Origin of the sequence: Streptococcus macedonicus ACA-DC 198, assembly GCA_000283635.1 — a bacterium.
Classification (GTDB): Bacteria; Bacillota; Bacilli; order Lactobacillales; family Streptococcaceae; genus Streptococcus; species Streptococcus macedonicus.
Map to the genome: position 1 here is coordinate 2,048,326 of HE613569.1, position 57,671 is coordinate 2,105,996.

61 protein-coding genes and 3 pseudogenes (2 of these 64 only partly in view) are annotated in these 57,671 nt (G+C 37.1%); 20 read left to right on the top strand and 44 right to left on the bottom strand.

Annotated features, from left to right (window positions below; translation table 11 throughout):
• From nrdD to SMA_RS12300, 12 genes are all read right to left on the bottom strand, one after another.
• A protein-coding gene (gene nrdD / locus SMA_RS10120) for an anaerobic ribonucleoside-triphosphate reductase (protein ID WP_014295446.1) crosses the window boundary here: on the bottom strand, positions 1-1,143 show its 5' portion. It extends 1,074 nt beyond the left edge of the window; the window shows 1,143 of its 2,217 coding nt (coding positions 1-1,143); the start codon lies at positions 1,141-1,143; its stop codon lies off the left edge, out of view.
• 101 nt (positions 1,144-1,244) lie between these two features.
• A complete protein-coding gene (locus SMA_RS10125; protein WP_014295447.1) occupies positions 1,245-2,834 on the bottom strand; it encodes a glycosyltransferase family protein in 1,590 nt (529 codons plus the stop codon).
• A gap of 262 nt (positions 2,835-3,096) precedes the next feature.
• Positions 3,097-3,414, bottom strand: a complete 318-nt coding sequence (locus SMA_RS10130; RefSeq protein ID WP_006531413.1) for a DUF1292 domain-containing protein — start codon at positions 3,412-3,414, stop codon at positions 3,097-3,099.
• Positions 3,415-3,446: 32 nt separating this feature from the next.
• Positions 3,447-3,866 carry a Holliday junction resolvase RuvX gene (ruvX, locus tag SMA_RS10135; RefSeq protein WP_006531414.1) on the bottom strand — a complete coding sequence of 140 codons (420 nt, stop codon included), beginning with the start codon at positions 3,864-3,866 and terminating at the stop codon, positions 3,447-3,449.
• Entirely contained in the window at positions 3,863-4,132 is a 270-nt protein-coding gene (locus SMA_RS10140; RefSeq protein ID WP_003066890.1) for an IreB family regulatory phosphoprotein, read from the bottom strand. Before SMA_RS10140 ends, ruvX begins: the two co-directional genes overlap by 4 nt.
• A gap of 321 nt (positions 4,133-4,453) precedes the next feature.
• Positions 4,454-4,852 carry a transcriptional regulator Spx gene (gene spx, locus SMA_RS10145; protein ID WP_009855164.1) on the bottom strand — a complete coding sequence of 133 codons (399 nt, stop codon included), beginning with the start codon at positions 4,850-4,852 and terminating at the stop codon, positions 4,454-4,456.
• Between the two features lie 268 nt (positions 4,853-5,120).
• The gene (recA, locus tag SMA_RS10150; protein WP_014295449.1) at positions 5,121-6,275 is read right to left on the bottom strand and encodes a recombinase RecA; all 1,155 of its coding nucleotides are present in this window, start codon (positions 6,273-6,275) and stop codon (positions 5,121-5,123) included.
• 49 nt (positions 6,276-6,324) lie between these two features.
• A complete protein-coding gene (locus SMA_RS10155; protein ID WP_014295450.1) occupies positions 6,325-7,584 on the bottom strand; it encodes a competence/damage-inducible protein A in 1,260 nt (419 codons plus the stop codon).
• A gap of 157 nt (positions 7,585-7,741) precedes the next feature.
• Positions 7,742-8,179 (bottom strand): hypothetical protein, encoded by a 438-nt coding sequence (locus SMA_RS12290; protein WP_014295451.1) that lies wholly within the window; start codon positions 8,177-8,179, stop codon positions 7,742-7,744.
• Between the two features lie 126 nt (positions 8,180-8,305).
• Positions 8,306-8,680 carry an MFS transporter gene (locus SMA_RS12295; protein ID WP_014295453.1) on the bottom strand — a complete coding sequence of 125 codons (375 nt, stop codon included), beginning with the start codon at positions 8,678-8,680 and terminating at the stop codon, positions 8,306-8,308.
• Between the two features lie 381 nt (positions 8,681-9,061).
• The gene (locus tag SMA_RS10170) at positions 9,062-9,364 is read right to left on the bottom strand and encodes a hypothetical protein (protein ID WP_014295454.1); all 303 of its coding nucleotides are present in this window, start codon (positions 9,362-9,364) and stop codon (positions 9,062-9,064) included.
• Positions 9,365-9,382: 18 nt separating this feature from the next.
• Positions 9,383-9,526 (bottom strand): hypothetical protein, encoded by a 144-nt coding sequence (locus tag SMA_RS12300; RefSeq protein WP_014295455.1) that lies wholly within the window; start codon positions 9,524-9,526, stop codon positions 9,383-9,385.
• Between the two features lie 260 nt (positions 9,527-9,786).
• Here SMA_RS12300 and SMA_RS10175 point away from each other — a divergent pair, with 260 nt between their 5' ends.
• Positions 9,787-10,443, top strand: coding sequence for an Rgg family transcriptional regulator (locus SMA_RS10175; RefSeq protein ID WP_014295456.1), 657 nt, complete (start codon positions 9,787-9,789; stop codon positions 10,441-10,443).
• A 104-nt stretch (positions 10,444-10,547) separates the two neighbouring features.
• Here the strand turns inward: SMA_RS10175 and ruvA are convergent, their stop codons facing one another.
• The 5 genes from ruvA to argR form a co-directional block, all read right to left on the bottom strand.
• On the bottom strand, positions 10,548-11,141 hold the full coding sequence (ruvA, locus tag SMA_RS10180) for a Holliday junction branch migration protein RuvA (RefSeq protein ID WP_014295457.1): 594 nt from the start codon (positions 11,139-11,141) through the stop codon (positions 10,548-10,550).
• Between the two features lies 1 nt (position 11,142).
• Complete coding sequence (gene mutL / locus SMA_RS10185; protein ID WP_014295458.1) at positions 11,143-13,086, bottom strand: DNA mismatch repair endonuclease MutL; 1,944 nt, start codon at positions 13,084-13,086, stop codon at positions 11,143-11,145.
• 116 nt (positions 13,087-13,202) lie between these two features.
• Entirely contained in the window at positions 13,203-15,773 is a 2,571-nt protein-coding gene (gene mutS / locus SMA_RS10190; RefSeq protein ID WP_014295459.1) for a DNA mismatch repair protein MutS, read from the bottom strand.
• Positions 15,760-16,116 (bottom strand): YlbF family regulator, encoded by a 357-nt coding sequence (locus SMA_RS10195; RefSeq protein WP_003066927.1) that lies wholly within the window; start codon positions 16,114-16,116, stop codon positions 15,760-15,762. The genes mutS and SMA_RS10195 overlap by 14 nt, the downstream gene beginning before the upstream one ends.
• Positions 16,113-16,550, bottom strand: a complete 438-nt coding sequence (gene argR / locus SMA_RS10200) for an arginine repressor (protein ID WP_014295460.1) — start codon at positions 16,548-16,550, stop codon at positions 16,113-16,115. The genes SMA_RS10195 and argR overlap by 4 nt, the downstream gene beginning before the upstream one ends.
• Positions 16,551-16,739: 189 nt before the next feature.
• Here argR and argS point away from each other — a divergent pair, with 189 nt between their 5' ends.
• On the top strand, positions 16,740-18,431 hold the full coding sequence (argS, locus tag SMA_RS10205; RefSeq protein WP_014295461.1) for an arginine--tRNA ligase: 1,692 nt from the start codon (positions 16,740-16,742) through the stop codon (positions 18,429-18,431).
• Between the two features lie 111 nt (positions 18,432-18,542).
• On the top strand, positions 18,543-18,836 hold the full coding sequence (locus SMA_RS10210; RefSeq protein WP_009855177.1) for a bacteriocin immunity family protein: 294 nt from the start codon (positions 18,543-18,545) through the stop codon (positions 18,834-18,836).
• A gap of 41 nt (positions 18,837-18,877) precedes the next feature.
• Here SMA_RS10210 and SMA_RS10215 read toward each other — a convergent pair.
• The 5 genes and pseudogenes from SMA_RS10215 to hisS form a co-directional block, all read right to left on the bottom strand.
• Positions 18,878-20,378 (bottom strand): annotated as a pseudogene (locus SMA_RS10215) (carboxylesterase family protein).
• 339 nt (positions 20,379-20,717) lie between these two features.
• Positions 20,718-21,590 (bottom strand): YitT family protein, encoded by an 873-nt coding sequence (locus SMA_RS10220; protein WP_014295462.1) that lies wholly within the window; start codon positions 21,588-21,590, stop codon positions 20,718-20,720.
• An 83-nt stretch (positions 21,591-21,673) separates the two neighbouring features.
• Complete coding sequence (locus SMA_RS10225; RefSeq protein WP_014295463.1) at positions 21,674-22,612, bottom strand: YitT family protein; 939 nt, start codon at positions 22,610-22,612, stop codon at positions 21,674-21,676.
• Positions 22,605-24,353, bottom strand: coding sequence for an aspartate--tRNA ligase (gene aspS / locus SMA_RS10230; protein WP_014295464.1), 1,749 nt, complete (start codon positions 24,351-24,353; stop codon positions 22,605-22,607). Before aspS ends, SMA_RS10225 begins: the two co-directional genes overlap by 8 nt.
• A gap of 157 nt (positions 24,354-24,510) precedes the next feature.
• The gene (gene hisS / locus SMA_RS10235; protein ID WP_014295465.1) at positions 24,511-25,788 is read right to left on the bottom strand and encodes a histidine--tRNA ligase; all 1,278 of its coding nucleotides are present in this window, start codon (positions 25,786-25,788) and stop codon (positions 24,511-24,513) included.
• Between the two features lie 184 nt (positions 25,789-25,972).
• Here hisS and SMA_RS10240 point away from each other — a divergent pair, with 184 nt between their 5' ends.
• Positions 25,973-26,314 carry a metal-sulfur cluster assembly factor gene (locus SMA_RS10240; protein WP_014295466.1) on the top strand — a complete coding sequence of 114 codons (342 nt, stop codon included), beginning with the start codon at positions 25,973-25,975 and terminating at the stop codon, positions 26,312-26,314.
• 79 nt (positions 26,315-26,393) lie between these two features.
• Here the strand turns inward: SMA_RS10240 and ilvD are convergent, their stop codons facing one another.
• Complete coding sequence (gene ilvD, locus SMA_RS10245; RefSeq protein WP_371410742.1) at positions 26,394-28,115, bottom strand: dihydroxy-acid dehydratase; 1,722 nt, start codon at positions 28,113-28,115, stop codon at positions 26,394-26,396.
• A gap of 258 nt (positions 28,116-28,373) precedes the next feature.
• On the opposite strand from ilvD, the gene rpmF reads away from it, so the two are divergent.
• The 8 genes from rpmF to SMA_RS10280 all read left to right on the top strand — a co-directional run bounded on the left by rpmF (position 28,374) and on the right by SMA_RS10280 (position 31,498).
• Positions 28,374-28,550, top strand: coding sequence for a 50S ribosomal protein L32 (rpmF, locus tag SMA_RS10250; protein ID WP_003066947.1), 177 nt, complete (start codon positions 28,374-28,376; stop codon positions 28,548-28,550).
• 15 nt (positions 28,551-28,565) lie between these two features.
• Positions 28,566-28,715 (top strand): 50S ribosomal protein L33, encoded by a 150-nt coding sequence (rpmG, locus tag SMA_RS10255; protein ID WP_002262412.1) that lies wholly within the window; start codon positions 28,566-28,568, stop codon positions 28,713-28,715.
• A gap of 73 nt (positions 28,716-28,788) precedes the next feature.
• Positions 28,789-28,956, top strand: coding sequence for a class I SAM-dependent methyltransferase (locus tag SMA_RS12305; RefSeq protein ID WP_223246338.1), 168 nt, complete (start codon positions 28,789-28,791; stop codon positions 28,954-28,956).
• 316 nt (positions 28,957-29,272) lie between these two features.
• The gene (locus SMA_RS10260; RefSeq protein ID WP_014295468.1) at positions 29,273-29,512 is read left to right on the top strand and encodes a GlsB/YeaQ/YmgE family stress response membrane protein; all 240 of its coding nucleotides are present in this window, start codon (positions 29,273-29,275) and stop codon (positions 29,510-29,512) included.
• A gap of 79 nt (positions 29,513-29,591) precedes the next feature.
• Positions 29,592-30,158 (top strand): alkaline shock response membrane anchor protein AmaP, encoded by a 567-nt coding sequence (gene amaP / locus SMA_RS10265; RefSeq protein ID WP_014295469.1) that lies wholly within the window; start codon positions 29,592-29,594, stop codon positions 30,156-30,158.
• Positions 30,159-30,169: 11 nt separating this feature from the next.
• Positions 30,170-30,340 carry a DUF2273 domain-containing protein gene (locus SMA_RS11245; RefSeq protein WP_014295470.1) on the top strand — a complete coding sequence of 57 codons (171 nt, stop codon included), beginning with the start codon at positions 30,170-30,172 and terminating at the stop codon, positions 30,338-30,340.
• 12 nt (positions 30,341-30,352) lie between these two features.
• Positions 30,353-30,970: an Asp23/Gls24 family envelope stress response protein gene (locus SMA_RS10275; protein ID WP_014295471.1), complete on the top strand. Its 618-nt coding sequence runs from the start codon at positions 30,353-30,355 to the stop codon at positions 30,968-30,970.
• Positions 30,971-31,186: 216 nt separating this feature from the next.
• A complete protein-coding gene (locus SMA_RS10280; protein WP_014295472.1) occupies positions 31,187-31,498 on the top strand; it encodes an antibiotic biosynthesis monooxygenase family protein in 312 nt (103 codons plus the stop codon).
• Between the two features lie 181 nt (positions 31,499-31,679).
• Here SMA_RS10280 and SMA_RS10285 read toward each other — a convergent pair whose 3' ends face one another.
• The 3 genes from SMA_RS10285 to SMA_RS12315 are packed head-to-tail and all read right to left on the bottom strand — an operon-like array spanning position 31,680 to position 32,537.
• Positions 31,680-32,138 (bottom strand): GNAT family N-acetyltransferase, encoded by a 459-nt coding sequence (locus SMA_RS10285; RefSeq protein ID WP_014295473.1) that lies wholly within the window; start codon positions 32,136-32,138, stop codon positions 31,680-31,682.
• A 4-nt stretch (positions 32,139-32,142) separates the two neighbouring features.
• The gene (locus tag SMA_RS12310; RefSeq protein ID WP_014295474.1) at positions 32,143-32,307 is read right to left on the bottom strand and encodes a hypothetical protein; all 165 of its coding nucleotides are present in this window, start codon (positions 32,305-32,307) and stop codon (positions 32,143-32,145) included.
• Positions 32,304-32,537 (bottom strand): MarR family transcriptional regulator, encoded by a 234-nt coding sequence (locus SMA_RS12315; RefSeq protein ID WP_230937551.1) that lies wholly within the window; start codon positions 32,535-32,537, stop codon positions 32,304-32,306. The genes SMA_RS12310 and SMA_RS12315 overlap by 4 nt, the downstream gene beginning before the upstream one ends.
• Positions 32,538-32,820: 283 nt before the next feature.
• Between SMA_RS12315 and SMA_RS10295 the strand changes: the two genes are divergently transcribed.
• From SMA_RS10295 to SMA_RS10305, 4 genes and pseudogenes are all read left to right on the top strand, one after another.
• Positions 32,821-33,147: a PadR family transcriptional regulator gene (locus SMA_RS10295; protein ID WP_014295476.1), complete on the top strand. Its 327-nt coding sequence runs from the start codon at positions 32,821-32,823 to the stop codon at positions 33,145-33,147.
• Positions 33,134-33,736 (top strand): annotated as a pseudogene (locus SMA_RS10300) (DUF1700 domain-containing protein). The gene SMA_RS10295 and the pseudogene SMA_RS10300 overlap by 14 nt, the downstream one beginning before the upstream one ends.
• Positions 33,717-33,950, top strand: a complete 234-nt coding sequence (locus SMA_RS12320) for a hypothetical protein (RefSeq protein WP_195184775.1) — start codon at positions 33,717-33,719, stop codon at positions 33,948-33,950. The pseudogene SMA_RS10300 and the gene SMA_RS12320 overlap by 20 nt, the downstream one beginning before the upstream one ends.
• Before the next feature lie 69 nt (positions 33,951-34,019).
• Positions 34,020-34,613: pseudogene (locus SMA_RS10305) on the top strand (DUF4097 family beta strand repeat-containing protein); the annotation flags it as partial.
• 38 nt (positions 34,614-34,651) lie between these two features.
• Here the strand turns inward: SMA_RS10305 and SMA_RS10310 are convergent.
• Together SMA_RS10310 and SMA_RS10315 are read right to left on the bottom strand one after the other, a co-directional pair.
• Positions 34,652-35,005 (bottom strand): DUF1304 domain-containing protein, encoded by a 354-nt coding sequence (locus SMA_RS10310; RefSeq protein WP_014295477.1) that lies wholly within the window; start codon positions 35,003-35,005, stop codon positions 34,652-34,654.
• A 219-nt stretch (positions 35,006-35,224) separates the two neighbouring features.
• Positions 35,225-37,903, bottom strand: a complete 2,679-nt coding sequence (locus SMA_RS10315; RefSeq protein WP_014295478.1) for a YhgE/Pip domain-containing protein — start codon at positions 37,901-37,903, stop codon at positions 35,225-35,227.
• 131 nt (positions 37,904-38,034) lie between these two features.
• Between SMA_RS10315 and SMA_RS10320 the strand changes: the two genes are divergently transcribed.
• On the top strand, positions 38,035-38,577 hold the full coding sequence (locus tag SMA_RS10320) for a TetR/AcrR family transcriptional regulator (protein ID WP_039671357.1): 543 nt from the start codon (positions 38,035-38,037) through the stop codon (positions 38,575-38,577).
• A 373-nt stretch (positions 38,578-38,950) separates the two neighbouring features.
• On the opposite strand, the gene rpsD is transcribed toward SMA_RS10320, so the two are convergent.
• The 7 genes from rpsD to mnmA form a co-directional block, all read right to left on the bottom strand.
• A complete protein-coding gene (rpsD, locus tag SMA_RS10330) occupies positions 38,951-39,562 on the bottom strand; it encodes a 30S ribosomal protein S4 (RefSeq protein ID WP_014295480.1) in 612 nt (203 codons plus the stop codon).
• 266 nt (positions 39,563-39,828) lie between these two features.
• On the bottom strand, positions 39,829-40,101 hold the full coding sequence (locus SMA_RS10335; RefSeq protein ID WP_003066965.1) for a Veg family protein: 273 nt from the start codon (positions 40,099-40,101) through the stop codon (positions 39,829-39,831).
• 38 nt (positions 40,102-40,139) lie between these two features.
• Complete coding sequence (dnaB, locus tag SMA_RS10340; RefSeq protein ID WP_014295481.1) at positions 40,140-41,501, bottom strand: replicative DNA helicase; 1,362 nt, start codon at positions 41,499-41,501, stop codon at positions 40,140-40,142.
• Between the two features lie 36 nt (positions 41,502-41,537).
• Positions 41,538-41,990 carry a 50S ribosomal protein L9 gene (gene rplI / locus SMA_RS10345; RefSeq protein WP_014295482.1) on the bottom strand — a complete coding sequence of 151 codons (453 nt, stop codon included), beginning with the start codon at positions 41,988-41,990 and terminating at the stop codon, positions 41,538-41,540.
• Positions 41,990-43,966 (bottom strand): DHH family phosphoesterase, encoded by a 1,977-nt coding sequence (locus SMA_RS10350; RefSeq protein WP_014295483.1) that lies wholly within the window; start codon positions 43,964-43,966, stop codon positions 41,990-41,992. Before SMA_RS10350 ends, rplI begins: the two co-directional genes overlap by 1 nt.
• A gap of 86 nt (positions 43,967-44,052) precedes the next feature.
• Positions 44,053-45,957, bottom strand: coding sequence for a tRNA uridine-5-carboxymethylaminomethyl(34) synthesis enzyme MnmG (gene mnmG, locus SMA_RS10355; protein ID WP_014295484.1), 1,905 nt, complete (start codon positions 45,955-45,957; stop codon positions 44,053-44,055).
• Positions 45,958-46,273: 316 nt separating this feature from the next.
• On the bottom strand, positions 46,274-47,395 hold the full coding sequence (gene mnmA, locus SMA_RS10360) for a tRNA 2-thiouridine(34) synthase MnmA (RefSeq protein WP_014295485.1): 1,122 nt from the start codon (positions 47,393-47,395) through the stop codon (positions 46,274-46,276).
• A gap of 238 nt (positions 47,396-47,633) precedes the next feature.
• On the opposite strand from mnmA, the gene sdaAB reads away from it, so the two are divergent.
• The 3 genes from sdaAB to SMA_RS10375 all read left to right on the top strand — a co-directional run bounded on the left by sdaAB (position 47,634) and on the right by SMA_RS10375 (position 49,924).
• Positions 47,634-48,305, top strand: a complete 672-nt coding sequence (sdaAB, locus tag SMA_RS10365) for an L-serine ammonia-lyase, iron-sulfur-dependent subunit beta (RefSeq protein WP_014295486.1) — start codon at positions 47,634-47,636, stop codon at positions 48,303-48,305.
• 11 nt (positions 48,306-48,316) lie between these two features.
• Complete coding sequence (gene sdaAA / locus SMA_RS10370; RefSeq protein ID WP_014295487.1) at positions 48,317-49,189, top strand: L-serine ammonia-lyase, iron-sulfur-dependent, subunit alpha; 873 nt, start codon at positions 48,317-48,319, stop codon at positions 49,187-49,189.
• 99 nt (positions 49,190-49,288) lie between these two features.
• Positions 49,289-49,924 (top strand): HAD hydrolase-like protein, encoded by a 636-nt coding sequence (locus SMA_RS10375; RefSeq protein ID WP_014295488.1) that lies wholly within the window; start codon positions 49,289-49,291, stop codon positions 49,922-49,924.
• 29 nt (positions 49,925-49,953) lie between these two features.
• On the opposite strand, the gene SMA_RS10380 is transcribed toward SMA_RS10375, so the two are convergent.
• From SMA_RS10380 to yfmF, 9 genes are all read right to left on the bottom strand, one after another.
• Entirely contained in the window at positions 49,954-50,610 is a 657-nt protein-coding gene (locus tag SMA_RS10380; RefSeq protein ID WP_014295489.1) for a transglycosylase SLT domain-containing protein, read from the bottom strand.
• Between the two features lie 206 nt (positions 50,611-50,816).
• Entirely contained in the window at positions 50,817-51,410 is a 594-nt protein-coding gene (gene apf / locus SMA_RS10385) for an aggregation-promoting factor (protein ID WP_014295490.1), read from the bottom strand.
• A gap of 132 nt (positions 51,411-51,542) precedes the next feature.
• The gene (locus SMA_RS10390) at positions 51,543-52,340 is read right to left on the bottom strand and encodes an energy-coupling factor transporter transmembrane component T family protein (RefSeq protein WP_014295491.1); all 798 of its coding nucleotides are present in this window, start codon (positions 52,338-52,340) and stop codon (positions 51,543-51,545) included.
• A complete protein-coding gene (locus tag SMA_RS10395; protein ID WP_014295492.1) occupies positions 52,333-53,175 on the bottom strand; it encodes an energy-coupling factor ABC transporter ATP-binding protein in 843 nt (280 codons plus the stop codon). The genes SMA_RS10390 and SMA_RS10395 overlap by 8 nt, the downstream gene beginning before the upstream one ends.
• The gene (locus SMA_RS10400; protein WP_014295493.1) at positions 53,151-53,993 is read right to left on the bottom strand and encodes an energy-coupling factor ABC transporter ATP-binding protein; all 843 of its coding nucleotides are present in this window, start codon (positions 53,991-53,993) and stop codon (positions 53,151-53,153) included. The genes SMA_RS10395 and SMA_RS10400 overlap by 25 nt, the downstream gene beginning before the upstream one ends.
• Positions 53,990-54,544: a CDP-diacylglycerol--glycerol-3-phosphate 3-phosphatidyltransferase gene (gene pgsA / locus SMA_RS10405; RefSeq protein WP_014295494.1), complete on the bottom strand. Its 555-nt coding sequence runs from the start codon at positions 54,542-54,544 to the stop codon at positions 53,990-53,992. The genes SMA_RS10400 and pgsA overlap by 4 nt, the downstream gene beginning before the upstream one ends.
• A gap of 9 nt (positions 54,545-54,553) precedes the next feature.
• Entirely contained in the window at positions 54,554-55,498 is a 945-nt protein-coding gene (locus SMA_RS10410) for a helix-turn-helix domain-containing protein (RefSeq protein WP_014295495.1), read from the bottom strand.
• A gap of 63 nt (positions 55,499-55,561) precedes the next feature.
• Positions 55,562-56,851 (bottom strand): EF-P 5-aminopentanol modification-associated protein YfmH, encoded by a 1,290-nt coding sequence (gene yfmH, locus SMA_RS10415; RefSeq protein ID WP_014295496.1) that lies wholly within the window; start codon positions 56,849-56,851, stop codon positions 55,562-55,564.
• Positions 56,852-57,671, bottom strand: the 3' portion of a protein-coding gene (yfmF, locus tag SMA_RS10420) for an EF-P 5-aminopentanol modification-associated protein YfmF (protein ID WP_014295497.1). 425 nt of this gene lie beyond the right edge of the window; only the last 820 of its 1,245 coding nucleotides appear in the window; the start codon falls outside the window, past its right edge; the stop codon is at positions 56,852-56,854.

The following is a 57,671-nucleotide window of genomic DNA, read 5'->3' on the forward strand; positions in this document are numbered from 1 at the left end:
AACGTCTGGATACATACGTTTTGTCGCACATTCCAAAGCTAATTGTTTAATGTCATAGTTTGGTGTTCCCACTTCAAGGTTAAGACCACTCTTCAAAGTGAAGATAAGTTTAGGGAAAATAGCTGTGCGGTGTTCGCTTCCAAGACCTTTTATGCGGATTTCAAGAATCGCTTTTTGAATTTCACGTTCAAACCAGTTCGTTCCTAGACCAAATCCAAGAGAAGTAAATGGTGTTTGTCCATTTGATGTAAACAACGTATTAATTTCATATTCAAGACTTTGCATAGCATCATAAATATCTTTTTTCGTTTTTGTACGAGCATAATCTTCACGACGGTCTTCTGCTACCCAATCTTGAGCATCTTTAAGGTGTTTTTTATAGTTAAGTTCAGCATATGGTGCCAAAAATTCATCTATACGGTTAGCTGTACAACCACCATATTGGCTTGACGCAACATTCGCAATAATTTGTGAAATTTGCGCTGTTGCAGTTTGGATAGATTTTGGACTTTCTACCTCAGCATTACCAATCTTGAAGCCATTTGCAAGCATACCCTTAAAATCAATCAAACAGCAGTTTGTCATCGGAGTGTATGGGCTGTAATCAAGGTCATGATAATGAATATCACCTTTTTGGTGAGCATTGGCAACGTGAGCTGGTAACATTTTAAGGCCAATTGATTTACCAACAATACCTGCAGTCAAGTCACGTTGTGTATTGAAAACTTCACTATCCTTGTTAGCGTTTTCATTTACGACAGTTTGGTCTTTTTTCAATAGTTTATCAATCGTAAAGTTGATGTCTGTCGCTTGAGAGCGCGCAAAATCACGTTTTGTACGATAATTAATATATTCTTGTGCAATCGCGTATTCATTTGCTTCTAAAAGTTCATGCTCAACGATATTTTGAATTTCATAAATTTTGACATTATCTTTGAAGCGATCAAAAATTTCAGCAATGATATTATCTGAAATAGCTTCCAATTTTGCTTCAACAACTGGTGACATTTTTGTCACATTATTACTTGCTTTAACCAAAGCATTATAAATTTTATCTGCATCAAAGTTCACAGAACGTCCATCACGTTTGATAACTTTGACAGCTGGTTGAGTCGCAATTGTTTCTTTTTCTAATGTAATCATATGAACACTCCTTCTTACTCGTCTATTATAACACGCAAGAAAAAAAAATCAATATCTTGTGGTCGTTTTTTTATTAGACCACAAGATATTGCGTTTAGTCTCTATTTTTTATGATAGACGGTAAAGCCTGATACACCGCTGATTGAGACCTCTTCATAGTTTGAAGAAATATCATTTTTTATCGTATCAGAAATTTTTTCATCATTATTAACCACAATATATGACGCTAGATTTTGTAACAACTCATCTTCTAATATTTTTTCATTAGATGTTTTAGTTGTATTCACAACAGGTGATGTAAATTGTGAACTACTTGCTAATTGACTCTTAATACCAATCTTAGATGACGTATCCCAGACATAAATCTTATCGTTACTAGATGTTTGTTTTTTCAAATAGCTTGCAATAGTCGAGCGTTCACTATCAGTACCAGATGATAAGAAATAAGAAACCACAGGTTGCCCTACACCGATAATAAGCAACAAAATCGGAAAATAAAGATGACGACTTAGATATAATCCAAAAATGCCTTTGTCATCACTAGATGATTTTTTACGACGATGTGATATTTTCGTTAAATGGCGTTGATAACATTCACTCAATACCATTGCAGTTAACAACAAACCAAAAGGCAATACTATTAATAAATGATAGAAATGGTAACTTTGTGACAAAAGATCTATGATTAAGAAGCCTAAAAAAACAAGAAAAATAAGCCATTTAGATACCTTGTCATTAGCTCCCTTGATGATTTTTCCAAAAGAAAAGGCACCAAGTAAAATCCCTGAAACTAGAGCCACAACAACTTGGAATAGCAATGTCAAGATAAAATTACTATCACTTGTCGCAAAATACGTAAATTGATAAACAATTGCTTGAGAAATATAGGATGATAATACCTGCAAATTTAGGATAAAGTAACCAACTGTGTAAAAGACAAGAATTGTTCCGAAAATGATACACAATAATTGATAAAATCCTCGAGCAAAATGTTTTTGTGTTAAATTATAAACGATAATAGTTAGGAAAGAAATTCCCCAGAACACCAAAGTACGTGGCTCTAAAAGCATTGCTGCTGCGCCAGCAAATCCATAAAGGATAAAGGCTTCGTCTTTGATAATATCCGCAAAATATTTTGTTAGGAACCACAAAGATACCATGACAAATGGCATCGCAAATTGGATAGGGTACAGACCACCAAAACCAAGAGCAATGTTTAATAGGTAAAAAATACCACTAAAAGCAACTGCTACACGTTGACTGCTAGTAAAGTAATTGACCAATTTATAGAAATAGATTCCTGACAAGTAGAATGTTGCAATTTGAATTGGCACCAACCACAACGTAGAACCAAGATAGTAAGCCAAAGCAATCAAAGCATAATAAAGAAAACCACCTGTCGCAAACATATCTGTAAACGGAAGTTGTCCTTTAGTAAACATTAAACCAATGTAAAGGTTTTGAGATTGCACACTATTTGCCATATCTGTAAAGACTGGCATTGATACAGACAAACAACTAATAACAACACTCAATATTAAAAGGTAAAGTTTATGAGGTTGTGGGACTTTTGTTCTTCTAGACGCCTCTTGGTGACTTTTGTTCTCACTAACCTTACGAGCTGAACGACTTGAACAGCTGTAAGATTGTGCAGTACTCTGATCTACATTTACTTGTTCTGATGTATTCACTTATTCTCTCCTTGAATTATCATACTTTAAGTATAACAGAAACTAATCATTAGTCAATTTAGGGAGTATAGCACAGTAAACTAAAATTTCCCTAAAACGGTGATAAGTCTTGGTTTTATAGCGCTTCAAGAAGCTTCTTTCTTCTTGGCTCAAACACGCTTTCTTTGTCATGATTCACACCTCCTTTACTTAGTATTCGTAAAAGAGCATGAAAAAAAGCATAGGCACAACCTATACTTCCCTTCAACATATCAAGACAATATCAGTCCTCATCTAAAAAACTATTGAAAACTTCTTCAATCATATCCCACTCAGCATCTGAATCTTCAGGAATTGGTTGAAGGTCTCCTTCAGTTCCATCTTCATTTTCAGTAAATGAGTAAGCTTGAATTTCAATTTGTCCTTGTTCATCTTCTTCAGCACCCGCTGGTACCAAGAGAACGTAGTTTTTACCAAATTCTTCACGACCATCAATAGTCAAAAGAATTTCAAAAAGTGTTTCATTACCTTGTTCATCTACAAGTGTAATAACTTCATGTTCGTGATCATGATTATGATCGTGATTATGGTTATGTGCCATAAAGTTTCTCCTTTAATGAATTAATGATTAGATTAAAACATTCTATCTAAATAATTTTGCAAAATAAGCTGTGCAGCCAGTTTATCAATAACTTTCTTACGTTTTCCACGGCTAATATCAGCTTGTTCAACCAGCATTCGCTCTGCTTGGACAGTTGTCAAACGTTCATCTTGATAATCAACAGGAATATTGAAAAGTTTGTTGATTTTATCGCCGTATACTTTACTAGCTTCCACGCGAGGGCCTTCTGTATTATTCATATTTTTAGGCAAACCAACAACAAACTTATCAACCTTATACTGTTTAACTAACTCTCCAAGTCGTTCAAAACCAAATTCGCCAGCTTCTTCATCAATTCTGATAATTTCTACGCCCTGTGCTGTAAAGCCTAGCGGATCACTGATAGCAACGCCAACTGTTTTTGAGCCAACGTCTAGTCCCATGATTCTCATTTCAAGTCAATTCCATTTCCTTTGAGATAGTAGCGGACAAGCTCTTCAACAATTTCATCTCGTTCGTATTTACGAATTTGATTTCTGGCATCATTGTAACGAGGAACATAAGCAGGGTCCCCACTTAAGACATAACCAACAATCTGATTGATTGGATTATACCCTTTTTCATCGAGAGAACGATACACAGTTGTTAAGGTTTCACTAATTTCTTTCTTGTTGCTATCGTCTAAATTAAAGCGTACAGTTTCATCTGTAAATCCCATACTTACACCTTCTTTCTAAAATAGCTGTCACCATTCATTATAGCTTATTCACAAAGATTTCACAAGAATCTGACTTTATTTCACCAAAGTTTATTTTCATTTTCAAATCCTTCGTTTCAATTGTCCCATTAAGCAACCTTTGCTCCCCATACCTCAACTATCACCGAACTTTTTACTATCTTTATAAAAATAAAAAAGAGCAAAGCACTCGTTTTTTCCACGCGCAATCAACTACTATAACCTTTAAAAATTCTTTGGTTCTAACAATCCACGCTAAGGAAAATATTAAAAAAGCTCCAAAACGGAGCTTTTAGATATTTATTACAGTGCTGCACGAAGGCGAGCTTCTGCATTTTCCACATTACGAATGGAACGTGGCAAGAAAGCACGAATATCATCTTCTTTGTACCCTACTTGAAGGCGTTTATCGTCAATCAAAATTGGGCTCTTCAAAATACGCGGATTTTCTTGAATAAGGTCAATAACCTCGCTCAGACTTAAATCCTCAATATCGCAATCAAGTGCTTTTGCGTAACGGTTTTTAGATGAAACGATACTTTCAATCCCGTTTTCAGTTTTAGTTAATATCGCTAAGATTTCTTCTCGTGTTAGTGGTTCTTTTCCTAAATTCTGTTCTTTATAAGGGAGCTGATGAGCGTTTAGCCATGTCTTGGCTTTCTTACAGCTTGTACAACTTGAAATTGTGTAAATTTTAATCATGTGCACTCTCACTTTCTATCCCATGATAGTTGTATTATAGCACACCAACCTTTACAAAAACATAGGACTTAAGACCTATTTTTTCAAAAAGTCAATTAAAAAGATTATTTTTTTCAATAAAAATCTAAAAAATCATTTGTAATTTTGAAAACGCTCCATTTATTTCTGAAAAAATCGAAAATTAACTCAAATATTTTCAACTTAGATTGACATTCTTACACAAGAAAACCCTGAGACAATTGTCCCAGAGTTTTAATGTTATTATGAATTATTCTTCGATTTCGATAGCATCATCTAAATCAAGAACAACCTCGTCAACATTATCATTAGTTGCTGCTGATTCTTCAACAATATCTGCTGCTTTCTCATCTTCGGTTTCTTCTACGAGACCGTAGTGAACACGTACTTTGTGGTCGATTTCATCAAAGACTTCTGGGTGTTCTGCCAAGTATTTCTTCGCATTTTCAGAACCTTGTCCGATTTTCTCACCGTTATACGAGAACCAAGCACCTGCTTTTTTGATGATGTCTAAGTCGCTAGCAATCTTAACAAGCTCACCCGTACGTGAAATTCCCTCACCATACATAATTTCAACTTCGGCTGTTTTAAATGGTGGCGCAACTTTGTTTTTAACCACTTTGATTTTAGTTTCTTTACCAACATTACTATCTTTTTGGTCACCAGAACCTTTGATTTGTGTGTTACCACGGACATCAAGACGAACTGACGCATAGAACTTAAGCGCGCGTCCACCAGGTGTTGTTTCTGGGTTACCAAACATCACACCAACTTTTTCACGCAACTGGTTGATGAAAATCGCAATTGTTTTTGTTTTGTTGATTGAAGCTGACAATTTACGCATTGCTTGACTCATCATACGAGCTTGCAAACCAACGTGACTATCACCAATGTCACCATCGATTTCGGCACGAGGTACAAGGGCAGCAACAGAATCGACAACGACGAGGTCAACAGCACCTGAGTCAATCAATTTTCCTGCAATTTCAAGACCTTGTTCCCCAGAGTCAGGTTGTGACAAGAGAAGCTCATCAATGTTAACACCAAGAGCCGCAGCATAAGCTGGATCAAGTGCGTGTTCGGCATCGATAAAGGCAGCAATTCCACATTCTTTTTGAGCTTGTGCTACCGCATGAAGCGCAACAGTTGTCTTACCAGAACTTTCAGGTCCATAGATTTCAATGATACGCCCTTTAGGATAACCACCTGCACCTAAAGCAATATCAAGAGCCAAGCTACCTGAACTCATGACTTGAACTTTTTGTTCAGCACGTTCACCAAGGCGCATAACAGCTCCCTTACCGAAATCTTTTTCAATTAATTTCAAGGCATCATCAAGCGCCTTTTTACGCTCATCACCAAATTTTTTAGTGATAGCTTCTGTTTTCTTTGTCTTCTTAGCCAAATTTTTCCCTTTCTGTTTGTTCGAGATACTAACTCTATTATACCAAATTTTAGCCTTGTAATAAAGCTTGACGTACTAAGTTGAAAGCATATAAAGTAGCAATATAACGGACGTCTGAACGGCTTCGTCCACCTAGAACAACACGAATAGAATGAACTTTTTCTCTAGTAGCAATACCAATAAAAACTGTTCCTGCTGGATGTCCTTCTAAGCTATTTGGTCCTGCAACACCTGTCAAACCGATACCAAAATCAGCATCTGTCAATAAACGTGATTGCTCTGCCATTTTTTCAGCTGTAAAGTGACTTACTACACCATGTTCTTGCAAATCTTCAAGAGGAATGTGAAGCATTTTTGATTTTTCTTCTATACTATACGTCACAAATCCGCCATTAAATACTGCAGATGACCCTGAAAAATCAGCGATACTAGATTGGAATAGCCCTGCAGTCAAACTTTCTGCCGCTGTAATGGTTTTGTGCTTTTCTTTCAACAACTCAAAAACAACACGCGCCATACTGTTATCATCACCATAGCCATAAAGTAACTGTTCAAGAAGAATACCATTTAATGTTTTTTTAGCTAGAATTTTATGCTCTAGAGCATCCAATTTCGCTTTTGCTGACGTCACATCATTTGCCTTGGTTGATAAACGAAGGGTCACCTCACCTGTTTTCGCATACGGAGCAATCGTTGGGTCTGTTTGATTATCAATCAAATCTGTCAAAACGGTCACTAACTGGCTTTCACCAATACCAAAGAAACGCAACACACGTGAATAAAGCTGCCTATGGCCTTCAGACAATAAAGGTACTAGAGAATCCAATACCATTGGTTTTAATTCACTCGGCGGTCCAGGGAGAACAACATAGGTCACGCCATTTACTTCTAGCACGCCACCAACAGCCAAACCAGTGCTATTTTGCAACGGTATTGACCCTTCAATCAGCTGTGCTTGACGTTCGTTATTAGCCGTTCTAGCAAACTGCGGACGTGTCGCAAAAAATTCGTCCAAACGCTTGTTAGCTTGTTCATCAAAGACTAAATCGCGTCCCAAATATTTTGCTAACGTTTGTTTTGTTAAATCGTCTTCTGTCGGACCAAGCCCTCCACATAAGACAACTAATTCACTTCGCTTGCTTGCTAAATTAATAACTGATAAAAGACGTTCTTCATTATCACCAACAGCTGTTTGAAAGAACACATCAATTCCTAACTTGGCAAATTCTTCCGATAAAAATTGAGCATTTGTATTTGTGATTTGTCCTGTTAGAATTTCTGTTCCCACAGCAATGATTTCAGCTTTCATGATTGCCACCTACTTATCTATTCGTAATTTAGTTTTATTCTATCAAAAAAAGCAACAAATTTGCTGCTTTTTGCTACAAAGCCAGATTTTAATGAGAAAATATTAGATTAATATGTTGTCAACTTACTTTGCTACTTTGTCAACCTAGGCTGTTTTCTTAACCATATTGTTTTCTTAACCATATAATGACTAGTAAAAACAAGAAAAGTAATGATGCCATAAAGTTGACTGCCATGACTTGTTCAACAGCAAATACTTTTACCATTAAGCTCAAAAGGCACAATAAACAAATACTTCCCAAGCGACTAATGGTCGATTTAAAGGAAACAAGAGACGAGATATTGTCAATTGACACCATTTTGTTGAAGTAATAATTTAAAATAAATTCAATGACATAAAAACAAAGATGAAAATAAAATAAGCTGGCAATAACACCCTGTCGTGGTTGCTTTCTTAACTCGATAAAACTATCTGTAATCTGCTGTTTTAAAACAGAAACATGGTTCTCTTCTAGTGTCGTATTTTTTAGATTTTCATTGAAAAAGAAAAACGTCACAAGAGTTGAAGCCACTAAAAAGGCAATACCTAAAAACATAAATATTGATACCAATGCTTAGATAGAGAACACCACCCAAACTACTTCCCAATAAAAGTCCGACAATTTCCAAACGATTATTGAGCGCTAGAAATTTTCGAAGGTCGTCCTCACGATGAGCCATTTTTAATTGATTAATAATGTAGGCATCAAGCGTTCCACTATCCAAGGCCGAAGCAATCCCATAGCAAAATCAAGCAGCAAAGATAAGGTAAAAATTGTTACTAAAAAGGACAAGCAAAAACATTTATAGTCTATCAAAAATAACTTTGATAGACTATAAATGTTTTTGCGGGAATAATTGTCTGCAATCAACCCACTTGGAAATTCAAATAAAACAATCGCAATGCTATAAGCTGATTGAACGATCAAAATCTGCAACAAACTTAACCCTTTTGACAATAAAATAACCGTTAAAATCAAGTGCGGCATGGAATAAGCCACCGTAACTAAAAAATTTGCCAAAAGGTAAACAAAAGTGTTCCTAGTAATACTTTTCATAACTCCCACCTACCCTCATCGTATAAATTTTTCTTTACAGAAGACTCTTATTTCCCGATGATGTCAAGATTTATTTGAAACTTTAAACTAAACCAAAAAAATAATCTTTTTGGCAGTTAGCACCACATTTACACCTGATTGACAACCATGTAAACCTCATCAATGCTTTTTCTTCCAATAGAGCTAAGTAACACCGACACCTAGGATTAACCCCATCCCCTCAAAAAAAATACCAATCGACCAGACTTCACGGTTAAAGCACCAAAAATGATTAAAACAAGGAGAATTAGTAGTATTAAAAAACATTTGACATAGTTTTCTTCTTTTTTCATCCATTTCACCTATAAAAGCTGACCAAATCACCAATGTTCAGCTTTCCTTTTATTGATATTGAGCTACGGCTGCTTTGATTTCAGCGATTGTTGCGGATTGGCTTGGGTCACTAGTGTCAAAAGTAATCGTACCCTCTTCAGTTGTCAAACTACCAACAACTGTAGACTCTGCGTCATCGGCCGAATCACCAATTACTGGTGCTTTACCAATAGGATTTGTCCCATCATCAATGACAACGATACGCTTATCGTCTGAAAAATCTTCAAACAAACAAAACTCATCTGGATTATCACCAGTGGCTCTAAAGTATTGAACAAATTCTCGAATAGTTGTATTACTAATCTGTGCCACCTCATCATCAACTGATGATTATTGTTCCACGACTGTATCTTTAGTATCAGCTGTCACAACCTTAGTTGGTTGAACCGAAGTTTGCCTTGTTGTCAAACCAGCACCAAATGCGCCTAATAAGGCAAAAGCTGAAAGTGATATAATAATATTCTTTCTCACCATATAAAACCTCCTTTAGTCTATCATACACCGAAAATAAAGTAAAATAACATTTTGTAGCGTTTAGTAACACAAATTTTTTAGGAGATTAGGATATGCGTTGGGATTTTGAAAAAGTTTATAAGGATATTCGGCAATCAAAAGGGTTAACATAGGAAGAAATTTGTGGTGACATGCTCGCCCGCTCTACTCTAGCTCGTATCGAAAGCGGTCAAGTTATCCCTAAATTTGATACTTTCATTTTTCTTCTCCAGTAAATCAACATGAGCTTGGAAGAATTTGAATACATTTACAACGTCTATCAGCCAAATGAACGTCAAAAATTATTAAATATCGCTAATAACAATCTATCAATTACCGACAACACCAAACTCTTATCTCTCAAACAACAATGTCAAGAATATCTTCAAACACACCATGACATACCGATTCAACAACTTCTTGACAGACTAACTGTTACTATCCACGTAAGAGAATTTGGTGGCGAATCAAAAGATACTACCTTTCAAGAAACAACTCAGAAAATTTGGCATTACCTTGAAAAACAAAACACTTGGTATCAGAATGATTTCAAATTACTATTAACAATTCTTTACCATTTTCCACTAGAGACTCTGAAAACAATCACTCCCAAAATTTTAACTAACTTAGTCAAATACACCAACCTTTACAACATCAAGCCGTTGCAATTGACCTTGTTAACCAATCTCGCAAGCATTTATCTGGACAATCGTCAAACCAAAGAATGTGAAACATTTTATCTAGAAGCTCTCAAACTTGCTAAGGAATTAAAACGCTATGACCTTTTAGGAATTGCGCAAGTCCGCCTTGGCATTTGTCGTGATGATAATAGCTTAATTGATAAAGGAATGTCTCTACTGCACTTAACCGAAGAAGAAAAGATTTTTGAAAGCACTTGAAAAAGAAGTAGCAAAGCATAGGCAAATTTAAGCATATAAAAGCACTCCCCAACTGATAAGTTGAGGAGTGTTTCATGTGAAACAATAGCCAAAAAAGCTTTAAATTAAGCTTTCATCAACATTTTAAGGCTTGATTTGATGTATTGTTCTGCTGTTTCATTTGTTCCTTCAAATAACTTACGAATTTTCTTGAGCTCTGCAGCTTTATAGCCAAGGGCCAAAAGAGCTTCCATAGCTTCCTCAAGCTGCTCGTTTGTAACTGTTTTTGTCTGAGAAGCTTTACTATTTTCCACCGAAACATCGACAAATTTTCCTGCTAAATCCAAGACCATTTGTTGAGCTGTCTTTTTTCCAATTTTTGGAAATTTCATCAAATACTTGATATCACTAGTGTCAATCGCATTGACAAGCCCTTCATTATCATCAACCGCAATAATCGCTAGCGCAGTTGTCGGACCAATCCCAGAAACTGAAATCAAGTTAAGAAAAACAGCTTTTTCATCTTCTGTGTGAAAACCAAATAACAATTGCACATCTTCACGAATGACTTGGTGTAAATAAATCTGAACCTCTTGGTTGACAAGGTCTGAAAAACTGTATGGGTTAGCAACGTTGACGATATAGCCCAGCCCTCCAGCCTCGACAACAATGTATTTGGCGGTAATTTTAGTTAATTTTCCTTTGATATAATCATACATCTTAGTATTTTCCTAACTCTCTTAAACTTGTGTGATTTTCTTGAATACGGCGGAACATTTTTTCCATGTCAGCTTTGGTAAAGTTGACAAGAACTGGACGTCCATGTGGACAGTTATAAGGATTCTTACATTGTGATAACTGAACCAAAAGATGTCGGGCGGAATAATCATCAAGAATGTGATTCGCTTTGATTGAGCGTTTGCATGACATCATGATTGCCAATTCTGCACGATATTTCTTCACCGATACTTCATTTGTCAACAACAGCATATCACACATCTCATAAACAGCCGTCTCAATTTCCTCTTCTTTCATCCAAATTGGGTGTTCACGGAGAATAAAAGTGTTGTTTCCATATGGTTCTAGATAAATATCAACTTGATTTAACAGCTCCATTTTTTCTTGCAACTTAATAAAATCAGCTCCAGAAAACTCAAAAAGGTATGGCATGAGAAGCTGCTGTAAAGAGCTGTCAACGTCGCCGATTTTCTCACGATAATATTCATATTTAACACGTTCTTGAGCAGCGTGTTGGTCAATGATATAAAGCCCACCATTTCCCTGTGCAAAAAGATACGTTCCGTGCATTTGTCCGAAATAATCTAATTCTGGGAAAGTTGATGACTCCTCATTATCAAGGCTTTCAATCATATTATTGATTTTTGTCTTGTTTTTAAAATCGAGATTATCATGTTCATCATCTTGACTATCTACTTCGGAACGCTGCGCATATTTCACTGATGTTTGTTGTTTGTCAACTTCCTTGACAGAGTTGTCAACCTCATTGAATAACTGTACTGGTTGCTCTTCAACCGTATCTGACTTGACAAAGAAATCACGACGTTCTTTATCATAATAAAGATCTGTTTGTTTCAACGGCAGGCTCGTTTGCTCTGGTTTCGGAAGCCCACGTGTGCTTGATTTCGCCAGATTTTCTAGAGCATCAGGTATCAAATCTTGCTCACGCAGACTCTCTGCAATAGCAGAGCTGATTAAGCTCATCAGTTCTTTTTCCTTTGAGATACGAACTTCTTGCTTCGTTGGGTGAACATTGACATCAGCTAAATAAGGGTCGATTTGAATGTCGATAACAGCAATCGGAAAACGTCCCACCATCAATTTTGAACCATAACCGTCCAAAATCGCACGATTGAGCAAAAAGTTTTTAATATAACGACCGTTAATCAAAATCGTAATATAGTTTCGGTTCGCTCGTGTCAATTCTGGCAGACCAATGTAACCAGACACTTCAAAATCGAGGTCAGCATTCGAAATCTCAATCATTTTTTTAGCCGTATTAAGCCCATAAATACCAGCAATTGCTTGTCGCAAATCACCAGTGCCAGATGTTGTTGTCATTTGACGACCATCATTAATCAAGCTAAAAGCCACCTCTGGGTGCGCCAAGCTCAAACGATTCACCACATCAACAATATGAGCTAATTCGGATTGGAGACTTTTCATGTATTTAAGACGCGCTGGCGTATTATAAAAGAGATTTTCAACCATAATTTTGGTTCCAACGGGTGTAGAAATCGGTTCTTGTTTTTCAATTTCACCACCTTTGGCTACTAGCAATGTTCCATAATTTTCATCTGCCGTTGCTGTTTTGACTGTAAAATGACTAATGGAGGCAATTGACGGTATCGCTTCACCACGAAAACCTAATGTCCTTATACGGAAAAGGTCAGCTTGATTTTTAATTTTACTTGTGGCATGGCGGTGCAGACTTAACGCAACATCATCTTGAGTAATTCCTTCGCCATTATCTGTCACTTGAATTTTCTTTAAACCAGCTTCTTCAATTTCAATGGTGATTTGGCTGCTCCCTGCATCGATCGAATTTTCCACCAATTCTTTGACAACGCTAGCTGGTCGTTCAATAACTTCACCCGCCGCAATTTGGTTAGCCAAAACCTCTGGCAACTCAATAATTTTACTCATTATTTATTTATTAGCAAGCCTTTTAAAGGCAGCCTTATTCCTTTCATTCTTGCTTGTTTATCTTCTATTATAACACAAACTAAAAAGGCAATCTTCTTTAAGACTGCCTCTTATTGTTACAACATATTTTTTAATTCATAAATAACATTCATGGCTTGCATTGGTGTTAAATTCATCAAATCAACTTTTTTGAGTACTTCAATCACTTCTTGGTTAGATGAGTCATCAGCAAATAAACTTAGTTGCTCTGCCACTGGTTCTGCTACTTCAGATTTTACAGTAATTGGCTCAGCTTCTACCACAGGGGTCAATTGAAGCTGCGCAGCACCTGATTCTAAATTCGTCAAGATACTGTCCGCACGTTGTAATAATTCTTCTGGTAAACCAGCAATTTTTGCTACATGAATTCCGTAAGATTTGTCTGCTGGACCTTCTGCAATTTTATGAAGAAAAGTCACATCACCATTTTTCTCAAGGGTAGCAACGTGCACATTGACAAGATGCGTCAAGCTTGTTGACAAATCTGTCAACTCATGATAATGGGTTGCAAACATGGTCTTAGCACCGATATGGTTATGGATATATTCAATGATTGATTGCGCCAAAGCCATACCGTCATAGGTTGCTGTACCACGACCTAGCTCATCAAAAAGAATCAAGGATTGAGAACTTGAACGTTTGATAGCTTGATTAGCTTCCATCATTTCCACCATAAACGTTGACTGTCCTGAAATCAAATCATCAGCCGCACCAATACGCGTGAAAATCGCATCAAATACTGGTAAATTGACACTTTCAGCAGCTACATAAGACCCCATTTGAGCCATAATAACTGTCAAGGCAAGTTGACGCATATAAGTTGATTTACCACTCATATTTGGACCAGTAATCAGCTGAATGTTGATATCGGCATCAAACGTAATCGTATTAGGAATATATTCTTGCGTTCCCATAACTTTTTCAACAACCGCATGACGACCTTTTTCAATCTTAATTTCATGGTTATCGTTGAATGTTGGACGAACATAATGATTATTCTCTGCAACAACGGCTAAACTTTGTAAAACGTCAACGGTTGAAATCGCCTTAGCCAAGTCTTGCAAACGTGTAATGTAACGCTCAACTTGTCCACGAACGCGCATAAAAATATCATATTCTAAGCTTGCTGATTGCTCATGTGCCTCCAACATCTCACCTTCAATTTTAGCCAATTCTGCCGTTCCGAAACGCTCTGAATTTTTCAACGTTGCCTTGCGGAAGAAATAATCTGGCACTAGAGAGAGATTGGAATTTGTCACATGGAAATAGTATCCGTCTTTTTTATTATAATCAATTTTTAGATTGCTAATCCCACTTGCAGCACGTTCCTTAGCCTCAATTTCTGCAATCCAGCTAGTCCCCTCGCGCATAACCTTACGGTATTTATCCAAAGTCTCATCAAAGCCTGTACGGATAATGCTGCCTTCTGTGATAACAGCAGGGGCATCTGGGTCAATAGCTGAGCGAATCAGTGATTCTAGCTCTGGCAAAGTGTCAATGCTATTGACAAGCTTATCAAGGTGAGGGCTTTCAAACGATTCTAAAATTGCCTTAATTGTTGGCACTTGTGCCAAGGTATGACCGAGTTGTAATAAATCTTTTGGATTAGCTTTTCCAAACGACACACGACTCGCTAAACGTTCAATATCATAAACACCTTTGAGACTATCCGTTAAATCACTACGCTCAAAGAAATTATCTAGGAAAACTTGAACAATATTTTGGCGTTCCTCAATCTGTACTTGGTTCACCAAAGGGCGGTCAATCCAATTGCGCAATAGACGCATTCCCATAGCCGTTTTAGTTTCATCTAGTAACCAATAAAGGCTACCATGTTTTTTACTTGTTCGAGCATTTTCTAATAAATCCAGACTAGATTTTGTCGTGTAAGACATTTGCAAGTAATCTTTGATTTCATAATGAACCAATTTTTGCAAATGACTTAGCTCACGTTTTTGCGTTGTATGAACGTATTGTAGCAATTTCTCAGCTGCTGAAATTTCTAAGGCCGTTAAATCTGGGTCGATTAAATGTACATCTTCATAACGTTCTTGTTCAAACGATAAGAGTAAATTTAATTGTTTGACTAAGCTATGTTGCTCTGTTTCAGAAAGCTCATAGCCAACAACAATTTCACGCGCTTTAAGGTTCAGAATTTCACTCCTAAGACTTGAAAAATCAGAAAAACTTGTTGAGAAAAATTCACCTGTTGACACATCCATATAGGCTAGCCCAAACGTTTTGCCGTCAGAGTCAATAGCCACCAAGAAATTATTAGCATTATCTGGTTTAGAAGAATCAACCGCAGTCCCTGGTGTAATCACTTGAACAACTTCACGTTTAACCACACCAACGGCTTGTTTAGGGTCTTCCATTTGCTCTGCAATTGCCACCTTGTAACCCAATTCTACTAATACATCAATGTATTGTTGTGCAGAATGATAAGGGACACCTGCCATTGGAATTGGATTGTCAGCATTTTTATTACGACTAGTTAAGCTAATCTCTAAAATCTGTGCAGCCTTAACCGCATCATCATAAAATAATTCATAAAAGTCTCCCATGCGGAAAAGTAAAAAAGCATCTGGATAATCTTTTTTTACATCCAAATACTGTTGCATGCCTGGAGAAATTTTATCTTTTGTCATTATTAGTTAACTCCTCGTTAATTTTCGTTTCCAAGTTTTTCGTGATGTATTGAACCAAATCACTAGCATCTTGCATCTTGTTACGATAATCTTTGACAATCGGGAGATCCGATAAGTCTTTTTGTAGCTGGTCAGCTTGTTTTCCTGCTGCTTCTTCAGCCACTAACTTGTCAATCTTGTGATAAAGCACAGCCTCCTGCTGATAAGCTTTCATATCGTCAACAAGACTGTCAAGTTCTGGAAAAGTTTTGATTTTTTGTTCTACTTTTTGAAATTCTTGCACACTGTCGTGCTTTTGAATAGCTTGAACTAACTTGTCCACTGCTTGGTCGTACTTACTCATAAGCTCGTTGATAAGTCTCTTTCAAATGCTTGAGCTGTCTCTTCATCTTTACAGATAACAAGCAAAGTATCCGCACCTGCCACCGTTCCAAGAATCTCTGGAATGTCGCTACTATCAATCAAGTTTGCCAAAACATCTGCTTCACCAAGATTAGTATGAAGAACAAGCATGAACCCAGCACGAGCAACTTTCAAAATATATGAGCGGATATTAGCACCAAAAGTTGTCTCTGATATTTCTGATAAACTATAATAAAGCTTACCTGATGAATCACGTAATTTCAAAAGACCAATCTCACGAAGGTCACGTGACAAGGTTGCTTGAGTGACACTAATCCCTTCTTCTTGCAAATGACGCTTGATTTCTTCTTGTGTTCCAATATGACCTGATTGAATCAAACGTTTGATTCGATTTTGACGTTCTATTTTATTCATATAACTTTCCCTTTGTGTATATTTATCCTCAAAATTATACCAAAAAAAAGAAAATTTTTCATCTCTCTTTTGCGCTGTTTTCCTTATGATAACTTATTTTTACTGCTTCAAACGTTTTCTTTCAGCTAGTCTCGTGTATTTCTTATTTTTATGTTAAAATAATATGACTAACTAATTTAGGAGAAACTCATGGATACAAAACGTACAATTACTGAGCGCATTCAAAATATTGTTCCAGAATTAGACCAAGAACAAATTATTAATCTACTTGAAATTCCAAAAAATTCTGATATGGGTGACCTTGCTTTTCCTGCTTTCTCATTAGCAAAAATCCTTCGCAAAGCACCCCAAATGATTGCTGCTGATGTTGCCGAAAAAATGGATGCAACTGGCTTTGAAAAAATCGAAGCTGTTGGTCCATACATCAACTTCTTCCTTGACAAGAAAAGCATTTCTGCTGATGTTTTAGGTCAAGTTATTGCACACGGAAGCGACTATGCTAGTCAAAATTTAGGAGAAGGTCGCAACGTTGCTATCGATATGTCAAGTCCAAACATTGCTAAACCATTCTCAATTGGACACCTTCGTTCAACCGTTATCGGTGATAGCCTGGCTAATATTTTTGAAAAACTCGGCTATAAAGCTGTTAAAATCAATCACCTCGGTGACTGGGGTAAACAATTCGGTATGTTGATTGTTGCCTACAAAAAATGGGGTGACGAAGAGGCTGTTAAAGCTCACCCAATCGACGAGCTATTAAAACTTTACATTCGCATCAATGCCGAAGCTGAAACACAACCAGAACTTGACGAAGAAGCTCGCGAATGGTTCCGTAAATTGGAAGGTGGCGACGAAGAAGCTATTTCACTCTGGCAATGGTTCCGTGACGAAAGTCTTGTTGAATTCAACCGTCTTTACGATGAACTTGGTGTTTCTTTTGATAGCTTTAACGGGGAAGCATTCTACAACGATAAAATGGACGAAGTTGTCGATATCTTGACAGAAAAAGGACTTCTTGAAGAATCTCAAGGTGCTCAAGTCGTTAACCTTGAAAAATATGATATCGAACACCCAGCTCTTATCAAAAAATCTGACGGTGCAACACTTTACATCACACGTGACTTGGCTGCCGCTCTTTATCGCAAACGTACTTACGACTTTGCCAAGGCCATTTACGTCGTTGGTAACGAACAATCTGCTCACTTCAAACAATTAAAAGCTGTCCTTAACGAAATGGGATTTGAATGGAATGAAGATATTACTCACGTTCCATTTGGACTTGTTACTAAAGAAGGTAAAAAACTGTCAACTCGTAAAGGTAATGTTATCCTTCTTGAACCAACAATTGCCGAAGCTGTCAAACGCGCTGAAGACCAAATCAATGCTAAAAATCCTAACCTTGCTGACAAGGAAGCAGTCGCTCACGCTGTTGGCGTCGGTGCTATCAAATTCTACGATTTGAAAACAGACCGTTTGAATGGCTATGACTTTGACCTTGATGCTATGGTATCATTTGAAGGTGAAACTGGACCTTACGTACAATATGCACATGCACGTATCCAATCTATTCTTCGTAAAGCTGACTTTACACCATCTATCAACCAAGTTTACAGTCTTGATGATGCTGAAAGCTGGGAAATTGTAAAACTTATCCAAGACTTCCCACGTATCATCAAACGTGCCGCTGACAACTTTGAACCTTCTATTGTTGCAAAATTTGCTATCAATCTAGCCCAAAGCTTCAACAAATACTATGCACACACACGTATCCTTGATGAAAGCCCAGAACGTGATAGCCGCCTAGCACTTAGCTACGCTACTGCAACTGTTCTAAAAGAAGCGCTCCGTCTTCTTGGTGTTGAAGCACCAAACGAAATGTAATTATTTCTTTATAAAAGCAAAAAGAACGAGATTATTTCTCGTTCTTTTTTTCTTGATCTTTTTCTATCAAAATTATAAACTGTAAGCATAATAACAAAGGAGATTTTATTTATGGAAAAAGGAAATCAATTAATGGAAAAACTTAGTAAAGCCTATGCTAGCCTGCCAGATAACGAGCCACTGAAAGCAGATATTTTTGCAGTAGCGCAGGATTTAGAAAAAAATGAAAATGACCAGTTGGCACGTACAAAACTGGCACATGCCATTTCTCAACATTTACTAACACATCATCTCAAAACAGAATCTGAAATCACCGCACTTTACAACGAAGTTGCTGACAGTCCTGAAAAATATAAAGGGAATGCCGCTTTAGCTATCATGCTAGGTAGCCTATTTCACCCCTAACAAAAAAGCCGTGTTAAACGGCTTTTTTCATTTGTCTAAACTCATTTTTTCTGAGCATTTAACCAATCAAAAATGTTATCATAAGCTGTTCCGTCAACTTTTACGGTGCTTGTTCCACCATTAGTTTTATTGCTTGGTGAAAAACCTGAAAGGTCGTCAGCCTCTTTAATATCAGAAACGCTTTGTACACCAGACACCTTATCATTGAAGAAATACGTCCATGACCAATGTCCAAGATAAGAGGTATCTTTCATGTCTGAACCTTCAACGCTTTCATAATATGAGAACCATTTATTCGTTGCTCCGCTATCTACTAAAGCTTTATAGATTGGTAAAGAATAATCGCTTGGATTGACAACCGTATCATTAGCGGCATGGATAAACCAAATCGGAATATCTTTAAGCGCTGCAATTTTATCCTCGTCAAAGTAGGTATCATCTGTTTTGACAAATGCTGTGCCAGACAAGCTTGTATCACTAGGAACAGTTGTATAAGTACCGTCCTCATTACGCTGATATTGATAGTAAGAATAAGCTGCCGCCTGCGGAACAAGCGCTGCAAAATAATCTGGATTATTGATAGCCAAATTAAGCGTCATGTAACCACCATTTGAACCACCAGTTAAATAAATACGGTCTGTATCCACATCTGAATGATTCGAAACGTAATCTTTAATAGTATCCATGAGTACCTATGTGTAGCGAGACACACCTGCCCCCGCTCCATTTGTACCATCACCCTCATCCATCCAATACGTTGGGGTTTGAACCGCTAAAACATAGGCTCCCGTTTGCTTACCTGCTGTAAAATGTGATTGGATACCATCCTTAGCAAGCGCTACAACTTCATTTCCCAACAAAGTAATATTGGTATTACCGCCTTCGCCTTGCCCATATAGCCAGATAATCAAAGGATTTTTCCTTCCATTTTTCAAACTTTCTGGTTCATAAGTAGCATATTGAAGGGTGAGTTCTTCATCTTGATTGGTCAACGGATTCGTATAAGTTCCAGAATAAGACCCACGATTGCTAAATGCTGCTACATCTGTTGAAATGCGATTGTTAATAGCGTTGCTCTCACTGTCAAGTTCGCTTTCTTCGCCGTTTACAGTTACTGTTAACCCTTGAATTGAAACCGTGTAATCATCTACCCATGTATTATGGAAATTTTCCATGTTGTAAAAGAAAGGACTGGCAACACCAGAATTTGATTCGGTGTCAAAAGTAACCGGCATTTGAATAGTGACGTACTTACTATCTTTGGTAACTTTTTTCCATTTTTATCAGATAAATAAACCTTGCTGACTTGGCGTTCTGTACCTGCGGTTGTAACAGTAAGATTTTCTTTTGATACATTAGAGACTTTACTATCTAACTTTACAACAACTTTTGGTACTGCTGGACCAAATTCATACCCCTTTACAACAATTGATGTTTTAGCAATAGTAACATCAGTGTCAGCAGATACAACTTGACTTCCTGCAAACACTCCTAAAAAACTAACAACACTCAAAACGATTCCTGTGAAATTGATTTTTTCATGTCAATCTCTCCTCCTAAATAAAATTACAGATGCTTATATTTTGCGAAAGTACTTTCCACAATGAACACAAGTTCTCCAAAGAATTTCTGACAAAAACAAAAACCTAAATCTAATCAAGAGAAAAATAGAGGAACGATTGGTGCTATTCCTAATTTTCTTGTTAGATTTAGGTTTTGCCTGCTTGACCAGTAACAATCCTTACAAGACTCATCATACCATAAAAAGAATTAAACAAAAAGCGCTTTCAAAATTTTCAATAGCATATCATTAAATTGTCAGACTATAATATCTAAAAAAGAAAAGGTAAATGAAAATTCACCTCTTCTTTTCGTTATTAATTACAATCTATCATAATTTTTTCGTCGAATTTTGAAATCAGATGACACAACCTCATCAACATCAATGATTGAGATAAAAGCATCTGGGTCTAAATCTGCCATAATAGCTTTAACAGCACGGACTTCACCTGGATTTAAGACCACATACAAAATTTTTTTTTCGTTTCCAGAGTAAGCCCCTTGGCCATTCAGATAAGTGACCCCACGATTAATGCCATTAAGAATAGCTTGCGCAGCTTCTTCAGATTTTTGTGTGATAATAATCATGCCACGCAACGTGTAACCACCATTTTGGACAATGGTCAGAACTTGACTGTAAACGAAGCTTGCTACCAACGTGTAAAGCATATGTTGTAAATCAATGTAAACCAGCGACGCTGTAAGAACCACGGCATCGACAAAAAGCAGTGTCTGACCAAGTTTAAAACCGAATTTTTCTTCGATAACGCGTCCGATAATATCTGTTCCGCCCGTTGTAGCGCCGTAACGAAAGACTAATCCACTACCGACACCAGAAAATAAACCAGCAACGACAGCAACCAACATCATATCATTTTCGAGAACAATCTGAATTGGCACACGTTGCCAAAACCAGATAAACCATGACATCAAAACAGTACCATAAATGGTTAGCGCTAGCGATTTTCGTCCAAAAATTCGCGCCCCTAAAATGAACAAAGGAACATTCAAAATAAGTGACGAATAAGCAGGGTTGATTCCGTAAAGAGCATGGGCAATCAAGGTTACACCCGCAACCCCACCTTCAGCAAGAGCATTTGCCATATTAAATTTGACAAAACCGAAAGTATAAATTGCTACACCTATGGCAATTAACACCAAACTTCCTATTTGTCCAAGCTTTTCACGCATCATGTCTCATACCTCCAAAACAAAATTTTCTGCGTCTTGTAAATTATAACGCCATAAACAAAGAAGCTGAGAACTTTCTCAACCTCTTAATCCTCAGCAAAACGTCCAATAATATGAACATTTTCAGTAACTGAAACAAAGGCATTTGGATCAGTTTTTTTCATCAAATACCTAAAGTCGTTATATTCTTCACGAGTAATAATAGCCAGTAAAACCGCTTTTTTCTCATGATTATAAGTTCCTTCAGCATCATTGATTTGTGTCACCCCACGATGTAATTTGGTATGAATCATCGCAATTACCTTTTCAGGCCGATTGGTCACAATGGTGGCTTGCATTTTCTTCTGCTTAGTGAAAATAGCATTTGTCACACGGCTAGAGACAAAGATAGTCACCATAGAATAAAGGGCATATTGCCAACCAAATAAGATGCCGGCAAAAATCATGATAACACCATTGACCATGAGAGAAATACTTCCCACATCACGGCCTGTCTTTTTCCGAATGGTCAAACTAATGATATCAGTACCACCACTTGAAATACGAGATTTTAAACTAAAGCCAACACCAGTCCCCATGACTAAACCACCAAAAATGGCATTAACCAAAGGGTCAGTCGTCAGAGTAATTTCAGGAACAATTTGAATAAAGAAAGAACTCATCGAAACTGTAATGAGTGTAAAAACAGTGAATTTATGTCCGATTTTATACCAAGCTAAAACGAGCAACGGCACATTAATCACATAAAAAACAACTGAAACTGGCAACTTGAAGCCAATTAATCGCTCACTAACTGCCGATAAAACCTGTGCAAAACCTGTTGCACCACTTGAATAAACGTGTCCTGGTTGGAAGAAGAAATTAACCGCGATTGCCGATAGCAAACCATAAAAAAGAGAAGCGGAAACTTTTTCCGCATACTTCTCTCTTGAAATGCTCTGCATTGTCTTTAACAGACCATATCTTTCTGCCCAACGGCTAACAATAAACTTTGTTTTCTTTTTCAAAGATGTTTTCTTAATCATTGTTTTCGATTGCTAAAGCCAATTCATCTAATTGTTTATCTGATACAAGACTTGGTGCTTGTGTCATTGGATCCGCAGCTTTATTATTTTTAGGGAATGCAATGACTTCACGAATGTTATCTTCACCAGCAAGAAGCATAACGAAGCGGTCAAGACCGATAGCAAGTCCACCATGTGGTGGGAAACCGTAGTTCATAGCTTCTAACAAGAAACCAAATTGGTCATTTGCTTCTTCTGCTGTAAAGCCAAGTGCTTTAAACATACGTTCTTGCAATTCTTTTTGATTGATACGCAAACTACCGCCACCAAGTTCATAACCATTAAGAACGATATCGTAAGCAACCGCACGTACTTTAGCAAGGTCACCTTCTAATTCATGAGCGGATTCTTCAGTTGGCAATGTGAATGGGTGGTGAGCAGACATATAACGTCCTTCTTCTTCAGACCATTCAAACATTGGCCAATCAACAACCCAAAGGAAATTAAATTTAGAGTTGTCAACCATGCCAAGTTCTTTAGCGATACGAGTACGAAGAGCACCAAGAGTGTTATTAGCAACTTCAAGAGTATCGGCAACGAAAAGAACCAAATCATTTTCTTCGAGTTGTAAACTTGCCGTCAACTTATCTTCGATGCTTGTTAAGAATTTAGCAACTGGTCCAGTAATCGCACCATCAGTAAATTTAACCCATGCAAGACCTTTGGCACCAAATTGTTTTGCAAATTCTGTTAATTTATCAATGTTTTTACGTGAATATTTATCCGCATTCCCCTTAACAACAATAGCTTTTACAACTGGAGCTTGTGAGAAAACTTTGAAATCAACATCCTTGACAACTTCTGTCAAGTCTTGTAAAAGCATTTCAAAACGAGTATCAGGTTTGTCAGAACCGTAGTTGTTCATTGCATCGTCATAAGACATACGTGGGAATGGCAATGTGACATCGATTCCTTTTGTATCTTTCATGACTTTAGCAATCATTCCTTCAGTGATATCTTGGATATCTTGGTCTGACAAGAATGATGTTTCCATATCGACCTGTGTAAACTCAGGTTGACGATCACCACGCAAATCTTCATCACGGAAACATTTAACGATTTGGTAGTAACGGTCAAAACCAGCATTCATCAACAATTGTTTTGTGATTTGTGGACTTTGTGGCAAAGCGTAAAAGTGACCTTGGCTCACACGACTTGGTACCAAATAGTCACGCGCACCCTCTGGAGTTGATTTTGTCAACATTGGTGTTTCAACATCAATGAATTCTAACTCATCCAAATAGTTACGGATTGAGTGAGTAACTTTTGCACGTAATTTAAAGTTGTTAAGCATTTTTGGACGACGAAGATCCAAATAACGGTAACGTAAACGATTTTCATCACTAACTTCAACATCATCTTTAATTTCAAAAGGTGTTGTTTTAGCCGTATTCAAAACTGTCAATGCTGATACTTTCAATTCAACAGCACCAGTTGGTAAGTTTTTATTTTCTTGTTCACGTTGTGCAACTTCACCAGTAACTTCGATAACAAATTCGTTACGAAGGCTTTCAGCTGTGGTCATAACATCACTTGAAACTTCCTCTGGATTAATGACTAATTGCATGATACCTTCACGGTCACGAAGGTCGATAAAGATAAGCCCACCTAAATCACGACGACGACCAACCCAACCTTTTAAAGTAATTTCTTGGCCGATATGTTCACTACGAACACGACCAGCATACATTGTACGTTTCATTGATATGTTTCTCCGTTTTTTAATTTATTCATTCCCACCTATTATAGCAAAAAGCACGTAAAAACCCCACCCATGCGGGGGGAGTTTTTAAAATTCTTTTCTTACTTAAGCCTTTTCATTAATAATTAAAGTGCCTAAGTATGTATAAAGAAGAAATTTAACACAATTTATTCAACACTTCAGCGAAGTTGTTTGTAATTTCGTCAAAGCTTACGGCCACTTCTTCGCGAGTTTTATTATTTTTCACAGCTACTTGACCTGCTTCAATTTCACTTTCACCTAAAGTGATAATTGTTTTAGCATTAAAGGCATCTGCTGATTTGAATTGCGCTTTGATTTTACGTCCAAGGTAGTCACGTTCTGCTGAGAAACCTTGGTTGCGGATAGCTTGAACAAGTTCCAACGCTTTAAGGTTTGCACCTTGTCCCAAAACAGCAATGTAAACGTCCATTTCTTTTTCAACTGGCAATTCAATACCTTGTTTTTCGAGGATAAGAAGCAAACGTTCAAGACCAAGTCCAAAACCAAAACCTGGTGTTTCTGGTCCGTCAAAGTATTCAACGAGACTGTCATAGCGACCACCAGCACAAATTGTCAATTCAGATTTATCAACAGTTGTGATGAATTCAAAGATAGTGTGGTTATAGTAATCAAGACCACGAACCATGTTTGTATCAATGACATATGGGATATTGAGAGTTTCAAGCATACTACGCACAGCATCAAAATGAGCTTGGCTTTCGTCATCAAGATAATCAAGAATTGATGGTGCGTTTTCAACAGCAATCTTGTCTTCTTTTTCTTTTGAATCAAGGACACGAAGTGGGTTTTCATCTAAACGACGTTGACTGTCTTTTGACAATTGCTCACGCATTGGCGTAAGGTAATCAATCAAAGCTTGACGATATGCCGCACGGCTAGCTGCACTTCCCAAAGTATTCAAATGAAGCGTAACATCTTTAATGCCCAGCGTTTGGAACAATTGGTAAGCCATCGCGATTGTTTCAACGTCTGTGGCAGGATTTACTGAACCGAAGCACTCAACACCAACTTGATGGAATTCACGCAAACGACCAGTTTGTGGACGTTCGTAGCGGAACATTGAGCCGATGTAGTACATCTTAACTGGCTTTTGAACTTCTGGTGCAAATAATTTATTTTCCACAAAAGAACGCACAACAGGAGCTGTACCTTCTGGACGCAAAGTAATATGGCGGTCACCTTTATCGTGGAAATCATACATTTCTTTTGTCACGATGTCCGTTGTGTCACCAACAGAACGGCTGATAACCTCATAATGTTCAAACATTGGTGTACGAATTTCGCTGTAATTGTATTTTTTAAATGTTTCACGCGCAACAGCTTCCACGTATTGCCACTTAGCACTTTCGCTAGGTAAAATATCCTGTGTTCCTTTAGGTTTTTGTAATTTCATTTTCTCATCCTTTGCAACTATATAGTATCTATATATTCTACCATAAATCAGATGTTTTGAAGAGTTAGAGCAGAAAAATTCCCCTAGGATACTAAATCCGTTTTCATTCGCCAGAATTTCTTGAAAAATTGTCAGAATTATGAGAAAATAAAACCACTATTCTATTAAGGAAGAAGGACAGAAGATGAGAGACGATATCAAAATCAATGACCGAGCCGCAGCTATCCAAGAAGAATTAATCAAGAAACTCGAAACAATTTACGATCCAGAGGTCGAGCTTGATGTCTACAATCTCGGGCTCATCTATGAAATCAATCTTGACGAGACTAGCCACTGCAAGATTGTCATGACCTTTACAGACACAGCCTGCGACTGTACCGAGACCGTTCCCATTAAAATCGTTGAGTCCCTGAAGCAAATCGAGGGTATCGAAACCGTCTCTGTTGAAGTCACTTGGTCTCCCGCTTGGAAAATCACGCGCATCAGCCGCTTCGGCCGTATTGCGTTAAGAATTAGTCCTAGATAAGAAGATGCTTAGTTTATCTACATAAAAAAATAGCAAACCCGCTGGAAAAACTAGCGGGTTCTTTTGTTAACTATACAAACTATTTCTTACCTGTTTCTTCTGGTTTCCAGAAGTCGGTAACAGCACCTTTTGCTGCAGAAGATACCATGTGGGCATATTTACCAAGTACACCACGGCTATAAAGCGGTGGAATAGTTGTTTCTGCCTTGCGTTTTTCAAGTTCTTCTTCAGAAACTGCCATGGAAATTTCCTTGGTATCTTGGTCAACCGTGACTATATCGCCTGTACGAAGATAGGCAATCGGACCGCCATCCTGAGCTTCTGGAGCAATGTGTCCGACAACGAGACCGTAGGTACCACCTGAGAAGCGGCCGTCTGTCAGAAGGGCTACCTTGTCTCCCTGCCCTTTCCCTACGATGATAGAAGAAAGCGACAGCATTTCTGGCATACCAGGGCCACCCTTTGGACCAACGTAACGAACTACGACTACATCGCCATCGACTACTTCATCAGCCAGCACTGCATCAATAGCAGCTTCTTCTGAGTCAAAGACCTTGGCTGGTCCGACGTGACGACGAACCTTAACACCAGAAACCTTAGCAACAGCGCCGTCTGGTGCTAGATTCCCATGCAAGATAATCAATGGACCGTCTGCACGTTTCGGATTTTCAAGTGGCATAATGACCTTCTGACCCGGTGTCAGATCTGCAAAGTCAGCCAAGTTTTCAGCGACTGTCTTACCTGTACAAGTGATGCGATCACCGTGCAAGAAGCCATTAGCCAAGAGATATTTCATGACAGCGGGCACCCCGCCGACATTGTATAGGTCTTGGAAGACATACTGACCGGATGGTTTCAAATCCGCCAAATGTGGCACGCGCTCTTGAATAACATTGAAATCATCCAATGTCAACTCCACATTAGCTGCATGGGCCATGGCCAACAAGTGCAGAGTGGCATTGGTTGAACCGCCCAAAGCCATGGTCACAGTGATGGCATCTTCAAAGGCTTCGCGAGTCAGAATGTCAGACGGCTTGAGCCCCATTTCCAGCATCCGAACAACTGCTCGGCCAGCTTCCACGATATCATCTCTCTTATCTTGGGATTCTGCTGGGTGAGAAGAAGAGCCAGGCAAACTCATCCCTAGAACTTCGATAGCAGTCGCCATGGTATTAGCTGTGTACATACCACCACAGCCACCAGGGCCAGGGCAGGCATTACATTCAAGACGTTTCACGTCCTCAGCCGTCATATCACCGTGGTTCCATTTTCCGATGCCCTCAAAAACAGAAACCAAGTCAATGTCTTTGCCATCAATATTTCCAGGCGCAATAGTTCCACCATAAGCGAAAATAGCTGGAATATCCATATTAGCGATGGCAATCATGGAACCAGGCATGTTCTTGTCACAGCCCCCGATAGCGACGAAGGCATCCACATTGTGTCCGCCCATGGCAGCTTCGATGGAGTCTGCGATGATGTCGCGTGAAGTCAGAGAGAAGCGCATACCCGGTGTTCCCATAGCAATCCCGTCTGCTACAGTAATCGTACCAAACTGAACAGGCCAAGCACCCTGGTCCTTCACTCCTTCTTTGGCTAGCTTACCAAAATCATGCAGGTGAATATTACAAGGCGTATTTTCAGCCCAAGTCGAAATCACTCCGACAATCGGAGTCTCAAAGTCCTTGTCCGTCATCCCTGTCGCACGAAGCATGGCGCGGTTAGGGGATTTGACCATACTGTCATAAATCTTACTTCTGTGGCGTGTATCTAGTTTATCTGTCATGTCTTTTCCTTTCATTGCAATCATCTCATTGCAATCATCTTTGTGCTTTATTATACCACACTTAGGCTCTGTTAGACAGAAGAAAATTTTTAAATTTTCAGAATATTTGAATAATAATCCAAAAATAGGTGCATCTGCTAAAAAGCTTTACTCTTGTCAAAAAGAAAATCAAAAAATTCTGTCAAGTAACTTTACTTTACAAAAAAGATATGTTATTATGTTAAAGTTGATTGAAAATCAAGAACAAAAAAATATTATCGGAGGAAATAAAACATGGCAGTACCTGCACGTCACACTTCAAAAGCGAAGAAAAACAAACGTCGTACACACTACAAATTGACTGCTCCATCAGTAAAATTTGACGAAACTACTGGAGATTACTCACGTTCTCACCGTGTATCACTTAAAGGATACTACAAAGGACGTAAAATCGCTAAAGCAGCTAAATAATAGAAGGGAGATACCATGCGCGTAAATATTACACTTGAACACAAAGAATCTGGTGAACGCTTGTACCTTACTTCAAAAAACAAACGTAACACTCCAGACCGTCTTCAATTGAAAAAATACTCACCAAAATTGCGTAAACACGTAATCTTTACTGAAGTTAAATAATTGAGCCAACTAAAAGCCTATGAAACCAATGTTTCTAGGCTTTTTTGCTTGATTAAAATATAGTTTTGTCTGATTGCTTAAGAGGGAGGGATATAAAATAGAGGCTATAGAGGGAGATATGACAAAAACATTTCCCTACGAAGATGAGTCTTTTGATATTGTATTTCACCCCGTATCAAATTGCTATACTGAGAATATGCAACATATTTTCAATGAAGCGCATAGAGTTTTGAAAAAGTGAGGCATTTTTCTCGCAGGATTAAATAATGAAATAAACTATATTGTGGATAAGGATGAAAAAGAAATAGTTTGGAAAATGTCATTCAATCCTTTAAATGGATACTGTCAAACATTTTAGTTGATTTTTTCTAAAAAAAAGCATACAATTACATTAATCTTAGAAAAGAAATCGCTTTATTTTTTCGTTCAATAAGAAATTTTTAGCTGAAAATCAAAATAATAAAATAATAAAATAATTAAAATATTATATTTTTCATAATATTTACTTATTCAATATGATTTAAATAACTTTTCTTTGAGATAGAAAGGAGATAATTATGCTTTGGTCTATTATTGTAGGAGGCCTTATCGGTCTTGTAGCGGGTGGAATCACTAAAAAAGGTGGATCCATGGGTGTGATTGCTAATGTTTTAGCAGGTTTAATTGGTTCTTCAGTTGGACAGGCCCTTCTGGGATCCTGGGGGCCTTCTGTAGCAGGTATGGCTTTACTTCCTTCTATTGCGGGTGCAGTTATTGTTGTTTCCGTAGTGTCGTTTTTCTTAGGAAAAAAAGAATAATATTCTTTTTCAAGAATAAATCATAATCTTGAAGACAGGGCAAGGTTATGATTTGATTTTATTCATGAAAGGATTCAGTATGTCAAAATCTAAGAAAATACTTTCGCTTATATTTTGTATTTTAATCTTGACAATTTTGATTCCTATTTTGCTAGATTACCATAAAGTTAGCGGTTTAGGACTCCAATTAGTTAATTGGGAGAGAATTCCCTTTTTAGGATATTATCTTTCAAGATATCTTTTCTGGGGTACCTTGGTTCTCTCAATTTTAATTTTATTATTTATGCTAGTAATCATCTTTTATCCTAAACAACATTTAGAGATAAAGTTAGAAGATGCAGGTGGTAAGCTAAAACTAAAAAACTCTGCTATTGAAGGATTTGTTCGTAGTGTAGTTAATGAAAATAACTTCATTAAGAATCCTAAAGTTCATGTAATTAGTCAGAAAAATAAATGTTTAGTTTCCGTGGAAGGAGAAATTCTTCCCTCAGATAATATTATTAAAAGAACTCAGTCTATAAAAGATGAAATCGGTAATGGATTGACACAGTTTTTTGGAATGAATCATGGTGTTAAGCTTGATGTTTCTGTAAAAGATTATAAGCCTAAAACACGAACTAAAAAAACTGTGAGTCGTGTGAAGTAAGGAAGTATAAAATGGAATGGTTTAAAAAATACGAGTATCCACTACTGTCTGGATTGGCAAGTGTTATTTTAGCTTGTTGCATCTTGTCCTATGGGTTCTTTAAAACATTGTTTGTTTTAATCTTCGCCGTCTTAGGAGCTGGAGTTGGATTTTATTTACAACAAAAAGGACTATTTAAATAAAAGGAGTTTCATATGTCAAACGAAAAAAATGTAAACACAACAAATAATGTAAACACAACAAATATAGATAAACAAGAACCTACTAAAAAAGTAGATGCAGTAAAAGGAGAATTGACTTACGAAGATGAAGTCATCCAAAAAATCATCGGACTTTCTTTAGAAAAAGTAGACGGCTTGTTGGCTGTAGATGGCGGATTTTTCTCTAATCTAACTAATAAGATTGTAAACACTGACCGTGTTGGCAATGGAGTAAACGTTGAAGTTGGTAAAGAACAAGTAGCTGTTGACTTGGATGTAGTAGTGGAATATCAAAAGAATGTTCCTGACTTGTACAAACACATTAAAGAAGTAGTTGTAGAACAAGTTTCTAAGATCACAGATTTGCAAGTTGTTGAAGTGAACGTGAATGTTGTCGATATTAAAACGAAAGAACAACATGAAGCAGATTCAGTAAGCTTGCAAGATCGTGTAAGTGGTCCAGTTGAAACAACAGGTGAGTTTGCATCTAAACAGTTTGATAATGTTAAAACAGGTTTGGGGAATGGATTCTCAGCAGTTAAAGAAAAAGTTGGCGAAGGCGTAGAAGCTGTAACTGACTCTTCATCAAATGAAAAATCACGTGTTCGTTAATTTGGATATTTAAAAACGTACAAATAAAGACTATGTCTACTGAAGTTAAATAATTGAATACATTAAAAGCCTATGAAATCAACGTTTCTAGGCTTTTAAATTCAGAAATAGCATTTTTGACTGATTGGATATTAAACCAAATCATTTTTATCTCAAAAATTTTGAAAACTTAGTTTCTCCTTGTATAATTAAAGTAACCCAAAGGAGAAACAACATATGATTATTAAAACAGTTACTTTTGAAGTAAAAGCTGCTGCTAAAGATAAATTTGAACAAAAATTCCGCAACGACGCTATCTCGCTCAAAAATTGGAAAACATGTTTAGGAAACGAGGTCTGTATTCAAGATAATTCTGATACAAATAGTGTTTCCTTTACTGCTATTTCACGTTGGGACAACCAAGACGATTTCAAAGCTTGGTTGAAACGTCCTGAACATATCCAACATCACAAAGAGCAACACTTCAGAAAAGAAGATTCACCTATTTTAAAGAGAAGCGTTCAAGAATATATTGTTCTTGAGGATTAATAATCAAAATGCAACCGTTACACACGATTGCATTTTTGATAAGCTGATTTCAGCTGCTGAAAAGTTGTTGTAACGAACAATGTTTGTCACTTGTGTAAACTAAGAGTTATCAAAAACTACTTAACAACAAGATTGACAACTTTGTAAAGGTACTGCTATTATGCTAATCTTTCCTTACACGCTATAATTCTTTTTCGAAGACAATATCACCACGTTCAAAAGGAAATCTTTCTTTATCAACAGGAATCTCAGTAAAACCAAATTTGCGATAAAGATGAACAGCAAATAGACATTTTCGATTGGAAACAATGATAAGTTTTGGCAAATGAAGGGATTCCGCATACTCAATGCACGCCTTTAAACAAGCATTCCCTGCACCGCTGCCAGCAAATTCGCTTTTTGCTGCAAATTTCATGATTTCCCAATCACCATCTTCTCTTGGAGCGACCATACACGATGCCATAACAGCTCCCTCATCATTTAAAGCAAAGAAAATCTGACCACCATTTTCAATATAATGCTCAATATTAGTTAACTCGCGTTCATCTTCTGCTTCTACTGTAAACATTTCAGAAATCCAATCAAGGTTCATTTCCACAAAATCTTTTTTATATTTTTCATCATACGGTACAACTTTCATTCCACTACTCTCCTTGTACTGAATTTTTTCCCAATAATTTAGTAATTAAAGTCATTGCTTCTGCTAATTGTTTCTGCTCTGAATAACTCAATATCGCAACAATATCACCAATTTCTTGATTAGATTTTTCAATAAAATCTCGCGCACGTAATTTTCCTGCATCAGTCAAAAAAGATGATAAGCTCTCCCATCTTCCTTTGACGTTTGACGATAAATATAACCTTTTTTCTCGTGATTTTTCAAAATCCTACTCAAATAGCTTTTATCAATATTCATCTCTTGGGCGATATGTGTTGCTGTACAGCCTTCATTCTCATAAATTTCAAAGAAAATTCCTACTTCCGTCACGGAATACTCAGAATCCAAATAATGATTACCGAGTAAATTTATAAAAGGCATATACATGCCATTAAAGGCACGTATCGCATAAATGGTTTCTATCTGACATTATTCTCTCCTTTTAGTGGACTTTATCAACTATATCTTGAGATTTTTAGTGGATTTTGTCAACTAATTATTGCTATTTAAACTTAATAGACATCGATAGCATTAAAAATACACGTATGAACTCTCCTATATATAAAATTCTTATACATTATGCTTAACTTGCTGCTTATTTTTCTATATTCTATATGTAAAATAATTATATATAAAATTTTTACATATCAAAAAAGGAGTTTTCATGTATTTTCCAACTTCGGCAACTGTTATCGAATTCCTCATTTTGGCCATTGTTGACAAAGACGACTCTTACGGTTATGCTATTAGCCAAACCATTAAGCAAATTGCTAACATAAAAGAATCCACCTTATATCCAATTTTAAAAAAACTGGAAAAAGCGGGCTATTTAACCACTTATCAACAAGCTTACCAAGGACGTAAACGAAAATATTATGCTATCACAGCAGCTGTTAAAGAACAGTTGACCTTTCTCAAAAAAGAATGCCAACGGTACAAAGAAAAAGTCGATGAGATTATTGAAGGGAGTTTAGAGGATGACAAAAGTTGACTATTTAGCAAAGTTAGATAAAATACCTACGTAAGTTACCCAAAGAGGATTACCAAGAAGCTATGGACTACTTTAGGGAATACTTTGAAGAAGCTGGTCCAGAAAATGAAACACAAGTTATCGCCGAACTGGGAACACCAAAAGAAGCGGCGCGAGACATCATTAGTCGTTTGCTTGACGAAAAAATCATCGACCAAGAAAAGAGACCTAAAGGCAGAGTATCTGTGGTTTGGCTTGCTATTTTAGCTATTCTAGCAACGCCTGTTGCACTTCCACTGGCTCTTGTTCTTTTCTTAGCGGTCATCACTATCCTAGCTCTTGGAGTGGCGGCTATCGCTGTTGTTCTTTCCCCTGGGGTTGCCTTCCTGGAATTTACATACTATTTGATAGCTGGTCTTACCTTAACATTTCATTTTCCGCAACTGCTCTTAGTTTTGGTCTAGGACTCTTAGCCCTCGGTTTATCATTACTAACCCTCCTTGCTGCAGGAGCTGTTTGTAAAGTAGTTGGACGTGGCATTGTCAATTTAGCACGAAAGACAGAAAACAAAAGGAGAAAATTAGGAAATCGTGGACAAAGACTATTTTAGAATTGGCGTTAGTTGTAGCTTATTTGTGGTAGCTCTTGTAGGTTATGGTTTCGCAACTGGTGAACTTTCTGATTTAGAAAATAGCACTGATATGGTAGGGAATGTAAACTATCAAAAGGTTAACCTTGACAGTTTCAGTAAAATTGATATTGACAGCACAACATCTGATATCCTCATTTCAAAAGCCGATATTGACAAACCCTTTATTTCTTAATCAGACAATAAAAAAACACCTGTCAACTACGAAGTCAAGGATGACACCCTTACTGTAAAGCAAACAGGAACTCGCACTCATTTAGGGAATGCAAACATTCATTTTCTAAGTTTAAGAGATATTATTGACATTGCTAAAACTGGTATTATCGAAAATTCGCATACAATCGTTATCTCTGTTCCTCAGGATACAGACCTCACTTCAGTCAAAGCTAATCTTAGCTCAGGAGATTTGGACATCAGTCAGCTTTCACTTGATACCGCAACGCTCGAACTTCTGGCTGGAGAACTAACATTGACCAATACAACCCTCAATTCAGGGACAGTAAACATAACCTCTGGGGACGCTGAAATTGAGAACAGCAACTTAGCAAACATCGCCTTTTCTATTACAACAGGTGATATTGATTTAGAAAATAGACAAGCTTCTGACACAACCTTTGAGTTAAGCATGGGAGATTTTTCAGCCAATGCCGCCACCTTCAAAAATGATAACACCATAACAATGACTACTGGTGAGGTTGACATTACTCTTGTCAGCAAAGATTTGAAAGTAGTAATGACAAATCTTCTAGGCGATGCTGATATCACTTCAAACTTAAATCAATCAAGTAAAAACATATTGACAATTGACGGAAACGTTGGTGACATTACAGTTCAATAAAACTTAAAAGGCATCGCAAATGCGATGCCTTTATCATTTTAAAATAACAACGTCAGTAAAGCTAAAATGGCTAAACCACCTTGCTTTAAAATAATTTTACGGTCTGCGGTCAAGCTACCATAAAGGGCAACAAGAACGACATTTGCTAGAAAAACAGTTACTAAAGTAGCATTAGCTGTAAAGATACCGTAAATCAGAAAAACGGCAATCAAGCCATTGTAAACACCTTGATTTTTAAATAAATTACTTACAGACTCACGTTCTAATTCTTCTTGCGATAGTCCAAAAACACGCGCTGTTGCAGGTGATTGTGTTGCAACTGTTTCTAAATACATAATGTAAAAATGTTCCAAAGCAACCAATAATGACAAAATAATAGTAATAAGTGACATAATTTCCTCAATCTAAATAGCAAATTAATTATTTACATCGCTGTAAATATATTGTAAAGAAAGGCTGTCTTAATCAGCATTCTCTAGTTAACTCATTAAGTGTATAAAAGTTCCCTTCATTTTTCAAATAATCTGATTGTAAAAACTGAGAACATCGTTTACATCAAAAAAAGATTGAAGAAATTGTCCAAAATGAACGTTTTCCTCAATCTACTAATCTTAATTTTCTGTTTTTGGTTGTCTGTAAATGATTAGTCCAAGTACCATGAAAGCAACAAGGAACGCTGATAGAACACCAACTTGTGTACCAATTGAACCTGTCATCGAAATGGTTTGACGTAAACCTGTTACAATGTAAGTCATCGGCATGTATGGGTGAATAACTTGGAAGAACTTAGGACTAAGCTCGATTGGATATGAACCACCTGCAGAACCGACTTGAAGTAATAACATAATAAGCGAAAGGAACGAACCGTAACGATTATCCCAACCAACTAGAGCCGTTACAAGAGCCATTAATGTCCAACCACCTAAGATGATGAGGAAGATTGTTCTCCATTCATAGTTAGCCTCAAAACCAAGGAATTGAATAGCACCATACAATACTAATGAACCAACCGTTGAAATCAATCCATTAATAAAGAGTTTTTGTTTTGCCCATTCAAAACGATTTTTCACAGGACGTCCTGACAATGAGTTTGCAAAGATAACGTTCGTTGAAAGGGCAACTACCATAAGTGATACTGCAATCATGTAAGGTGCCATACCAATACCATTTACTTTCACGCTATCATTATCTGTTTTTTTTGTTGATACAGGGTTAGAAACCAATTTAGCATTCTTATTTGTTACAGAAACAAGTGATAATTGGTCACTTGCCTCTGAAAGTGATGATGTCAATGTTGAAATACCACTTGTCAAGGTTGTCAAGCCACTTGTCAACGTATCACTACCAGCAGCTAACTGACTTGAACCAGAAGCTAATGCTTCTGCACCAGATTGCAATTGAGAAGCACCACTTGTTAGCTGAGTATTATTAGCAACCAATTGATTAGCTCCAGAAGCTGCTGTACTAGCACCACTTAGTAACTTATCATTATTAACTGCAAGTTGATTTGCGCCATCAGTTAACTGTGTCACCCCACTTGTTAACTCATCATTATATGAAGCTAATTGTGCTGATCCTGATTGAACTTGAATAAGTCCATTACTTATTTTAGTACTATTTGAAGCAAGTTCATTGCTTCCTGAACTTAACTGACTTGAGGCTTCAAGTAATTTTTCGTTATTATCAACTATTTGGTTAGCGCCATCAGTTAATTGAGCCACCACTGTTGTATAATCAGAAATACCCGAAACTAGGGTTGGAATACCACTCTCTGCAGTTAATCCTTCTTTAAATTGTGTTAATCCATCTACCAATTGTTGGCTACCTGCACTTGCCGTTACCACATTTGCTTTTAAGGCAGCAATGTTATTAAGCAAAGTTGACAGATTCGCTAATTGTGTTGATAAATCTTGAAGTGAAACTAGCTGTGTTTGAATGCTTGAAATTTGAGTTATCAAATTATCTGCTGTCGTTGCACCAGTACTATTAGTAATCGCTGTATCAATTTCAGCTTTGTCTGTATCGCTCAAATTTTGATAAGCTGTTGTTGCTTGCACAGCTGCCAAATCTGAACTATTGATAGATGAAATAGCAGAGCTCATAGCTGATAACTGTTGCCCAAATTGGCTTAAGCTATCAAGATTTATTTGCAGTTGTGAGGCATCAGGTAGAGTTGTATTGTTTAAATCTGTTTGGAGAGTTTGTAAACCATCATTTAAGTTAGTTGCTTCTGCGATTAACTGCTCAAGACTATTGTTACTAGTTGTCTGAAGTTGATTAATACCATCAGTTAATTCCCTAGACTTGGCATCTAATTGAGCTAAACCTGCAGACAACTGACTAACGCCGTTGGTATAATCCGTTAAAGCACTTGTAAAAGCAGTTTGACCTAATGAAATATCAGAGACACCATTTGCATATGCTGTAAAGCCTTGAGTCAATTGAGGCATTACCCCAGCAATTTGACCAACTCCACTTATATAACTTGGGAATTTACTTGATAATTCATTCAAACCTGTCGCCAATTGACCAACTCCACCTGTATATGGCAGCAAACCATCAGATAGAGTATTTAAGCCACTCGCTAAACTTGACACGCCGTTTGTATAGGTTGTCAAGCCACTTGAAAGTGTCGCTGTTCCGTCTGCTAAAGTTTGGCTGCCTGATGCTGCTGTGTTAAGGTTGTCTGTAATAGTTTGACTGCCTGATTCAAGCTGTTGGCTTCCAGAGAGTAGTTCATTACCACCATCACTTGCTTCTTGTAAACCATCTTGTAAACTAGACATGATCTTGAATACAGCTTTTGTATAAGTTTCTGTGATATTTTCAGAAACAGTATCTTTAAGCTTAGTCATCGCAGATTCGCTCATTTTAGAAGCGATAAAACTACGTCCAGCTGTTGTTTGATAATTAATCGTCAATTTTTCAGGGTCATCCGTCAAAAGGCTGGCTGCCTTTTTAGATAAATCTTCTGGCAATGTGATAACCATATAGTAATCACCATTTTCCAGACCCTCTTCTGCTTTTTCTGCGCTAACAAAGTGATAATCTAAGTCTTTATTTTTGGACATACTGTCCACCATATTATCACCGATTGATAGCGTTTGGTCATTTAAAGTTGATGACTCATCTTGATTGACAACTGCTACTGGTAAATTATCAACATTCCCATAAGGATCCCACATAGAACCCAAGAAAGATAAGTTATAAAGTGCTGGAATAAGAGCAACACCAATCATTGTTACCCAAATTTTTGGGCTTTTTATAAGTGCTTTTAATTCTTCTAACATATTCTCTCCTTTTTTGGACATAATGTTCAAAAATTATGATAAAATATATTATACAGAGATATAAAATAATTTCAAGACAAAAGAAGGAGTTTTTGAACACTATGTCTAAAAGTGTTCAAAAAAATTTTATTATGGCAAATGACAATCGCAGAGCTACCACCAAAAAAGCCATTCAAAAAGCTATGGTTACCCTTTTAAAGACAGAAAGTTTTGACGACATTACAACCATCAAAATTGCCAAAGAAGCTGGTATTAGCCGTTCAAGCTTCTACACACATTATAAGGATAAATTTGAATTGATTGATTCCTGTCAACGAACTCTTTTCAATCAAGTTGAATACATTTTTGAAAAACACGAAGGCAATAAAGAACAAGCCTTTTTAGAGATTTTTGAATTTCTAAAACGTGAGCAATTGTTGTCTGCTCTAATTTCGGCAAATGGCACACGAGAATTTCAGGCTTTTATTGTTAATAAAGTACGTATTTTTATCAATACTGATTTTCAAAATCGGTTTGGGCGTGAAGAGCTTTCCCCTGTCGAAAAAGAATACAGTAGTATCTACTTTGCCTACGCCTTTTTTGGTCTCTGCCAATCTTGGATAGCTAATGGTAAAAAAGAATCACCTCACCAGATGACTAACCTCATTCTAAAACTTTTACCACTATCACCATAACCACCCATTCTTAAAGTCGCCTTTTGGCGACTCTGAATGTAGATAAACTTACTTTTAACTCAAAATAAGTTGCAAACAATTATTGTCTCACTGTTCGATTTCAAGATTATTTGCAAACAAAGTGAGCACAAAAACGATACTTCGTTTCTCCTACATTTTGGAAGTTTTGAGAATTCCTTGGATTCCTTTAATAGTCCAATGGACTATTGAACCTGCCGTCGACTCAAACCATCCAGTGGATGGTTTGAGGTCTGAGCCTCGAAATAAAAAAGCGAGAAACCTAAGGGAAGTATCAAAAAGGACTTTTCTATTAAAAAAAAAACAAAAAACCACGGCGAAGACCGTGGTTTTAAATACTTCAATAAACTGAGAATTAAAGCATTTTGTTGTAGTATTCAACGATAAGTGCTTCGTTGATTTCTGGGTTGATTTCGTCGCGTTCTGGAAGACGAGTCAATGAACCTTCAAGTTTTTCAGCGTCAAATGATACGAATGCTGGACGTCCAAGAGTAGCTTCAACAGCTTCAAGGATAGCAGGTACTTTAGCTGATTTTTCGCGAACTGAGATAACTTGACCTGGAGTTACGCGGTATGAAGGGATATCAACACGTTTACCGTCAACAAGGATGTGACCGTGGTTAACGAATTGACGAGCTTGACGACGAGTAGTTGCAAGACCTAAACGGTAAACAACGTTGTCAAGACGACGTTCCAAAAGAACCATAAAGTTGAAACCAAGAGTTCCACCTTTAATCTTAGTAGCTTGTACGAACAAGTTACGGAATTGTTTTTCACCTACACCGTAAGTGAAACGAAGTTTTTGTTTTTCAGCCAATTGCAAACCATATTCAGAAAGTTTGCTACGGTTGTTAGGACCGTGTTGACCTGGCACGTAGTTACGACGTGCTAATTCTTTACCTGTACCTGTAAGAGACAAGCCAAGGCGACGTGATTGTTTCCATGATGGACCTGTATAACGTGACATTAAAAATGTCCTCCTATAAAATAAAAATTTTGTAGGAAATAACAAATTAGAGAATCCTGATTCGTGCAGTTGACTTTCATCTAAACAGCCAAGATTACTTTTCCGACTTCTAGGAGCTTTTCTATAAGAAGAAAAACTGTAGAAGAGCCAACTGTTGACGAGCTTCATACTCTCCTGCTATTATTTCACACAAAGCTTAGTTTAACATAAAAAAAAGGCGTTGTAAAGCCTTTTTATCTACTATTGCTGATAATTCTAATCAAGGATTAATCAAAATAGCGAATCAATGTTTTTTCAGTTAAAATATCTGAATAAGTATATGATTCAACATAAGAATTGTTGATTGCTCCTGGAACATCAGAATTTTCATTGTATTCAACGATAAATAATGAAGGGTAAACTTCAGTCAAACGACCAACTTTATTCTTTTCACGTTTACGACCATTTTCAAGTGTCAATTCAACAAGTTGACCTTCATGGGCTTTAATATCTTCTTTGATTTTTTTCATTTTTGCTACATCTGCAAATGCATCACTCATCTTCTACTTTGCTCCTTAATAAAGTAATTTTATATTTATCAACGCTCTTCAAACTGCGCTATACTAGAAAATTTATTGTATTCTTTTTGGAAGATTAATTGCACTGTGCCACGCGCTCCTGAACGGTTCTTCTCCAAGATAACTTCGATAGTATTGTCTTCGACAGCGTCATCAATTTCTTCACCTTCACGACGATAATAATCATCACGATATAAGAAGGCAACGATATCCGCATCTTGCTCGATAGAACCTGATTCACGAATATCTGACAACACAGGACGTTTATCCTGACGTTGTTCAACACCACGAGACAACTGACTAAGTGCGATAACAGGGACTTTCAGCTCTTTTGCTAAAATTTTCAATTGACGGGAAATATCAGAAACCTCCTGTTGTCGGTTTTCTGGACGTGTTCCTGTAATCAACTGTAAGTAGTCAATAACAATCAAACCAAGACCACCCTCAACTTCTTGAGACAGCTTACGTGCTCGTGCACGAATTTCAGTGATTTTAATCCCTGGTGTATCATCAATATAAATCGGTGCTTCTGCCAAAGCACCTTGGGCAATGGTAATGTTGTTCCATTCTTGGTCGCTCAATTGACCTGTTCGAAGGTGGTGAGAATCAACCATTCCCTCAGCAGCCAACATACGGTCAACCAAACTTTCAGCACCCATTTCCAGAGAGAAAATAGCGACTGGTTTATTTTGTTTAGTCCCAACGTTTTGCGCAATGTTCAAAACAAAAGCAGTTTTCCCGACGGCTGGACGCGCAGCAAGGATAATTAATTGGTCAGGGTGTAAACCTGTTGTAATCCTATCCAAATCACGAAAACCAGTCGGCAATCCAGTAACATCACTTGTCTGACGAGAACGGATTTCCAAATTTTCATAGTTGACCTTCAAAACATCTGAAATCTTACGAAAACCACTGCGATTGCTATGTTCATTAATCTCAACAAGGGCTTTTTCCGCCCCCGCAATAACGTCTTCAGAATCCGTAGCACCTTCATAGGCTAGGTTTACAGTCTCTGTCAACCTAGAGATGATATTACGCAGCATCGCCTTTTCAGCGACAATTTTAGCATAATATTCTGCATTGGCACTCGTAGGAACACTATTGACAAGTTCGACAATGTAAGACAAGCCACCAATGTTTTGTAAATCCCCTTGGTCATCAAGAATTGTTCTAACTGTTGTGGCATCAATAGCCTCATTACGATCGCTAAGTGTAATCATTGCCTTAAAAATAACTCTATGAGAATACTTATAGAAATCATCTGGGCTAATATATTCACGGACAGTAATAAGCTTATCTGGCGAGATAAAAATCGAACCTAAGACAGATTGCTCTGCTAATAAATCTTGTGGCTGAACTCTCAATTCTGGCTCTTCTGCCAAATTCTTCACCTCCCCTAATAACCTCTAAACGTAGGACTATGCTTCCTTAATGCTTAATTTAATTTCAGCAGTTACTTCCTTGTGTAACTTAACAGGAACTTCGACAGAACCAATTGCACGAATTGGATGATCTAACTCGATAGAACGTTTGTCGATTTTTAAACCAAACTGTTTAGCCAATTCTTCAGCAATTTTCTTAGCTGTAATTGAACCAAATGTACGTCCATCAGGTCCAACTTTTTCGGTAAACTTAACAACTGTGGCTTCTTTTTCAAGCTCTGCTTTAAGCGCTTGAGCTTCTGCTAAAATTTCAGCTTGTGCTTTTTCTTCTGCTTTTTGTTTACCTTTTAATTCACCAATAGCTTGGTTAGTCGCTTCTTTAGCTAAATTTTTCTTAATTAAAAAGTTTTGGGCATAGCCTGTTGGGACCTCTTTAATTTCGCCTTTTTTCCCTTTACCTTTAACATCTGCTAGAAAAATAACTTTCATCACTCTACCTCCATGTTTTCTCTTAAATCATTTTCAATTATTTCAAGTAATAAGTGTTCGGCTTGACTAACAGTTATGTCTGATAGTTGACAAGCTGCTAGGGTAAAATGACCACCGCCACCAAGTTCTTCCATCATTCGTTGAACATTGATTTTACTGCGGCTACGTGCCGAAATAGCTACTTTATTAGGAGCAACCTGAACAATAACAAACGTTGCTTCAATGCCAGCTAGAGATAACATGGTATCCGCAGCCTTACTGGCAACTACTTTACTGTAAACCACATTATCGCCACCACTGGCAATGATAATGTTGTCATAAAGTTTACGACCTTTGAGAATAAGTTCATTAACCAATCGATATTCCTCAAAATCTGTTTGAGAAATGTTTTGAATTTCAATGCTATCACTTCCTTGAGATCTAAGATAGCTTGCAACATCAAATGTTCGACTTGTAACGCTAGCTGAAAAATTCTTCGTGTCCAACATAATCCCTGCCATTAAAATACTAGCTTGAATTTTACTTAGACGTTTACCAGCATTTTGGAATTGAATTAATTCGGTTACTAATTCACTTGCGCTACTTGCACCACTTTCAATAAAGGTCAATATGGCTTTTTCTGGAAAATTATTGTCACGACGATGATGATCAACAACAATGACATCTGTAAATCTGTTGTAAAGTTCTTGCGATAACGTTAAGTCAATCTTAGAATGGTCTACCATTATCAACAATGACCGACTTGTCACTAGCTGTAAAGCTTGGTTGACTGAAATTAGATTTGTTTTTCCATCTTCTTGTAACCTTTTAACTGCTCTTGCAATATCAGGACTCATTTCATCGGGATTGTAAACTGCATAAGCCTCCTCGATAACATTATTTGCAAAGAACTGCATCCCAATTGCTGAACCAAGAGCATCCATATCTAGATTACGATGTCCGACAACAAATACTCTATCCACATTTTTTATGTGGTCGGAAATAGCAGTCATCATCGCACGGGTACGTGTACGGGTACGTTTAACGGTAGATACTGACCCACCACCAAAATACAATGGTTTCTTATGCTCATCATTTTCACAAATAACAACTTGGTCACCACCACGCACAAGTGCCGTATTCAAATTTTGGAGAGCCACTTGCCCAATTTGCTGATGATTATCGTCACCATAAGCAACCCCCATGCTCAAAGTCAGCGGTAACTCATGCTCTTCTTTAGCCTGTTTACGAAAAGCTTCTAGTACTGTAAACTTATCGTCAATTAGACTACTTAAAACAGCATAATCTGTGAAAAAGTAAAAACGGTCCATATCCACACGACGATAAAAAATATTTTTAGACTTCGTGAAATTCGATATGAAATTAGCAATAAAACTATTGATTTGAGAAATTTCCGCATCAGATAAATCATCTGTTACATCGTCATAATTATCAATTGAGATAATCCCGATAACTGGTCGCAAAAGCGCAGCATCTCCTAGTTGACGATTTCCCATTGACGTATCAAAGAAATAAAAAATCCCTGAAGATGAATCAATGTAAGATGAATATTTATTGCCATTTAACTCAAAAGTTTGGCTGGAATCTCCTTCACGCTTATTGCCAATAATTTTTTGGATGAGCTCGTCCTCAAATTCTCCTTCTTCACTAGTGAAGATAAGTTCAGCGTATGGATTAAACCACTCAACTTCATTTGTAGATTGCTCAAATTGAATAACACCAACAGGCATCTGTTCTAATAAACTCTTCAAATTGACTTCTGTTTGGTCGTTTAGTAATTCAATTTGTTCACGTTCTGATAACTCATATGTTTTTTTTTGATAATAAAGCAATGCAACAAGCAAAGACAACGCCAAAAAGATTGTAGCTAAAATAGCTGACTCCGTCTGAAAAAGTCTGACACAAATAGCCAAAATCCCGAATAAAATCAAGCCTATCATGACTAAGTGAATAGTTGCAAATCGAAATCTTTTCATTGGTTAACCTCTTAGCTTACAATTATACCATAAAACAGCCCTATTTGATAGAGCTGTCATTGGTTTAAAGATTACAATTTTATGACTTAATCATTCGCTTTTCTATGATGCTTTTGCTTGCCTTCTAGGTAAACCATCAAAATAGAAATATCTGCTGGGTTAACACCCGAAATACGGCTTGCTTGACCGATTGTTTCTGGGTTAATTTTCTTGAATTTTTGACGTGCTTCTGTTGCGATAGAATCAATATCATCCCAGTCAATATTAGCAGGAATACGTTTTTCTTCCATGCGTTTCATTTTGGCTACCTGGTCAAGGGCTTTGTTGATATAACCTTCATATTTGATTTCAGTTTCCAAAAGTTCAATTACTTTGCTGTCAAGTTTTTCTTCAGCAGGACCAACAAAGCTTGTCGCAATGTCATAATTGATTTCAGGACGACGTATGAATTCTTTTGCTGTCAAAGCATCTGTCAACGGTTTGAAACCAAGTGCTTCAATACGTGCATTAGTTTCTTTAACTGGCTTGATTTTAAGAGTTGACAACCTTGTCAACTCATTGTCAAATTGACGTTTACGATTCAAGAAACGTTGATAACGTTCATCATCAACCAAACCGACACGGTGACCAATCTCAGTCAAACGCATATCAGCATTATCATGACGCAAAATCAAACGATATTCCGCACGACTTGTCAACAAGCGATAAGGTTCCAACGTTCCTTTCGTGACCAAATCATCAATCATAACACCAATGTAAGCATCACTACGTTTAAGAATCATTTCTGGCTTACCTTGAACTTTCAAAGCAGCATTGATACCAGCAACAATTCCTTGACCAGCAGCTTCTTCGTAACCTGACGTACCATTGGTTTGACCAGCCGTAAATAGACCTGAAATTTTCTTCGTTTCAAGCGTTGCACGCAATTGATGTGGCAAAACGATATCGTACTCAATCGCATATCCTGTACGCATCATTTCAGCATTTTCAAGACCTTTGATAGAGTGAACTAATTCTTTTTGAACATCTTCAGGAAGACTAGTTGACAAACCTTGAATGTAAACTTCTTCCGTTTCACGACCTTCTGGTTCTAGGAAAAGTTGGTGACGTTCTTTATCCGCAAAGCGCACAATTTTATCTTCGATAGACGGACAATAACGAGGTCCTACCCCTTTAACAATACCTGAAAACATTGGTGCACGGTAAAGGTTTTTATTGATAATATCGTGGCTTGTTTGGTTCGTATAAGTCAACCAGCAAGGAATTTGGTCTTTGAGGTAATCTTCATCATTGGACATGAATGAAAAATGATTTGGTTTTTCATCACCTGGTTGAATCTCTGTTTTATCGTAATTGATAGAACTTGCTTTGATACGTGGTGGTGTTCCTGTTTTGAAACGACCAATTTCAAGACCTAATTCTTTCAAATTATCTGCAAGTCCAATAGAAGCTAAACTGTTATTTGGACCAGAAGAATATTTAAGCTCACCTAGGATAATTTCGCCACGAAGGGCTGTCCCTGTTGTGATAACAACTGCTTTAGCTGAAAATTTCTGATTAGTAGCTGTGCGAACACCAACAACTTTACTATCTTCGACTAAAACTTCTTCAATCATTGACTGACGCAATGTCAAATTTTCTTGTTGCTCAACCGTATGCTTCATTGTACGAGAGTAAAGAGCCTTATCTGCTTGCGCACGAAGAGCACGCACAGCAGGACCTTTACCAGTATTTAGCATTTTCATTTGAATGTAAGTCTTGTCAATGTTTTTACCCATTTCGCCACCGAGAGCATCAATTTCGCGAACGACAATCCCTTTGGCAGAACCTCCAATTGAAGGGTTACATGGCATAAAGGACAACATTTCCAAATTGATTGTTGCCAGCATCGTTTTACAACCCATACGAGCCGCAGCCAAACTAGCTTCAACACCAGCGTGCCCAGCACCAACAACAATTACATCATAATTTTCAGCAAATTCGTGTGTCATGATTCAATCACAATATCAAGTAAATCTTAGCTGAATTTTATCCATTCAGATTAATAAAACATTAGCTAAATCTACTTAAAGCATTCCTTTCCAAATATAAAATTAAGATTATTAATACACAAAAAAACAGCCAAAACCCTCGAAAATTGTGCGGCAAAAACGCACAATTCTCATGAGCTTTGACCATCATGATTATTGTTATGATTATTGTATCAAATTAAGTTAAAATGTCAATTTAATTGCCGATAATTTTTCGAGCAATAGTTGATTATATAGATAAGCCAAACCTGTCAACTTTTAATTACATTTTTGTCAACTAGATATATTGACAAGCGACTCCATTTTTATAAGCTATATCAATGATTCCGCCACCTAGGCATTCTTCGCCATCATAGAAAACAACAGCTTGACCTGGTGTAATAGCACGTTGTGGTTCATCAAAGACAACTTCTGCTTTGTCACCTTTAACATGCACTGTAACTTTAGAGTCTGGTTGACGGTAACGGAATTTTGCAGTAACTTCCATTGTAAATTCTTCTGGCATATGACGTGTGAAGTGAATACTTGAAGCATCAAGGCTAGTTGACATTAATGATTCATGATAGAAACCTTGTCCAACGTAAAGAATATTTTTTGAAAGGTCTTTTCCGACAACAAACCAAGGCGCATTGTCGCCACCTTGTTGACCACCGATACCAAGACCGCCACGTTGACCGATTGTATAGTACATCAATCCAGCGTGTTCACCCATATCACGACCATCAACAGTCATCATACGACCTTTTTGTGCTGGTAAATATTGACTAAGGAATTGTTTAAAGTTCTTTTCACCGATAAAACAAATTCCTGTTGAATCTTTTTTCTTAGCTGTCGCAAGACCTGCACGTTCTGCGATTTTACGCACTTCTGGTTTTTCCAAATGCCCAAGTGGAAACATTACTTTTTGCAATTGTTCTTGTGATAATTGACTCAAGAAGTAAGTTTGGTCTTTATTATTATCTGCTCCACGAAGCATATGAACAGTACCGTCTTCATCACGAGAAACTTGCGCATAATGTCCAGTTGCTACGTAATCAGCTCCAAGCGTCATGGCATAGTCAAGGAAAGCTTTAAACTTGATTTCCTTGTTACACATAACGTCTGGATTTGGTGTGCGTCCTGCACGATATTCCGCTAGGAAATATTCGAAAACACGATCCCAATATTCTTTTTCAAAATTGACAGAGTAGTATGGAATACCAATTTGGTCAGCCACAGCTGCCACATCTTTATAATCTTCGGTTGCTGTACAAACACCGAATTCGTCTGTGTCGTCCCAATTTTTCATAAAGACACCGATAACGTCATAACCTTGCTCTTTCAAAAGGAGAGCCGTTACAGACGAATCAACGCCACCACTCATACCGACAACAACACGTATTTTTGAATTATCTATCATGATAATCCTCCCATCAAGATATTTTTTTCGAACATAGGCTTGAAGGGCCCAGTTTTTCAAAAATCGATTTGAAGGTCGATTTTGAATGCGTGAAACCACGCGAAGACTATTATAACATGAAATTTCATTTATATAAGTCTTTTACACTTAATTCTAATGCTTTTTCTCATTTATTATCGTTTACCCTTTTGCCTTCCTCTGTTATAATAAGTAAGCATAGATTCTTAAAGGAGTAGATATGAAAAATCTAAAATTCCAATCCGTATTCGACATCATCGGTCCCGTGATGATTGGTCCGTCTAGTAGCCATACGGCTGGGGCTGTTCGCATTGGAAAAATTGTTAACTCTATTTTCGGAGAAATTCCCAATTCCGTAACCTTTCATTTGTACAATTCATTTGCTAAGACTTACCGTGGCCATGGAACTGACAAAGCTCTCGTTGCAGGTATCCTTGGCATGGATACTGACAATCCTGACATCAAAAATTCATTAGAAATCGCTCACCAGAAAGGCGTTCGCATTTATTGGGATATTCTCAAAGATAGTAACGCTCCACATCCAAATACCGCTAAAATTACCGTTGAAAAAGGTGACAAAAGCATGAGTATTACTGGCGTATCAATCGGCGGAGGAAATATTGAGGTAACTGAACTAAATGGTTTCTCTGTATCGCTGAAAATGAATACACCAACTTTAATTATTGTTCACCAAGACATTCCTGGAATGATTGCCAAAGTGACAGATATTCTATCTGAACATCATATCAACATCGCCCAAATGAATGTAACTCGTGAACGTGCTGGTGAAAAAGCAATCATGATTATCGAAGTTGACTCTCGTGATTGTCACAAAGCTGTTGAACAGATTCAACAAATTCCACATTTGCACAATGTTAATTTCTTTGATTAGAAAGGAAAAGAATGTTTTATTCTATTAAAGAATTAGTTGAACAAGCCGATAAAGATTTTAACGGTAATATTGCTGAACTAATGATTGCCACCGAAATGGAATTAAGTGGGCGTAGCCGTGATGAAATCATTCACATCATGACGAAAAACCTTCAAGTCATGAACAATTCTGTTACTGACGGACTAACCCCTAGTAAATCAATTAGTGGTCTAACTGGTGGAGACGCCGTCAAAATGGACACCTACCTTAAATCGGGTAAGACTTTGTCAGATACCACTATCTTGACCGCTGTCCGCAATGCCATTGCTGTCAATGAACTGAATGCCAAAATGGGACTTGTTTGTGCTACACCAACAGCTGGCTCTGCTGGTTGTTTACCTGCCGTTCTGACAACTGCTATTGACAAATTAAAACTTTCTGAAGAAGAACAGTTGAACTTTTTATTCACTGCTGGCGCTTTTGGACTCGTTATTGGAAATAATGCTTCAATCTCTGGTGCTGAAGGTGGCTGTCAAGCTGAAGTTGGCTCTGCTTCTGCAATGAGTGCCGCAGCTTTGGTTAAGGCTGCTGGTGGCTCTGCTTTCCAAGCCAGCCAAGCAGTTGCTTTTGTTATCAAAAATATGCTTGGGCTTATCTGTGATCCTGTTGCAGGGCTTGTTGAAGTCCCATGTGTTAAACGCAATGCTCTTGGTTCAAGTTTTGCACTTGTGGCTGCTGACATGGCACTTGCTGGCATTGAATCTCAAATTCCAGTTGACGAAGTTGTTGATGCGATGTATCAAGTTGGAGCAAGTCTTCCAACTGCCTTTCGTGAAACTGCCGAAGGTGGCTTAGCTGCCACACCAACAGGACGACGATTACAAGCTCAAATTTTTGGAGAATAGTTTGCTAAGCATTTAGTATTTTAATACTATAGTAGCAAAACATTCAATCTTGACAAAATTGTCAATGATGAGTTGACACTATTTTACAGGAGAGTAAATATGAAATCTATCTTATTCGACCTCGACGGAACCTTGGTAAATTCCAGTCCAGGAATCAAAGCAGCATTTAATTACGCTTTTAAAAGATTACAGTTACCTTTACAGACTGACAAGCAATTGTCAACATTTATCGGTCCACCCTTAGAAGTTACCTTTGCTAATTATTTCACTGAGAAAGCCGATATTGACAATGCAATAAAAACTTTTAGAGAATATTATAACGCTAAAGGTGTTCATCAAGTTTCACTTTATGCTGGTATTTCCGACCTACTAAAAGAATTGAATGACTTAGGCTACTCTCTCTATGTCACAACAAGTAAACACGAACCAATGGCTAAACTAATGTTGACCGAGCTTGGTATCATCTCAAACTTTAAGCAAGTTTATGGTTCAACTCCTGAACATTTTCACAAAGCAGATGTGATTAACACTTGTCTTACAGAACAAGTAATCCAAGCAGCCGAAGCCGTCATCATCGGTGATACAAAATTTGATATGATTGGTGGTCAGAAAACAGGTGTTAGAAGGCTTGGTATTACTTGGGGCTTTGGTTCTGCTGAAAGTTTACAAGAATACGGCGCTGAAATAATCTGTCATCAACCACAAGACATTAAAAAAACACTATCATCGCTATAAGATGATTAGTGCTTTCTTTTTTATTTAGCTTAATAACCCCAAGCAGATAAGCCTTGAGCATTATAGGCGTTTATAGCAGCTGTAATCTGATCTTGAACAGTTGCTGTTGACCCCCAACCAGGCATTGTTTGAAATAAACCTGATGCCCCAGAAGCATTTGTCACACTTGGATCACCATTAGATTCACGTGCAATGATTGCTTCCCAAGTTGATTGAGGAACACCTGTTGCTGCTGCCATTTGCGCTGCAACTTCTGTACCGACAGTACCAGCAGTGTTTCCATTTGATGCTGTTGTTGCATCAACTACTTCTGAACTTGTTGTTGTCGTATAAGAAGCTGACTCTGTCGCAGTCGTATCTTCAACAACTGGCTCTTCTGATTCTGTGTAAACTTCTTCTACCTCAGTAGCTTCTTCGGTAGCAGGTTCTTCATACACCTCGCTGATTTCTGCTGAGCTAGACTCAGATGATGTTGTACTTGTTACTGTTTGATTTAAAGTCGATGAAAGACTTGTAGATGTTGATTTAACAACCTCTGCCTCAGCATGTGTTGTAAACGTATCTGAGAATAATTCTATTTTTGGAATAAGGAAAATAATCATAGCCAAGCTCAAAGTTGCTCCGAGCACGCTAACGATAATATTTCTTATTTTTCTTTGTTTTGCTTTAGCAATCCTACTATACATAAATATAAACTATATACCTCTCTAGAACTCCTTTTTCTATCGTATAATTTAATTGTTACTCGGAGATTGAAAATATGTTAAAAATGTTACAAAAACATTGAAACTTACCCCAATTCTCCTGAAAAATACTATTTTAAAGCCATTTTGAGCAAACAAAAAAGATTTGAGAGTTTCTCTCAAATCTTTTTAACTAATTATCTAAAATCTTAATACCAACCATTTGCATTCCAGAAGGCAAGGGCTGCTGACCATGAACCATAACGGCTTGCAACGTATGCATCTGCAACACGTTCTTGGTTTTCAGCTGATAAGTCACCATTCAAGTAAGAAATCGTTAATTGGTAACGTCCGTAGTATTGACCATTTTGAGCTGTGTAGCTACCACTTGATTCGCGTTGTGCGATTGTTTCTTTAGCGGCTGCATCTGCTGAGCTCAAGTTTGATGAATAAGTTGTACTTGTAGTTGTTGTTGTATCTGTACTTGCAGCAGTAGATGTTGCTGATGATGAATCATCAGTAGTAGCTGCTGAAGTTGTAGTTTCTGTTGTTGAAGCTGTTGAATCCAATTCTAAGATTTGACCAACAGTAATGAAGTCAACGTTAGAGATACTATTTAATGATGCCAATTGTTCAACTGTAGTATTGCAAGTTGAGGCAATTTCAGAAAGAGTATCACCTGATTTAACTGTGTAAGAATCTGCATTAGCGACTGCTGGGGCGATCAGTGCTGCTGCAAAAGCTGCGCTAGCAACTCCTAACTTAATAGTTTTCGATTTACTTTTTAAAGTATTTTTTTGCATTATATGCTCCTTTTTACAAATTAGTATAGGATATATAATACAGGGTTAATGTTACCTGAGCTTTAGTCTTTTATTAAAATTATTACAATTAGATTGTATTAAGATAAAGAAAACGCCTACAAATAGGGCGCTTTAGCTTTTCTTAAGCCAAAATAGCAAAATTCCTAAAATAACTAACACTATTAAAGCTAAAGTATCTTTTAGGTGCCATTGCAAAATTCGGTATTTAGTTCGTCCATCTCCGCCTTGGTAACCACGTGCTTCCATGGCAAGAGCAAGAGCATCTGCTCGTTTAAAACTCGATGCAAAAAGCGGAATAAGGATTGGAATGATTGATTTTACCTTTTGAATCAGATTTCCTTCTCCAAAATCCACACCACGCGCTCGCTGTGCCTTCATAATACGTGTCGTATCATCCATCAAGGTTGGAACAAATCGTAGGCTTAGTGAGAGCATTAAGCCTATTTCGTGTACAGGAACCTTAAAACGAACAAAAGGCTTTAGAAGTGATTCTACAGCGTCTGCAAGGCTCAACGGTGTTGTTGTCAAAGTCAGCAAGGTTGAAAAGAAGATGATTAATACAAAACGCATAAAAATCAAAACTGCTTGGCTAAAACCGTAGCTTGTTATTTTAAGAAAACCAAATTGAAAATAGGTTTGACCACCTTGTGTAAAAAACATTTGAAACAAAGTTGTGAATAAAATAATACCAATCATTGGCTGAACACCTTTTAAGAAAAAGCTCAACTTAATCTTCGATAGCAAAACAACTATCAAGGTAAATGCAACCATAATAATGTTTGTCACCACATTATTAGCCCAGAAAACAATAACAATGTACAAAATCATTGCTAAAAGTTTGCTACGTGGATCTAAGCGATGAATCAAAGAATTTCCTGGAACATAACGTCCGAGTATTAATTTATCCATGTTTCACCACCTCTGCAAATTCTTCTATAGTAATTGGTAAACTTTCTAGCTGTAGACCACGTTTTACAAGCTGCTGAGCAAACTTGGTGATTTTTGGCACACCAAGTTGTTTGCTTTCAAGAAAATCAACATCCTGAAAAACTTCTTTAGGGTAACCAGAACGAACTAATTTTCCACCTTCAAGGACATTGACATAATCCGCATAATTAGCCACATCGTCCATCAAGTGGGTTACTAAAACGATTGTCATACCATTTTGATGCAATTCCTTAAATAAACTCATAAGCTCACGACGCCCTTTAGGATCTAAGCCTGCTGTTGGCTCATCTAAGACCAGCACCTCTGGTTCCATGGCTAAAATACCAGCAATCGCAACACGGCGCATTTGACCACCTGATAATTCAAATGGATTTTTTTCAAAAAATTCCTCACTAATGCCAACCATAGCTAGCTTTTCACGTGCTAGTTGTTCAGCTTCTTCTATGGAAACACCAAAATTTTGTGGACCAAAAGCGACATCTTTAAGAACAGTCTCCTCAAAAAGCTGGCTTTCAGGAAATTGAAAAACAAGTCCTACTTTTTTACGCACAGGTTTGATGTCTTTATTTTTAGAGTCAGCTGTAATTTTTATATCATTTACGATGACTGCGCCTTCTGTAGGCACATTAAGCCCATTTAATAGCTGCATAATCGTTGATTTACCTGAGCCAGTATGTCCAATAAAAGTGGTATAAGAGCCCTCTTTGATACTAAGATTAATGTCAAAAAGGGCACGCCCTTCAAAAGGTGTCCCTGCTTGATAAGTATAATTTACGCTTTCAAGAGTAATTCCCATAACTGATCTTCTAATTCCTTTTCCGTAAGATAATTGTTTGTAAACTCAAACCCTTTATTTTTTAAAGTAGAGATAAGTTTGGCTGAAAAAGGAATATCTAGTCCTAACGTCAATAATTCTTCTCCTCTAGCAAAGAGTTCTCGCGGTGTTGAGCTTGACTCAACTTTTCCTCTTTTCATGACTAACACACGGTCACTCAATGCAACTTCATCTAAGTCATGAGTGATAGAAATAACCGTCATATTATACTGATCACGAATCTCTTTTATCGTCTGAATCAATTCTAAACGACCTTCTGGGTCTAACATACTTGTTGCTTCGTCCAAAATAATAATATTCGGACGCATAGCAATTACTCCAGCAATCGCAACACGTTGTTTTTGTCCGCCAGAAAGACGTGACGGCTCACGATCAGCAAAGTCAGACATTCCAACTAATTGAAGTGCCTCTTTAACACGTGACTGCATTTCCTCAAGAGGAATTCCTTTATTTTCAAGTCCAAAAGCGACATCGTCCTCAACGGTTGCTCCAACAAATTGATTATCTGGATTTTGAAAAATCATTCCAATCTTCTGACGAATGTTCCACACATTTTCTTCCGTTAAAAGCTCGTTTTCAACAAAAATATCGCCTGATTCAGCGGCCAACAGCCCATCAATCAAACGAACTGTTGTTGATTTTCCTGAACCATTGTGCCCAATAATAGACAACCATTCACCTTGTTTCACGTGAAACGATAAATCATCCAAGGTGTAATTGTCCTGATTATCGTCATATTTAAATTTTAAATGTTTAACGTCAATACTATTCAATGTCATTTAAATGTATCCTTAAAAAGGAATCTTGCTCCCTTGAAGTAATCATATCCTGAATAAATGGTAAAAATCAATGCCACATAAAGTAAAAGTGTGCCAATGATTGAAAAATGGCATAGTAAGAAAATAATTGAAAACATTTGTGTAAATGTTTTGACTTTTCCAGGCATAGCAGCTGCTAAGACTGTTCCACCATTTTCAACAAGTAAAAGACGAAGTCCTGTAACGGCTAATTCACGACAAATAATGATAGCAGCAATCCAAGCAGGAACCATTTTTAATTCAACAAGCATAATAAATGCTGTCATTACCAACATTTTATCGGCTAATGGGTCAGCAAATTTACCAAAGTTAGTAACAACTTGCCATTTTCTTGCAAGATAACCATCTAAATAGTCTGTAATGCTTGCCAATGCAAAAACAATTGCAGCAACAACATGCCCTGTCAAGCTCTTCCCGAAACAAAGGATAAGAATGAAGAGCGGAATCATCACGATACGTCCTAATGTGAATAAATTAGGAATGTTTTCTTTTTTTGTAAAATCGATTTTCATTTTTCTACCTTACTGAATATTAATTGTAATATAACTTAGCGTTGTACTTGTTAATGCAGAAGTGTCAACTTCTTGTCCATCAATGGTTACTGTCACACCTTCAGTAACTCCCAAAGTAATCAAAGAACTTGTTGTTCCAGAAGGAAGAACTGCAGTATAACTTGTTGTTCCAGTTGACGAAAGAAGAGTACCAGAATCATTAGATTCTGAATTTGTCACAGACACCCAACTACTGTCTGCACCAGATAAGCTAATTTCAACAGTTAAACTATCTGTCACATTTGACAAGTTTACTGTCAAGCTATTGCCGCTTCCCTCAGTTGACATTTTCAAAGAAGTATCTTCCTCAGAAGATGATGACTCACTTGTTGAAGAAGAACTTTCTGATGATGTTGAGTCTGTCGTTGTTGAACTACTGCTATGGACAACGGAGTAGCTTTTACTTGCGTTATTGCTATCGCTTTGCAATTGATTCCAAGTCACGAAAGAAACAAAAGCTAAAATTCCCAAGGCTACCAAGCAAAGCATCACAATCGGAAGGTAAGAATTTGTTTTTTCTTTTCCTTTGTAACGGTTTGAGCGTGAGCCAATAATAAAGCTATCATCGCTAGCTGATTTTGCAATGCTAATTGTTTCATCTTGCGGCGTTTTCGCAATACTCTCAGTATTAGTAGTGGTAGATTCTACTACGTGCTCTTTTTGCTCCTCATCTGATGAATCAACTTCTTGTTCATGATATTTTTCCAACAAATCAGCGGTGTCAAGCTCAACAGCTTCGCTATATTGTTGTAAGTAAGTTTCAATCTTATCTTTAGGGATTAATTTAAATTGTTCAAGCTCCAAAGCCAAAAGATGTGGCGAAGGAATCGCTGTTTTTTCTTCAACTTCTTCTAATGTCAGGTGTTTTGCCACCCGAGCTTCTCTTAAAATCTCACCAATCGTTTGTTCTCTCATACAGGTTTCCTTTAATAAAATGTAATCAGGTCTATTATAGCAAATTTTAGAAAGTATTTCGATTTATTTTGGCAGGATTGTGAATTCTGTTGCATCAGCATGTGTTAAGAAATCATTACCGATTTTCAAGACTTCTGCAAAATCTAACGTTGCTAATAGTTTTGGAACCTCTAAATAAGTTTCATCTTTTGATAAATGATTAATAAATTGCGCTGATAAGTTATCAATAGAATCTAGGCTTTTGAAGAAATCGCCATACAATTCCTTTTTGACAATTTTAAAGTGTTCTTCTGATAAATCGTCCAAATCGCTTGATTGAGATACTTTATTCAAATATTGACGGATATTATTTGCCATCGCAATTGGTTCCAAAGTATCTAAAGAAATAATCAAAAACTGAAAATCTGGATAAACTTCAATTTCAAAACCAAAGGAATCATCAATCTGTCCACTTTCATAAAGCTGCTGATAACGTTTTGATGTCCAGCCAAGCAACATGGTAAAGAATAATCGCAACGCCAATTCTTGACGTAAAATTGAAGTTCCCTTTGGCAACTGTGCTCCTCTATAACCAATTGCCAATTTAGGTTGAGTGACATCCATTTGAATATTCTTTTTCGGCACTACCTGCTCATACACCAAACCTTGTCGTTTAACAACGTGTTTTTTACTTGCCTTTTCTTTTTGCTCTTTTTTGATTTGATTAAATAGCAAGTCCTTATCGAAATTTCCAACAAGCAACAACGTCATTTCCTGTGGGGAGTAGAAAATACTGTGATTCTCTTTTAAATCTGCCACAGAAATATTTTCAATACTTTCTTGCGTGCCAGCAATATCTTGAGCAAGGGCAGTGTTAGGATATAAATTTTCAAGAATTCCTTGATAAAGACGGTAGTCTGCATCATCTTGATACATGTCAATTTCTTGACCAATAATATCTTTTTCACGCGTAACAGAGGCTTCTGTAAAGGAGGTTTCTAATATAAACTGCTGAAGAAGTGTCACATTTTCTTCTAGATTGTCAACCGCAGAAAAATAGTAGCAAGTCTTGTCAAACGTTGTAAAGGCATTACTATTTGCTCCCGCATTAGTAAATAGCTCCGCAACATCCTGTCCATCCTCCAATTCAAACAATTTGTGCTCTAAAAAATGAGCAACCCCCTCGTTATATTTTTTGAACTGTCCATCATATGTAAACTTCGTGTCAAGAGAGCCAAAATTTACAATCATCATTCCACAACTTTCTTGAAAATCTTGTTTTGGAATCAGAAAAACTTTCAATCCATTTTCTAACTCAGCCGAGTAAATTTTTTCATTTATTTCTGAAAAAATTTGCTCCTTTAATTCTGTCATTTATTTTCCCTCCAAAAAATAAAGTGCCTGTAATTTTACTTTTCTTGTGAATTTTAAAACATCTTCTTTACTAACATTGTCAATTTTGTCAATTATCTTATCAACACTAAAATTACCTGTAAGATACTGATGATTGTAGTCACGTTCAATGATTACTCCTGGAGAATCACAAGACAATTTTAAATTGACTTTCAGCATTTTTTTCGTTTGTTTTAAAAGTGATTTAGAGAAGCGCCCCATCTTAATATCCGAAAATTGCTTATTGATTAATTGAAGTGTTTTATTTCGGTTTTTTTTGTCAATTCCAGCGTAAATATTCAGTAAACCTGTGTAAATATCGAATTGACTTCCTATGGTATATGCCAAGCCTTCTTTCTCACGTAATTCTGTAAATAGACGAGAATGAGCAAAACCTCCAAACAGCCCATTAAAGACTAGTAGTGTAAAGTATTCTTCATCTTGATAGCGTATTGGAAAATGATAACCTAGCTGTAAAACTGATTGATTAACGTCTTTAGTCTCAAATTGTTGTCTGATAACATTTGTAAATTCTTGTTGGTAGTCAAATACTAAATATTTATGACGTTCTTCAAACGGAAAACGATTAAACAACTGTAGCATACGATAATCATCAAATTCACCTAATAAAAAGATGTCCAAACGATCTTCTCGCAACATTTTTTGAAATTCCTGAAAAGCCGTGTAAGAATTTTCAGCGGCTACTAATTCGGCTGTTCCATATTTTGAAGTTTGAAAAGCAGAATCTTCATAAAAAAGTTTCTTAAGCCCCAACTCACTGCTATAAAAACTATCGTCTTTA

Excerpts from the sequence above, each read along its gene's own strand:
- SMA_RS10130 (WP_006531413.1), bottom strand. The coding sequence starts at position 3,414 with ATGGCACATAACCATAATCACGATCATAATCATGATCACGAACATGAA.
- ruvX (WP_006531414.1), bottom strand. The coding sequence starts at position 3,866 with ATGAGAATCATGGGACTAGACGTTGGCTCAAAAACAGTTGGCGTTGCT.
- SMA_RS10140 (WP_003066890.1), bottom strand. The coding sequence starts at position 4,132 with ATGGGATTTACAGATGAAACTGTACGCTTTAATTTAGACGATAGCAAC.
- spx (WP_009855164.1), bottom strand. The coding sequence starts at position 4,852 with ATGATTAAAATTTACACAATTTCAAGTTGTACAAGCTGTAAGAAAGCC.
- SMA_RS10155 (WP_014295450.1), bottom strand. The coding sequence starts at position 7,584 with ATGAAAGCTGAAATCATTGCTGTGGGAACAGAAATTCTAACAGGACAA.
- SMA_RS12290 (WP_014295451.1), bottom strand. The coding sequence starts at position 8,179 with ATGTTTTTAGGTATTGCCTTTTTAGTGGCTTCAACTCTTGTGACGTTT.
- SMA_RS12295 (WP_014295453.1), bottom strand. The coding sequence starts at position 8,680 with ATGAAAAGTATTACTAGGAACACTTTTGTTTACCTTTTGGCAAATTTT.
- SMA_RS12300 (WP_014295455.1), bottom strand. The coding sequence starts at position 9,526 with ATGGTGAGAAAGAATATTATTATATCACTTTCAGCTTTTGCCTTATTA.
- SMA_RS10175 (WP_014295456.1), top strand. The coding sequence starts at position 9,787 with ATGAGCTTGGAAGAATTTGAATACATTTACAACGTCTATCAGCCAAAT.
- ruvA (WP_014295457.1), bottom strand. The coding sequence starts at position 11,141 with ATGTATGATTATATCAAAGGAAAATTAACTAAAATTACCGCCAAATAC.
- mutL (WP_014295458.1), bottom strand. The coding sequence starts at position 13,086 with ATGAGTAAAATTATTGAGTTGCCAGAGGTTTTGGCTAACCAAATTGCG.
- mutS (WP_014295459.1), bottom strand. The coding sequence starts at position 15,773 with ATGACAAAAGATAAAATTTCTCCAGGCATGCAACAGTATTTGGATGTA.
- SMA_RS10195 (WP_003066927.1), bottom strand. The coding sequence starts at position 16,116 with ATGAGTAAGTACGACCAAGCAGTGGACAAGTTAGTTCAAGCTATTCAA.
- argR (WP_014295460.1), bottom strand. The coding sequence starts at position 16,550 with ATGAATAAAATAGAACGTCAAAATCGAATCAAACGTTTGATTCAATCA.
- argS (WP_014295461.1), top strand. The coding sequence starts at position 16,740 with ATGGATACAAAACGTACAATTACTGAGCGCATTCAAAATATTGTTCCA.
- SMA_RS10210 (WP_009855177.1), top strand. The coding sequence starts at position 18,543 with ATGGAAAAAGGAAATCAATTAATGGAAAAACTTAGTAAAGCCTATGCT.
- SMA_RS10220 (WP_014295462.1), bottom strand. The coding sequence starts at position 21,590 with ATGATGCGTGAAAAGCTTGGACAAATAGGAAGTTTGGTGTTAATTGCC.
- SMA_RS10225 (WP_014295463.1), bottom strand. The coding sequence starts at position 22,612 with ATGATTAAGAAAACATCTTTGAAAAAGAAAACAAAGTTTATTGTTAGC.
- aspS (WP_014295464.1), bottom strand. The coding sequence starts at position 24,353 with ATGAAACGTACAATGTATGCTGGTCGTGTTCGTAGTGAACATATCGGC.
- hisS (WP_014295465.1), bottom strand. The coding sequence starts at position 25,788 with ATGAAATTACAAAAACCTAAAGGAACACAGGATATTTTACCTAGCGAA.
- SMA_RS10240 (WP_014295466.1), top strand. The coding sequence starts at position 25,973 with ATGAGAGACGATATCAAAATCAATGACCGAGCCGCAGCTATCCAAGAA.
- ilvD (WP_371410742.1), bottom strand. The coding sequence starts at position 28,115 with ATGAAAGGAAAAGACATGACAGATAAACTAGATACACGCCACAGAAGT.
- rpmF (WP_003066947.1), top strand. The coding sequence starts at position 28,374 with ATGGCAGTACCTGCACGTCACACTTCAAAAGCGAAGAAAAACAAACGT.
- rpmG (WP_002262412.1), top strand. The coding sequence starts at position 28,566 with ATGCGCGTAAATATTACACTTGAACACAAAGAATCTGGTGAACGCTTG.
- SMA_RS10260 (WP_014295468.1), top strand. The coding sequence starts at position 29,273 with ATGCTTTGGTCTATTATTGTAGGAGGCCTTATCGGTCTTGTAGCGGGT.
- amaP (WP_014295469.1), top strand. The coding sequence starts at position 29,592 with ATGTCAAAATCTAAGAAAATACTTTCGCTTATATTTTGTATTTTAATC.
- SMA_RS11245 (WP_014295470.1), top strand. The coding sequence starts at position 30,170 with ATGGAATGGTTTAAAAAATACGAGTATCCACTACTGTCTGGATTGGCA.
- SMA_RS10275 (WP_014295471.1), top strand. The coding sequence starts at position 30,353 with ATGTCAAACGAAAAAAATGTAAACACAACAAATAATGTAAACACAACA.
- SMA_RS10280 (WP_014295472.1), top strand. The coding sequence starts at position 31,187 with ATGATTATTAAAACAGTTACTTTTGAAGTAAAAGCTGCTGCTAAAGAT.
- SMA_RS10285 (WP_014295473.1), bottom strand. The coding sequence starts at position 32,138 with ATGAAAGTTGTACCGTATGATGAAAAATATAAAAAAGATTTTGTGGAA.
- SMA_RS12315 (WP_230937551.1), bottom strand. The coding sequence starts at position 32,537 with ATGCCTTTTATAAATTTACTCGGTAATCATTATTTGGATTCTGAGTAT.
- SMA_RS10295 (WP_014295476.1), top strand. The coding sequence starts at position 32,821 with ATGTATTTTCCAACTTCGGCAACTGTTATCGAATTCCTCATTTTGGCC.
- SMA_RS10310 (WP_014295477.1), bottom strand. The coding sequence starts at position 35,005 with ATGTCACTTATTACTATTATTTTGTCATTATTGGTTGCTTTGGAACAT.
- SMA_RS10315 (WP_014295478.1), bottom strand. The coding sequence starts at position 37,903 with ATGTTAGAAGAATTAAAAGCACTTATAAAAAGCCCAAAAATTTGGGTA.
- SMA_RS10320 (WP_039671357.1), top strand. The coding sequence starts at position 38,035 with ATGGCAAATGACAATCGCAGAGCTACCACCAAAAAAGCCATTCAAAAA.
- rpsD (WP_014295480.1), bottom strand. The coding sequence starts at position 39,562 with ATGTCACGTTATACAGGTCCATCATGGAAACAATCACGTCGCCTTGGC.
- SMA_RS10335 (WP_003066965.1), bottom strand. The coding sequence starts at position 40,101 with ATGAGTGATGCATTTGCAGATGTAGCAAAAATGAAAAAAATCAAAGAA.
- rplI (WP_014295482.1), bottom strand. The coding sequence starts at position 41,990 with ATGAAAGTTATTTTTCTAGCAGATGTTAAAGGTAAAGGGAAAAAAGGC.
- SMA_RS10350 (WP_014295483.1), bottom strand. The coding sequence starts at position 43,966 with ATGAAAAGATTTCGATTTGCAACTATTCACTTAGTCATGATAGGCTTG.
- mnmG (WP_014295484.1), bottom strand. The coding sequence starts at position 45,957 with ATGACACACGAATTTGCTGAAAATTATGATGTAATTGTTGTTGGTGCT.
- mnmA (WP_014295485.1), bottom strand. The coding sequence starts at position 47,395 with ATGATAGATAATTCAAAAATACGTGTTGTTGTCGGTATGAGTGGTGGC.
- sdaAB (WP_014295486.1), top strand. The coding sequence starts at position 47,634 with ATGAAAAATCTAAAATTCCAATCCGTATTCGACATCATCGGTCCCGTG.
- sdaAA (WP_014295487.1), top strand. The coding sequence starts at position 48,317 with ATGTTTTATTCTATTAAAGAATTAGTTGAACAAGCCGATAAAGATTTT.
- SMA_RS10375 (WP_014295488.1), top strand. The coding sequence starts at position 49,289 with ATGAAATCTATCTTATTCGACCTCGACGGAACCTTGGTAAATTCCAGT.
- SMA_RS10380 (WP_014295489.1), bottom strand. The coding sequence starts at position 50,610 with ATGTATAGTAGGATTGCTAAAGCAAAACAAAGAAAAATAAGAAATATT.
- apf (WP_014295490.1), bottom strand. The coding sequence starts at position 51,410 with ATGCAAAAAAATACTTTAAAAAGTAAATCGAAAACTATTAAGTTAGGA.
- SMA_RS10390 (WP_014295491.1), bottom strand. The coding sequence starts at position 52,340 with ATGGATAAATTAATACTCGGACGTTATGTTCCAGGAAATTCTTTGATT.
- SMA_RS10395 (WP_014295492.1), bottom strand. The coding sequence starts at position 53,175 with ATGGGAATTACTCTTGAAAGCGTAAATTATACTTATCAAGCAGGGACA.
- SMA_RS10400 (WP_014295493.1), bottom strand. The coding sequence starts at position 53,993 with ATGACATTGAATAGTATTGACGTTAAACATTTAAAATTTAAATATGAC.
- pgsA (WP_014295494.1), bottom strand. The coding sequence starts at position 54,544 with ATGAAAATCGATTTTACAAAAAAAGAAAACATTCCTAATTTATTCACA.
- SMA_RS10410 (WP_014295495.1), bottom strand. The coding sequence starts at position 55,498 with ATGAGAGAACAAACGATTGGTGAGATTTTAAGAGAAGCTCGGGTGGCA.
- yfmH (WP_014295496.1), bottom strand. The coding sequence starts at position 56,851 with ATGACAGAATTAAAGGAGCAAATTTTTTCAGAAATAAATGAAAAAATT.